Below are 56,863 nucleotides of genomic sequence, written 5' to 3' on the forward strand. Positions count from 1 at the left end.
CGCCGCGGCGCCCAAAACACGAAAGGAAAAACCCGCCACTTGACCGTCCCCGCAGCGCGGGAAACTATCGTCCAACCGGGTCAGTTCTCAATGACAATCCCGGGTCAGTTCCTGGCGACAATCAACATCATGTCCGTTTGCAGTCGATTGATCGCGCAATCATTGCTCTGCTGCGAACGGATGAGGTGGCACGACGACTATCGACCATTCCTGGCATCGGCCCAGTTGGCGCCACAGCACTGGCCGCATCGGTTGCCGACCCGAGACAGTTCCGGTCCGGTCGAGAGTTTGCCGCCTGGCTGGGACTGACACCCTCGCAGAACTCGAGTGGTGGCAAAGATCGCCTCGGTCGCATTACCAAGATGGGGGATCGTTATCTAAGGAAACTCCTGGTGATCGGCGCGACATCTCTGGTCCGCCGTGCCAAGCACAAGCCCGAAGCAGCCGATCCCTACCTTCTCGCGCTCCTTGCCAGAAAGCCCGCGCGTGTTGCGAGTGTGGCCATGGCCAATAAAATGGCCCGCGTGGTCTGGGCGGTCATGGCTCGCGGCGAGGTCTACCAAGCTCGCCATGCGCCCAGCCTTGCTGGGTGAAACCAGGACGAGGCTGGGCCTAGAAGCGAGATACAGTTCGAGCCGACCAATCGGCTCCGCACGTTGTGAGAGCGAAGCGATGTGATGGCGAAACCGGTCAGGCCGGAAACAGGGACAACCCGTCGAATGACCGAGGCATTATAGCCTGAATTTCAGATTGGGACCTTGTTCGCCGACCCCATCAGGGCCAGCAGCCTCTCATGGCTGCATCAACAGGCCGGACAGAAGACTGCACCCGACCAAAGCGCCAAAACCATCAAATTCTCTCTTGCAATGCGGGGGCCATCCACAGAGGTCGTTCACGCTACAAATTGGTGCACCCGAAAGCTGCCATTCGCTTCGCGACGAGAACGTCGTAAACGGAGCGGCTGGAGTCACATCAGCTGCGCTTCTTCTGACTTTCGCCGTGCCGACGCACGAAAAGTCGGCACGTGTCGAGTAAGTTTCAGACGCTACGAACATTCCGCAAGACCGCCCCTTGTGATGTCAGGGCAATTCTCGGTCCATTTGGAGGTGAACTGAGGCACCCATTCCCGAGCGTAAGCCACCATCGCCCCCGCCTAGCCGAAATCTCAGTGTCGCATGTATTTGTAGACCGTGTTTCGCGAGATGCCGAGCGCCTTGGCTGTCTCGCTGACATTGTTGCCGTTGGTCCGCAGCAACTCATTGATCTGCCGGATGATGAGGCCCTTAAGGCCGGCGGACTCGATAAGGGCCGACGCGTTTTGGCTGCCGAAAAGCTGATCCATATGAACGATGCCGATCGGTTCTTCCGTCACCAGCAGGCTCAGTTGAAACAGGGCAGACCGGAGCTCGCGCAGGTTGCCAGGCCATTCATGTTGCGCGAGGGACTCGACGGCGCCATCGGTGATTTCCAGTGCCGCGTCTAGCTCGCGAAGTATAAAGCGGGTGAGAGCCGCAAAGTCGCGCCTCTCCCGCAGTGGCGGCAGATTGAGCTGCACGACGCCGAGACGGTAGAAAAGGTCCGAGCGGAAGCGCTTCTCCGCGATGGCCGAGAGAAGATCGACATTCGTTGCGCCAACGACCTGAACGTCGACTTTGTGCGTCGTGGCGCTTCCGACTGCCCTGACTTCGAACTGATCAAGAAAGCGCAGTAGTGCAACCTGACTCGGAAGAGGCAGGTCGCCAATTTCGTCCAGGAAAAGAGTACCGCCATCTGCTGCTCTGGCCAGCCCCATGGATCCGTCCTTGCGGGCTCCGGTAAAAGCGCCGGCGGCATAGCCGAAGAGCTCTGCCTCGAATAGTTGTTCGGGCAATGCACCGCAGTTTACCGGCACGAAAGCGCCGCTCCGCCCGCTGGCGGCATGAATGTGACGCGCTATGATTTCCTTTCCCGTTCCACTTTCGCCTAGGATCAGGAAGGGCGGCTTGCGTCGCACGGCCCGCTGCACCTTCACCAACTCCGTCTGAAGGGCGGGGTCTTCGGCCACGAAGCCGGCAACTGACACGACCGGAGACGCGACTATTGTGCTGCTGGCTGCGCGTACGCGCCCCTCCGAGACCGGGCGGCCTGAAAACTGAACTACATATTGGCTGCCCAACAAATCCCGCAGCGTCGGCACGATACCATCGCCCAGATGCCCCAGCGCATTGGCGAAACTGGTGTCGAAAACCGCTTCGAACGCCGTTCCTGGCCGCACGGTCAGCCCCGACAACATGCTGCGTCCGCGTTGATTGATGGCCCGCAGTCGCCCTTCGGAGTCGAAGGAGATCAGGCCCCCGCTGACCGAATTGAGCAGCTCGAACCGGGAATGGAACAACAGGACAAGATGATCGGACTGCTGGCGCAAGAATAGACTGTTCTCGATATGGGTCGCGGCCATCTGCATGAGGACCAGCGTGTGCGTGTTGCGTGCGCGGCAATCGGACGAGGCGTCGAGCACGCCTGCCAGTTCACCGTCCGAATGGAATACCGGGGCAGCAAAGCAACTGACGTCAGAATGGGTATGGAAGAAATGCTCCTCGCCATGGACGATCAGCGGCTGCCTGATCATGGATGCGGTCCCCATGGCGTTGGTGCCGCGCAGTTCCTCAAGCCACACCGAACCGGGCAGGATCGCTTTGCCCGGCTTGCTGCTGCGGAATTCGCCATCGGAAACGGTCTCCAGCACCGTTCCGCGGGCATTGCCGAAGGCAATCATGAAATTGCTGCCCGCAATCTGCTGATAGAGCGCCTGCATCTGCGACGCGGCGAAACGGTGGACGAGTTCATCCTCATCCCGCTGCTGACGCAGTTCCCGAGCGCTCAGCTGGGCATTGTGGGCCGTGCCCATTGGGTCGAGCCCCCGCTCGAGGCAACGGTTCCAGCTATCCGAGATATGCGGCGGAATCAGGTGCGGATCGATTTCGCCTCCGTGCTGCAAAGTAATCCGCGCGCGTTTGAGGCGCTCAGTGCGTGAGAGCATGTGTTCCTCCGGCATGTGTCCGCCGGTCTTCGCCAGCGTGAACGGATGCAAGGCTACACCACGGGCAAGGCCGTGTAAAACATGGGAAAATGACCGTGTTCGAATGTTCATTTACTGAACAGTCGCCGCTTGCTCTCAACAATATTGAGCAATCTCACCATCGCCGCGGATGGCATCTGCAGATGGTTATGCCTTTGTAGCAAAAACCAAATCCTGCCGGGACAGCAACTTGGCACGGCTCTTGCGATGACTTGGGCAGTTACGCAGCTCGTGAACACCAGGGAGGTCCCCATGAAGGCAGCAGTGCTTCATGAATTTGATGAGAAGCTCGAGAAGAGCCAGTTCGTTGTCTATGAGGACGTGCCCGATCCGCGCATCGAAGGGCCAAACGACGTCATCGTTCGCATCGGTGGTGCCGGCGTGTGCCGCACCGATCTGCACATCATCGAAGGGCTCTGGCGGAACAATTCCGACGTTCAGTTGCCATATATCATGGGCCACGAAAATGCCGGCTGGATCGAGGAAATCGGGCCCGCCGTCACCGGCTTCAAGGTTGGCGATCCGGTTATCTGCCACCCACTGGTGACCAGCGGACATTGCCTAGCCTGCCGTCGTGGCAATGACATGCATGCCGAGGAAAGCGCCTTTCCGGGCGTCAACGTCAATGGCGGCTATGCCGAACTGCTCAAGACCGGCCAGCGCTCGCTGATCAAACTGCCTAAAACCCTGGCGCCCAAGGATGTCGCGCCATACACCGATGCTGGTCTGACCGCGTATCGCGCCTGCAAGAAGGCCGCCGCGCATCTGCTTCCGGGCCAATATGTCGTGGTGATCGGTGTCGGCGGTCTCGGTCATATCGGCGTTCAGGTGCTGCGGGCCATGTGTGCGGCCCGCATTATCGCGGTCGACCGCTCAGACGATGCGCTCGAGCTAGCGGGGAAATGCGGCGCTGACTTCACCGTGAGGGCCACCGGCGACCAGGTGGAGCAGGTGCTGGCCATAACCGGCGGCCATGGCGCGGAAGCCGTCATCGACTTTGTCGGCGAGGGCAGCGCCATCTCCGAGGGTCTTGCCATGACCCGCAATGACGGCGCCTACTACATCGTCGGCTATGGCGGAAAACTCGAAATTCCGACCATCGACATGATCACCTCGGAAAAGCGCATTATCGGCAATCTGGTCGGGACCTATCCAGAGCTTGTCGAGCTGATGGCCCTGGCCGACCAGGGCAAGGTTCACCTCTCGACCGCCGAATATCGGCTGCAGGATGCCAACCAGGCCCTGCTCGACCTCCATCACGGCAAAATTCACGGCCGCGGCGTGCTCATTCCGTAGCAGGCCCGGTCGATCCGAATGCAACGCAGCAAAGCTGCATCTAGGGAGAAGGAAGAATGAGACTCGCAAGAATGGCCAGCCTGGCCAGTGTCATTGCCATGGTGGCCTCGTCCGCCACACTGGCGCAGACTGACTATTCGGCCGCCTATGGCATTGACGAAGACGTGCCCGGCGCTTGCTCATATGAGAGCATCGACGCCAAGGATTATTCGGGCCGCCAGCTCAACATCATCAGCCATGCCGTACCGGTCATCGGCGAACCCACCGACATCCACGCCCGCCAGTTCGAGGAACTCACCGGGGCCAAGCTCAGCGTGGTGCATGTGCCCTTCGGCGACCTGTTCCAGCGCATCCTGATCCCGTTCCAGACCGGGCAGAATGCCTATGACGTGCTGTTCTATCCCTCGCTCTGGATCGGCGATCTCAACCAGTATCTGGCGCCGGTGCCTGAAGCCTATCGCGAGACCGCTGGTTTCAAGGACGTGACCCGAAACTATATCGACGTGGCCACCTGGGGCGACACCATCGTCCAGTATCCGATGGATGGTGACCGGCACTATCTGAAATACCGCGCCGACATCTTCTCCAATCCCGAGGCCATAGCCCGCTTCAAGCAGGAGACCGGCAAGGACCTCGCCGTTCCCACCACCTGGGAAGACTATAACGAGATCGCCCGCGTATTCTCGGGCTGGGACTGGGATGGCGACGGCAATCCGAACTACGGCTCGGCCGAAGTCACCAAGCGCGACGACCTGATGTTCTCGGCCTTCATCAGCCGCGCGGCGCCCTATGCCCGCAATCCGAACGTGAAGGGCGGTTTCTTCTTCGACCTCGAAACCATGGAACCGCAGATCAACAATCCAGGCTTTGTCAAAGGGCTGGAGCTGTTTGTCGAAGCCTCCAAGGACTGGGCGCCGGGCGGCGCGAATTGGGGCCTTGGCGATGAAATTTTCGCCTTTGGCGGTGGTCAGGCGCTGATGAGCTATTCCTGGGACGACGCCTTCGTGCAGGCGCAGCAGGAAGACAGCCCGATCCGCAACCAGGTGGCCGCCGCGCCACTGCCGGGCGCAAGCGAAGTCTGGAACCGCGATACCGGCAGCTGGGACAGCTTCGAGGAGCCCAATCGTGCTCCCTATGTCACCTGGGGCTGGACTTCGGCGGTTTCCAACCGCTCGCAGAACCAGGACATGGCGTTCGACTTCCTCTGCTTCTTCTCCAATGAAGCCAATACCCTGGCCGACCTGCAGGTCGGGCGCTTCGGCGTCAATCCATACCGCAATGCCCATTTCGACCCGTCTCTGTGGACGGATCGCCTGGGCTGGGACGCGGCACTGACCAAGAGCTATGTCGAAACACTGTCCGGCATGGATGACAGCATTAACCGCGTCTTCGACCTGCGCGTGCCCGGCGTCAGCCAGTTCATGACGTCTCTAGCAACCGGCGTTGCCGCCGCACTGGCCGGCCAGCAGACGCCGCAGGAAGCGCTCGACAGCGTAGCCGTGGAATGGACCGCGATCGTCGATCGGATCGGGGTGGACACGGTTCGCAATGCCTATGCCGGCGTCGTGGCGCTCGAAGACAACCTCTAGCAATCACAGTCCCGGTGGGTCTTACCCCCCGGGACTTCGCTCACTGGCGCTCGCGCCCCCCTGAGGACCAGGCCGATGTATGGGCTGACCCGCTACAAACTCTTCTTCCTTTTGCCCGGCCTTCTGGTGCTGCTGGCGATCATCCTGTTTCCCCTCATCTTCACCATCCGCGTGAGCTTCTCCGGCTGGGACGCTGTCCGCCCCGGTCTCGACTGGATCGGTGGCGTCAATTATGGCCGCCTGCTCGCCGATGGGCGGTTCTGGCAGTCGCTCTCCCGGCTGGGCCTGATGGCGGTATCGGCCGTGGCCATTGAATATGTGCTGGGCTTTGGACTGGCGCTGCTGGTCTGGCGTCAGATCAGGTTTCGTCGCCTGGTGCGGGTGCTGTTCCTCATTCCCATGATGACCACTCCCGTCGTCATGGCGGTCATCTGGCGTACCGTATTCCACGAAAGTCTGGGGCCGGCCAACGACCTCGTGACGCTGTTCGGCTTTGCCCCCATCCCCTGGCTCACCAATGCACAATGGGCGACATTCGTCGTCATATTGGTCGATGTCTGGCAGTGGACGCCCTTCATGTTCCTGCTGTTGCTGGCGGGCCTGCTCTCCTTGCCGCGCGAGCCGCTGCTGGCGGCGGCAATCGACGGCGCCGGACCCATCCGCGCCTTCTGGAACGTGACCTTCCCTGCCATGGCGCCGATATCGGTCGGCGCGATCATCATCCGTCTGATCGAGGCGTCCAAGATCATGGAGACGGTTTACGTCATCACCTCGGGCGGGCCGGGAACGTCCACGGAAACCTCCAGCTATTACATCTTCATCCGTGGCCTGCGCGACTTCCAGATCGGCTACGCGGCGGCTCTGTCGATTACCTACCTCGTCATCATGATCGTGCTGCTCACGATCATCGCCAAGCTGTTGACCAAAACGCTCATCAAGGCGGAGGCCTGAAATGGAACGCCTCTATCCACTTCTCAAGGCCGCTGCCATCCTGCTCTGGAGCGCCTTCGTCGTCGCCCCATTTCTGTGGGCGCTGACCACGTCGTTCAAGACCGCCAATGGCGTGACCGCCGGCCCGACCTATATTCCTTTCGTCGACTACGAGCCCTCGCTCGCTGCATGGCAGGGGTTGTTTGGCAGTGGCGGCGGCAGCATCGACATCGCCAGCCCCTTCGTCTCCTCCACGGTGGTAACGCTCTCCGCCAGCCTCGTTAGCCTCGTGCTTGGCACCTTGGCGGCTTACGGTTTGTCGCGCTTTTCATACAAGGCAGGCCCAGTCGGCAACAACGACCTGACCTTCTTCTTCGTCTCCCAGCGCATCATGCCGCCCGTTGTCCTAGCCATCCCCTTCTTCCTGATGCTGGGCTGGCTCGGGCTGCTCGATACCATTGCGGGCCTAGTCATCGTCTATGTGGCGCTGCTGCTGCCCATTTCCGTCTGGGTGATGGTCGATTTCTTCAATTCCATTCCGCGCGAACTGGATGAAACCGCGATGATCGACGGCTGCACGCCCTTCGAGACCTTCTGGCGCGTCATCCTGCCGAACTCCGTTCCGGGTCTCGTCGTCGCCGGCATCTTCTGCATCATCTTCGGCTGGAACGACTTCTTCTTCGCCTTCACGCTCACCTTCACACAAACGCAATTGCTGCCGGTGGCGATCGTCTCCCTCAACTCGTCCGTCACGCCCTGGTGGAGTCTCTCCGCTTCGGCGCTCATCTCAGTCGCCCCCCTTATCGTCATTGCTTTCCTCGTCGAGCGCTATCTCGACAAGGGCAGTATTGGCGGCCGCAAATAGAGTTCGCCATGACCTATCTTCTCGACAATCTCACGGTGAAGCAGGGCAGTGACATTCATCTCGATGGTGTCACCCTGAGCTTGCCCAACGCGGGCGTCGTCACGGTCATCGGACGCACGCTTGCGGGAAAGACGACCCTGCTCAAAGTTCTGGCCGGTCTGATAGCGCCACAATCGGGGTCGCTGACCAAGGACGGCGCGGATCTGCTGGCTATCCCAGCCTGGCGGCGGCGGGTCGGCATGGTCTACCAGCAGTTCGTCAACTACCCGCATCTCTCGGTTCGGGACAACATCGTCTTCCCGCTCAAGCGCAGCGGATTGAAGCCTGCGGCAGTCGCCGAAAAGCTCAGCTATGTCACCGAACTTCTAGGACTGGCCCCCTTGCTCGACCGCCGCCCTGAGGAACTGTCCGGGGGTCAACAGCAACGCGTGGCTCTGGCACGCTCCTTAGTGAAAGACACCGATTTCCTGCTGCTTGATGAGCCTCTGGTCAATCTCGACTACAAGCTGCGCGAGCAATTGCGCGACGAATTCCGGCGGATTTTCCACGCCAGCGAAAACCGTCTGGTGGTGTATTCAACCACCGAACCGCTCGAAGCGATGATCATGCAGGGTCTGGTCTTGGTCCTGCATGAGGGCGAGGTGGTGCAGGTCGGCGACTATCGCGACGTCTACCGGCGTCCGGCCAACACCACGGCCGCCACCATATTTAACGATCCGCCGATGAACCTATTCGGCGGGCGCATCGAAGCCGGACAGGTGAAGATCGGGGACGAGACGGTGCTCAGAATGCCCGGGCATTTCGCAAACCTGTCCGATGGCAAGTACATTTTCGGTATCCGCGCCAGCGAAGCGGTGATGGGCGGAATCATAACCGGCCGCGTGGCCCTGGCGGAGATAAACGGCTCTACCACCGTCCTGCATCTCGACATGCCATTCGGCAATCTGGTGCTGGAACGCGAGGGCGTCGCCCTGCATGCCATTGGCGACGGTGTGTCGGTAACGTTGCCGCCCGCGCGCCTCTTCGCCTTTGATGCCGATACCCGCAATCTTGTTGCTGCCCCAGTCAGCGACTGAAAGGACCTATCCTATGGCCCGTATTACCCTTGAGCGTCTGGGACACGCCTACAATCGTAGCGACGGCACGCCCAACTACGCCTTGTATCCGCTTGATCTGGTCTGGGAGGACGGAGGCACGTATGCGCTTCTGGGGCCGTCCGGCTGCGGCAAATCAACGATGCTCAACATCGTGTCGGGCCTGCTGACGCCCAGCGAAGGCCGGGTGCTCATAAACGGCCGCGACGTCACCGGCACCAGGGTGGCGCAACGCAATATTGCCCAGGTGTTCCAGTTCCCTGTCGTTTATGCCTCCAAAAGCGTCTACGAGAACCTCGCCTTCCCGCTGCGGTGCCGCAACATGGCTAACAGGGAGGTCGACCGACGGGTGAACGAGATTGCCGAATTGCTCAATCTCGATACGATCCTGCACCGTCCTGCCCGAAAACTCACGCCAGACGCCAAGCAACTGATTTCGCTGGGCCGAGGTCTGGTCCGCGATGACGTTGCCGTCATCCTGATGGACGAGCCGCTTACGGTAATCGATCCGCAGCTCAAGTTTCATCTGCGTCGCAAGCTCAAGGACATCAGCGCGCGGCACGGCCATACATTGGTCTATGTCACCCATGACCAGAACGAGGCCATGACGCTGGCTGAGAACGTGATCGTGATGGACAATGGCCGCGTTGCGCAGGTGGGCACACCGCAGGAGCTTTTCGAGAACCCGACCCATGCCCATGTGGGTTACTTCATCGGCTCGCCCTCCATGAATTTTCTGCCGGTCTCCCTCTACAACGGGAAGTTGAGCATTGCGGGGCAGGTCGTTGCCTTCGGCACGGTTGAAGTGCCCGAGGGCGGAAATCTGCTCCTCGGCATCAGGCCTGAATTTGTGGATATATTGCCGGACGCCCCCCCCAATGCGTTGAAGGCCAAGCTGAGCGAAGTTCAGGATCTCGGCACTTACCAGATCGTGACGGGACAGCTTGCGGATGGTCAATGTGTAAAGATCAAGACCAAATCGTTCAAGGGCATTCCCGGCGACGAGTTCGCATTTCGGCTTGTTCAGGACCGCATCCGGATGTTTTGCGATGGCAAGCAGGTAAAGGCGCTACTGACCTGAGAGCCCTCTCTGTCCGTTCCCCGCCATCGTCTCATCGGCGGGACAATGGCGCCGGGAGTCTGTTTTCTACAATCTTCGAATAATAGCGGACAGGGCAGATGACGGCCCCGCTGGAGGCGCTACCGAGGAGACTGTGTGGCAATTGGGTAGTCCTCCCGAGGCGGCACGGCGCCGGCCGACGAACTTTTCGCCTTAATCGTTCTCAGATCGGGCGACGTTGGCCATAGGAGAATGAAAATGGGTATTTCACAATACGACCCCGCCGCCAGAGGTCGGCCGGCGTGGAACGCCGGTCGGCAAGTTGGCGCCAAGCGCGCACTCAAGGTCCGCCAGATCTGGGCAATTAGGTTCTTTCTGGATCGGGAGGGTCGCATGCGCGACCGAGCGCTATTCGACCTGGCTATCGATAGCAAGCTGCGCGGCTGCGATCTGGTCAAACTCAAGATCGGTACGCTGGTCACTGGTCATGACATTCGCGCCCGGGCGATGGTTATCCAGCAGAAGACCGGTCGACCGGTGCAGTTCGAGATCACAACAGACGCCAGGACAAGTTTGCTGGCGTGGCTCGAAAGGCGAGGAGGCTCGGTGGAGGACTTCGCGTTTCCCAGCCGAGCGGATCCGAACGATCATCTGAGCACCAGGCAATATGCCCGGTTGGTAGACGAGTGGGTGACTGCCATCGGTCTGCGCAAGGAGGAGTATGGCACGCATTCGCTTCGACGTACCAAAGCTTCGCTCATCTACAAGGCGACCGGCAATCTCCGGGCCGTGCAGATCCTTCTTGGCCATACCAAGATCGAGAATACGGTCCGATATCTGGGCGTCGATGTTGAAGACGCACTGGAACTGGCAGAACACACCGAAGTCTGACGATCAGCGGCCCCACCTCAGGTGAGGCCGCGCAGGAGAACACCGCCGGTCCACGATCCTCAGTTCGAACTCGGCAACCGGACGGTCAGAAAGTCCATGATCGCGTTTCTTCCAATGAGCACATTCGGACCATCGCCGATGCGCCCCAACGCGGTCATTCGCGATGTCAATTTGACTTCCGGACAACGGTCGGACCGGTAGGGACGCGGGGACTTCCAAACAGAGGCATTCTGCCCGATCTGAACGAAGGCGTTTTCGTGGCGGCCTTGTAGTCAGATATCATATTAGTTCGGATTGCTGAGCGAGGTGCCCAATGCCAATGAGACCAGCATCGGCACCAAGGGCAGCGAAGACCACATGCGGGCGCAGCCCGGTGTCAAACAACTCTAGCGATCGGTTCAGGGCAGCCTGAAATGCGGGTGCCAGGCCAACGCCGCCGCCGACCACCACAACCTGGGGATCGACCAGCCTCTGCAGGTCGACCAGGCCAGTGGCTATCCGCGCCGCCGATCGGTCAAGAATTTTGCCCGCCATGGTATTGCCCGCCTTCGCGGCGTCGAAGAGTAGGCGCGTGTCCGCAGGCAGGCCCGCCTCGCCTGCTGTGGCTGCCATGGCAAAACCCGAGGCAAGATCTTCAAGTCGGAGATCGCCCTCGCTCCCCTGAACCTGGCCCAGGCTTCCGGCAAGGCCACGAGCGCCCTCGACCAGTCTGCCGCCCAATACAAGGCCTCCCCCGATCCCCGATGAGACGGTGACAAAGGCCATGTCCCTCTGTTGCCCTGCGCCGAACAGGTACTCGCCCCAGGCAGCCGCCTGGGCGTCATTGCGCGCCACGATCGGACAATTCAGTCTTCGAGCCAGTTCGCCAGCCAGTGGCGTGTCTGGTGGGATGGCCAGGGTGCCGGGGTTGAGGGCATTCCAGAGACCATCCCGAACAAGTCCGGTGGCGGCAACGCCAGCGACGTGGTACTGGCCGCGCCAGTCTCCGGCCATGTCTGCGATAGCGTCAAACCAGCTAGCACTTCCAACGCCATGCGGCGTAGGTACAAGACGGCGATCCAGGACGGTCGCGCCGCGAACAAGGGCTGCGAGCGTTTTGGTGCCGCCGATATCGAAGACGAGTACAGTCTCGCCACGACGACGGTTGGCATCAGCGACCGCTTGGACGAACCAGCCCGTAACGTGTTCGGTGCGGGTAATGGCCGAACCGGCGCAGACGGCGTCGGCACCGGCCGCGATGGCGTCGGCGGCCAAGGAGGGTGAGTTATATCGCCCCTCCGCGACAACAAATCCGCCCAGCGCTTTGCTGGCCGTGACGAATGCCAGATCGGGACCGTCTGGAGTGCTTCCACCCGTATAGCCGGACATGGTCGTGCCCAGGATATCGAAGCCCATGGCGAAGGCGGCGCGGGCTTCCTCGATGGTGGAGAGATCGGCCATGGCCAAGCGTCCATAGTCACGAATTGCGGCCTGCAATTCTGCAACGGCAACAGGGCGCTCCCGCAAGGTCGCATCGACTGCGATAACATGCGCGCCGGCTTCGGCCAGTGCGGCCACGTCCTCAATATAGGGCGTGATGCGCACCGGGCTGATGGACAGGTCGCGCTTGACGATGCCGATGATCGGCAGGTCGCAGGCTTTCGCCACTGCCGCGACATTGTCGGCCCCTTCAATGCGCAGGGCCCTGGCGCCTCCATCCCGGGCGGCCAGTGCGAAACCCACAATGGCCGGAATGGAGTCGAGCGGACCATTGTCCACCGGCTGGCAGGAGACGATGAGCCCGCCGCGCAGGGTATCGAGAAGTGAAATGGTCATTGGGATGCCGTCTCCACGAGAATTTCCTTGCGGTCGCGGCTCGATTGGCGCGCCGCTGCAATGATGGCAACCAGATGCCTGCCATAGCGGGCGTCGATCGGTGGTGGCCTGCCCTCGGTGATCGCACCAAGGAAGGCCTGCCATTGGCGGCGGACTGCCGCCACCATCGGGTCCTCATCAAGAGGGCAGGGCAGGTCCTGCCAGACCCCGTTCTGTCCAATCTGCAGGCGTCCGTTGAGGTCTAGTACCAGGGTGCCATGCTCGCCGACAATCTGCAGGGCGGCGGTCACGGCGCCATCGGCATAGCCAAGGCTGGTCACCTGACCCAGCCGTCCGTCGGCGAAGCGCAGATTGAGAAAGGCGATGTCGTCGGCGTCCTGGCTATGGAAGGCAGTGCCCATGAGCGCGCCGACACTTCCGACCGGGCCGCCCATCAGATGGAGCAGACGATCCAGCGCGTGGATGCCGGCGGTCATCAGCATGCCGCCCCCGGAACTCGAGGACAGGTGCCAGGGTTGACGATTGCCCTCCATCCAGAGCTTGATGAAGGCGCTGGTGCCGGCGATCGGGCGACCGATGCGCCCGGAGGCAATGACTTCGCCAGCGGACTGCATGGGGGCAAAATAGCGTGGCACATGCCCGATCATCAGCGCTCCTGGCGCGATGGCGGCCGCCTCGGCGATGGCGTCGCAATCCTCAATGGTGATCGCCATGGGTTTTTCAAGCAGCACATGCTTGCCGGCCGCGAGACAGGCAATGGCGATGTCCCGGTGCAGGTCGTGCGGCGTGGCGATGACCACGGCATCGACCGAAGGATCATCGAGCAGGGCGCGCCAGTCGGTATAGGCTCGGCCACCGTGCTCGGCGGTGAACCGCCCGATACCGACCGCGTCATTGCGGCATGCCGCCACGAGGCGCGCATTGTCCAGTCCTGCCATCGCACGTGCGTGAACAGCCCCGAAATGCCCCGCTCCGATAATGCCGACGCCGATCACGACGCGACCCTTTCATAGATGGCGTCGATCAGCCTCATGGCCGCGACATAGTCGTCGAGCGTGACCATGGGCGGCCTTCCGCTCTCGAGTCGCGCCAAAGTGTCAGCCAAGAAGGCCCGATAGCGGTGAGCCGGCAGAAGCGGCGGCAGCTGTCCCTCTCCGTCGGCTTGCAGGGTGGTCACCTGCGCGCCCTGGTCGATGCAGTAACGTCCCGACGTCGCCGTGCGCCACTCGAAGTCGCCACCGGCGCTCAGATTGGGGGCGGTATAGCCCGCCTCGATGGTGAAGAGCGCGTCCGCCGCGTCGGCAAGGACGACCAGGGCATGGTCCTCGACCAGTTCGCTCGCATGCATGCGGCGCGCGACACTGGCGGATATGATCCGGAGCGGCCCCTGCCCATGGCTCAGGGCGCAGTCGATCCCGTGAATGCCCAGATTGCGCAGGGCCCCCCCGCCACCAATGGCCGGATCGAGGACCCATCCGACGCCGTCATCGCGATAGCGCTGCGGCGGCCCGTTGACGATGCGGAAATGCGCATGCGCCACCGGTCCCGTCAGGTCGACCAGCGCCGGGCTCAGCCGGTTGGCGAGGGGCACGGCCACGAAGAGGTGGGCCTGCCTCGCCTGTTCGGCAATATGCTCGAGCGTGGCCGTATCGCTGGCGGCCGGCTTTTCCAGAAGCATCGGCAAACCCGCCGATATCACCGTTTCTGCAAGGCTCGGTACATGCGCGGGATGCCCCATGACGACGACCAGGTCCGGCCTCGGCACGAGGGCCGCCTCGAGAGAGCGTACAGCAATTGTGTCCTGCGCCGCCGCAAACCGCGCTGCGCAGTCGGGGTCCCAGTCCCACACCGCGCCGATCGTGGCGCCGGCATGCCGGACGGCGTCCGCATGCATGCCAGAGTGCCAGTGGCTAACGCCGAGGAGGGCGATATTCATGGTGCAACCTCGTCAAGTGCGGGGCGGCGGTTCTCGCCGCCCCCGGGTTTCAGTCAGCGAAGGACAGCGTCGCGCCGTCCCACTGCATCAGGCGAACATCGGGCCGGGCGGCACCGGTGCCATCCTCACCCCCGACGAGCAGGATGCCATCCTCCAGGGAGAAGCTCGCGCCGTAGCCCATGCCTTCGGGCAGGGTGCCGATTTCGGCCCATTGACCCGCCAACAGCGCATAGACTTCGCCACGCCAGGTCTTGGTCAGACCCTCGTGGGCAAACCAGGTTCCCGCTTCGCTCTTTTCACGAGCGCCGGGAAAGTTTGCGCCCCCGGCCAAGAGAACGGTGTCGCCGATCCGTCCGGCATAGGCGCCGGCAACGCCTTCCTGCATACCGGCATTGGCCGGCGCGGGAAGCCTGGGGCCTTCTGACCAGTGCGCGGTACCGCCGTCGAGCGAGATGGTCTTGACCACATCGGTGCGCAGGCCGGGCTTGATTTCGCCATTGAGCAGCAGGAAGCGGTCGTTGCCCAGATCGACATAGGCCGCGTCGCAATTGGGCAGGAACGGGTTCTCGCCAAGGTCCCCCCAGCTATTGTTGGCCGGATCATAGGAGAGCAGCCGGTCGTTCCATTGATAGAATTCGGGCGGCTGGTTCATGTAGCCCTGCACCAGGGCGGCATATTTGTCTGGCTCGGCCTTGGCGTCGGTGGTCGACACGTCGAGCAGGTATTGGTCGAAGAGGGGCTTGTTATAGCCGCCGGCAAACAGCAGCCGGCCATCAGAGCTGACCATGGCCCGGGCGCCGGAGAGACCTGCAGGCGTTGCCGTGTCGAGCTGGCTCCAGCTGTCGGCCGCCAGGTCATAGACATAGGCAGTGTCGTGAATGACAGGGGAGACCGCATCGGGCGTCGCCTTGCCATTGCCGCCAAAGACATAGAGCTTGCCGCCGCTGGCGACCGAAGCCGCGCCGTTGGTTGGGGCGCCGACGAAGTTCGCCCGCTCCCGCCAGCCGGCGGCAAGGTCATCGAGATCGAGTGCGTAGAGCGACTGTGCGGCCGTCCCGAGACCGACCAGGAGCGTGTTGCCGATGCGGGCTGAAATCCCGTTCTTGATGCCCGTGGGCAGGTCGGGCCAATCCTGGGCCATGGCGTGCGTGCCTCCTAGCAACAGGCTCAGCGCCAGAGCGCTGGCGAGCAAGCGTGTCGTTGTCATTTGCATTTCCTCCCTCCGTGACTCCCCGTCACGGGTGCCGCAGATAACGATGGGATATCCTACAAGTCAATATCACACATTTAAGCTTGCAGGATATCCTACAAGTGGGTTATAGGATGTGTCGCAAGGGAGGCCGATCGGTGCTAATGCTCCAGCATTCACCCGTCAGCCAGGAGATCCAGCAATGAACGCAACCCGATCGATAAAGCCGCTGAACAGGCCGCCTTTGCTACACGTCACGGTGCAGGAGAGCCTGCGCGACTATATCGAGAGCAATGGCCTCAAGGCCGGCGATCCGCTGCCCCCCGAGACTTTTCTGGCCCAGCAACTGGGCGTCGGCCGCAATTCGGTGCGCGAGGCCATCAAGGCGCTTGAGTCCCTGGGAATCCTCGAAACGCGCCGCGGCGTCGGAGTCTTCGTCAAGGAATTCTCGTTCCAGCCGCTGCTCGACAATCTCGCCTATGGTCTGGGAGACAGCCTGCGCGATATCGAGGAACTGCGCGAGATCAGGCGGGTGCTCGAAACCGGGCTTATCGGCAAGACCATCGCGCAGATTTCCGAGGCCGACATTGCCGAACTCCGCGCCGTCACCGAGCGCATGCGCCAACGTGCCGAGCGCAATGAGAGCTTTGTCGAAGAGGACCAGCAATTCCACGAACTGCTTTTCCGCTGCCAGAACAACCGCATGCTCAACGGGCTGATCGAGGTGTTCTGGCGCGCTTTCTACAAGGCGTCCGACTTCGCCAACCTGACCAATGCCGATCCGCTGTCCACCTGGCGCGATCACCACGAAATCGTCGAGGCGATTGTCGCCCGCGATGTCGAGAAGGCCCGCACGCGCCTCGATGAACATTACGAGGGCATCAAGCAGGTCATCGACAGGAACAAGCAGACATTCACGACCTAACGGGGAGGAACCCAATGACACTGAAGACCACCACACGCTCGCTCGCCTTGGCGGCCCTGCTCGGCGCTACCGCGCTGACCCTGCCGGCCCTGGCCCAGGATCCCAGCACGATCACCGGCGGCTTCGACGTCGGCCCGGGCGGCTTCCAGGGCAATTTCAACCCGCTGGCGGCCACCAGTGGCCTCACCTGGCTCAGTGTCTATTACGAACCCCTGGTCATCTATAATGCCGAGCTGACCCAGCTCGAGGGTGCCCTCGCCAGCGAATGGTCGATGAGTGAAGACCAGCGCGAAATCACCTTCACCCTCGTCGAGGAGACCTGGCATGACGGAGAGGCCTTCACCTCCGCCGACGTCAAGTTTACGCTCGAACTGGCCAAGAATGCCGCCGCCGGCAGTGTGTTTGCGGCCCGGCTTGGTGCAATCACCTCGGTGGACACTCCCGATGACCGCACCGTCGTGGTCAAACTGAGCAACCCCGATACTGGTCTGCTCTCCACTCTGGCGCAGGTGATGATCCTGCCCCAGCACGCGCTCAAGGACATCGCGCCCGAAGAATTGGCCACCAGCACCTGGTGGGCGACCACGCCAATCGGCACCGGCCCCTACAAGTTCACCCAGTACGTCACGGACCAGTATGTCGAATTGGCCGCCGACGAGGATTATCGCAATGGCCGGCCGCTGACCGACCGCCTCATCAACCGCTATTTCGACAACTCGGCCGCCGCCGTTGCAGCCCTGCGCGCCGGCGAGATCGACTTCACCTATGTGGAGCCCGATGATGCCGCGACGTTGGCCGACAATGCGGATTACCGGGTCATTGAAGGCGCCTCGTTTGTTGTCAACTATGTCGGCTTCAACCACATGGTTGGTCTCTGGGATGATGTGAGGGTGCGCAAGGCCTTCATGCACGCCATCGACCGCCAGGCAATCATCGAGAGCCTTTATGGTGGGGCCGCCGAGGCTGCCAATTGCGGCTATGTCGCCGACCAGCTCGTGCCCGCCGACATCGATCAGTACGAATACGACCCCGACAAGGCGCGTGCCTTGCTGGCCGAGGCTGGTTGGTCCGAGATCAATGGCGACAAGCCGATCACCTGGCTGACCTATTACAACACGCCTCTGGCCGCTAACGTCATGGCCGCCGTCCAGGCCATGTTGTCACAGGTGGGCATCAATGTCGTTCCGCGCGTGGTGGATACGCCGACGTACAATGGCATCGTCTACAAGGAAGGCACGCCGGACTGGAATGAGTTCCCACTGGTCTATGCGGGCCTTCAGAACGGCCCGAACCCTGCCGGCATCAATGTGGGTCTCAACGAGTCCCAGTTGCCGCCCAATGGCGCCAACATCATGCGGGTGCAGAACCGCATGCTGAGCGCTGCCTTCGACGCAGCTCTGGGCGAGACCGATCCGGTCGCGGCCGAAGCCCGCTGGCAGGATGTGTGTCGCGTGATGAATGCCGAGTTGCCTTGGGCAACCATGTGGGTCGCCAACCGCTACGGCGTCGCCTCCAATGACCTGGTGGATTTCGTCTGGACCCCGGCCCCGGCCGGTGGCCCCTTCGCTTCCCACCCGGAAAAGTGGTCCAAGTCCGAATAGAGCAGGGCAATCTCCCAACCTGCTTTCCCGATGGCGCGGTTCGCCGCGCCATCGGTTCCGACGACAATGCGGTGCCCCCATGATCTCTTTCATAGCCAGACGGCTTGCTATTGGTGCTCTGATGGTGCTGGCGCTCAGTGTGCTGGTCTTCATCCTCCTGCGCCTGGCGCCCGGTGATCCCATCGACGCCTATGTCAATCCGGCTTCGCCCCTGTCGCCCGATGCGATGCAGGCCCTGCGCGATCGGCTCGGCCTCGATGCACCCCTGCCGGTCCAGTATTTCGGCTGGCTGCGCGCGGCCGTGACAGGCGACCTCGGTTTTTCCATCCAGCGGGTGGGCGTGCCTGTTCTTCCCCTCGTCTTGGAGCGCATCGGGCCCACCCTGCTGCTGATGGCTGCGGGCCTCGCCATTGCCATTGTCGTGGGCATCACTGCCGGCATCATCAGTGCCGTGCGCCGCAATTCACCCACCGATATCGGTTTTTCGGTCCTAGCCTTTGTCGGCATTTCGAGCCCGGCTTTCCTCACCGCACTGCTCGGTCTCTATTTCTTCTCCGTGCAGCTGCGCTGGGCGCCCTCGGGCGGCATGCTGACCCCCGGCGCCGGCTTTTCGCTCGGCGATCTGCTGGCGCATCTGGTGCTGCCGGCCTGCCTGCTCTCCATCGGCCATGCCGCCCTGATCATGCGCTATATGCGCGCCTCGCTGCTCGAAGTGCTCAACCAGGACTATGTCCGCACCGCTCGCGCCAAGGGCGTCCGAGAGTTCTTCGTCATTGTCAAACATGCGGTGCGCAATGCGCTGCTGCCTGTCATCACGCTGATCGGCTCGACCATCGGCATTGCCGTGGGTGGCGCCATCTTCATTGAGAGCGTCTTCAACTGGCCAGGCATGGGCCTGCTGCTGGTCAATGCCGTGGAGACCCGCGATTACCCCGTGATCATGGGCGCGACGCTGGTCATCGGTGCCACGGTGATCGTGGTCAATCTCCTCACCGACATCACTTACGCTGCGGTCGACCCGCGCATTCAGGTGGCCTGAAATGACTGCCGAAACACCCGCAACCGTCCGTTCCGCCAGCAAGGGCCCCTGGGTCCGCGCCTGGGGCCGCTTCAGCAGCAATGGCGCCGCCCTGGCCGGGCTTGCCATTCTGGTGCCGATCCTGGTCCTGGTGATCAGCTATCCCTTGTGGTGGCCCTATTCGCCCAATGACATCGATCTGCGGGCACTCAACCAGGCACCCGGGCCGGTTCATTGGCTGGGCACCGACGGGGTGGGCCGCGATATCCTGGCTCGCCTCATGCAGGGTGGACGCATTTCGCTCACCGTCGCCGTGGTGTCAGTGGCCATATCGATAGTCATCGGGTTCCTCGTGGGTGCTATTGCGAGCTTCGGTGGCAAGGTAGTCGACAATGGCGTGATGCGCCTCGTCGACCTCGCCATGACACTGCCGCCGGTGATTTTTCTGCTCGTGCTGGCCTCGATAGCGGGCACCGGCGTCGCTCCCACCATCGTGGTCATCTCGCTCCTCTCCTGGCCGGTGCTGTCCCGCATGGTTCGGGCGCGGCTCCTTGAATTGCGCGAGCGTGATTTCGTGGTGGCGGCCCGCGGCATGGGCGCATCCCTGCCACACCTGCTGTTCCGGCACGGCCTGCCCAACAGCATCGATATTCTCGTCGTCTACGCGACGCTGCAGATCGCCAACGCCATCCTGCTCGAAGCAGGTCTGTCCTTCCTCGGGCTTGGCATAGCCCCGCCCGAAGCGAGCTGGGGCAACATGCTCAATGCCGCCCGTTCGACCGTCGTGCTCGAGCAATATGTCTGGCAGTGGATGTTCCCCGGTGGGGCGCTGGTGCTGACCGTATTGGCCATCAATTTCCTGGGTGACGGGCTGCGCGATGCCTTTGACCCAAGATCCGACCTCAACTGATCAAACCTCCAAGGTATGAAATGACCGTCCTATCCGGTGTCGTTCCCCCCGTAGTTACCCCGCTGACCGAGAGCTTCGAGGTCGATTATCCCTCGCTGACCCGTGTGATCGAGAACCTTCTTGATGGCGGGGTGCATGGCCTGTTCGTCCTCGGCTCAAGTGGCGAAGTGGTCTTCCATGACGACGCCACCCGTGCCCGCATCATCGAGCACACAATGAAAGTCGCTGGCGGGCGGGTTCCGGTCCTTGCTGGCACCATCGACCCGGCCACCGAGCGGACGATTGACAATGCCCGTGCGGCCCAGTCGGCCGGCGTCGATGCCGTGGTCGTCACCGCGCCGTTCTACGCCCGCACCAGCCAGCCCGAGGTGGGTGACCATTTCCGTTACGTACGTGACGCGCTCGATATTCCAGTCATTGCCTATGACATCCCGGTCTGCGTCAACATCAAGCTTGAGCGCAAGACCACGGTCACCCTGGCCCGCGAGGGCGTCATCGCCGGTCTCAAGGATTCGAGCGGCGATGATGGCAATTTCCGCTTCTGCCTGCTCGATCTTGCCGACAAGCCCGATTTCTTCCTGATGACCGGCTCCGAGATCGTCGTCGACAACGCCCTGCAGATGGGGGCGCATGGCGTGGTGCCGGGTCTCGCCAATGTCGATCCACATGGTTATGTGCGCCTCTGGAACCATGCCAAGGCCGGCAATTGGGAGGCCGCCCGCAAGGAGCAGGAGCGCCTCTGTCGCCTGTTCGAGATGGTCTGGGTGTCGCTGCCGCGCACCAGCCCTGGCGCTGCGGGTGTAGGGTCCTTCAAGACGGCTATGCAGCAGCTGGGGATCATCGAAACCAACCTCATGGCCCGGCCGCAGCGTCGCATCGAGGGCGCGGAAGTTGCGCGCATCGGCGAAATGGTCCGCGCCGCCGGCCTCGGGGCCTGATCGCGATGACAGTCGCGCCCGTCCTTGATATCCGCAACATGCAGACGGTGTTCCGCATTGGCGGGCGCGACATCGCGGCCGTCACGGACCTGACGCTGACCGTCGAGCCCGGCGAAACCGTGGCACTGGTCGGTGAATCGGGTTCGGGCAAGTCGGTCACCAGCCTCTCCATCTTGGGCTTGCTGCCAAAGAAGGTGGGGCGCCTGGCCCAGGGCAGTGTCGCCTTCCGTGGTAAGTCGGGCGAAACGCGCGACCTCGCCAAACTCGATGCCGAAGCGTTGCGCCGGGTCCGGGGCAATGACATTGCCATGGTGTTCCAGGAGCCCATGACCAGCCTCAACCCGGTCTATACCGTGGGCGAACAGATCGCCGAGCCGATCCGGATCCATCTGGGTCGCTCCCACCGGGAGGCCGCGGCCGATGCCGTGCGACTGCTGGCCGATGTCGGCATCCCTGATCCCGAGCGCCGGGCACGCCAATATCCACATGAACTTTCAGGCGGCATGCGCCAGCGCGCCACTATCGCCATGGCCCTGGCCTGTAATCCGTCGCTGCTGATTGCTGACGAGCCGACCACTGCGCTCGACGTTACCATCCAGGCGCAGATTCTGGATCTCCTGGCCCGCCTGCAGCGCGAGCGTGGAATGGCGATGCTGTTTGTGACGCACAATCTTGGCGTGGTCGCCGAGATCGCCGATAGGGTCGCAGTGATGTATGCGGGCCGTATCGTCGAGACGGGCAGAGTGGCTGAAGTCTTCGCCCATCCCCGCCATCTATATACCAAGGGTCTGCTGCGCTCGGTCCCAAGGCTTGGCGAAGCCAGTGCCCTAAAGGCCGCCGGAACGCCTCTGCCCACCATCGCCGGTGCGGTGCCGAGCCTTTCCAACCTGCCGGCGGGCTGTTCCTTCGCACCCCGCTGCCCCTATGCCATTTCCGCGTGCAGTGCCGCCGTGCCGCCGCTGACCGATACCGGCGACGGACAGCTTAGCCGTTGCATCCGCTGGCAGGAGATCTGATCATGTCTGAACAGCCACTGCTCGCAGTTTCCGGACTCACCAAGCATTTCAAGCCGTCGACGTTTTCGCGAGGACCGGTGGTCCGCGCCATCGAAGATGTGTCCTTCGAGGTACCGCGCGGCACGGTCGTCGGTCTCGTCGGAGAGTCGGGCAGCGGCAAGACCACGATCGGACGGTCCGTTCTGCGCCTCGTGGAGCCGACATCAGGCGCGGTGCGCTTCGACGGCGTCGACATGACGGCCCTTCCGCCAAGCGAGCTGCGCCGCCAGCGCGCCCGCATGCAGTATATTTTCCAGGATCCCTTCGCCAGCCTCTCACCCCGCATGACCATCGGGCAGATACTGATGGAAGGTCTCGAAATCCAAGGTATGCGTCCGCGGGAAGCTCGCGTCGCGCGTGCCAAGGCGGCTCTGGCTGCGGTTGAACTGCCCGCCGACGCCTTCGATCGCTATGCGCACGAATTTTCTGGTGGCCAGCGTCAGCGCATCGGCATCGCCCGGGCCCTGGCGCTCGAACCCGAGCTGATCGTCGCTGACGAGCCGGTATCGGCGCTCGACGTCTCTATCCAGGCCCAGATCATCAACCTGCTGCGCGACCTGCAGCAGCGGCTGGGTTTGACGATGCTGTTCATCTCGCATGACCTGGCCGTTGTGGAATACATCTGTGACACGGTCATCGTGCTCTATCTGGGGCGAGTTATGGAGATGGCGCCGGCGGCGGAGCTCTACGCTAACCCGCGCCACCCCTACACCCGCGCGTTACTATCGGCGATTCCCGAACCGGTGCCTGGCCGGGCCAAACAGCGCCAGGTGCTCGTTGGCGATATTCCCAGCCCCGCCAATCCGCCTTCCGGCTGCGTTTTTCGCACCCGCTGCCCTCATGCGGCGGCCGCCTGCGCCAACACGGTGCCACCGCTTGACAACGTGGCGCAGGCCCATCGGGTCGCCTGCATCCGTAGGGAGGAACTCGCGGGGTTGGCCTGATCTGGGCGATCTTGAGCGGTAGCAATGCGCCCCATCTCAGCCGTTTAGCCCGGCATTTCGATTTCCTGAGACCGGTCGGTCCGGTTAGGGTCTCGCCAACGTCGAAAAGGGGGTGGCGAGGGGACTGTCAGGTTCTGGCAACTAAGCTTTCAGATCAGACATTACGAGAGATAGCTGAGCAGCATGACATTGTCATCGATCTGTTCACTGCTGGCCAGCCTCAATGGCGGGCGGGCGCCACCAAAGAATGGAGTGCCGTGCCCTAAGACTTCCGGATGCAGGTAAATCCGGTACTCGTCGATCAGCCCCAACTCGGTGAGACGCTGCGCAAGCTTGGGTCCGCCAACTTCAATCTCTCCCTGCACCTCGTCCTTCAGCCGACGCACTTCCGTCTCGAGGTCGGGGCCGAGGACCTTGGCATTGGGACCGACACCTTGCAGCGTGCTCGACACAACCCACTTGGGCGCTTTGCGCCATGCCATTGCGAAGGCCTGATGATCGGCGTCCCAGTCTGGTTGGTCCTGGTCCCAATAGCTCATGAGCCCATAAAGGCCGCGGCCATAGAGGCTGCCGGCAAGGTGATCCGTTTGATCGACGAAATGACGAAACAGCTTGGGGCTGGGCGGCGTCATCCGATCATGGTCGACGTACCCATCTAGGGATTGGTTCATTCCAAAGAAGAGCTTGGCCATCTGTGCCTCCAATGCGGGCAGACACCGCGTCACGCCACGTTTCGTTTCTTCAAAACTGTGGTAACAGGCTGACGGGTGAGAAAACCACCTCGAATTTGCAACCGGTTGGAGGTCGGATGAATGAGAACCAGGCGCTCGGGGTGTCCGATCAATCTCACCTTGGAGACCTTTGGCGATCGCTGGAGTCTTATCATCCTGCGCGACGCGATGTTCGGCGGTCGCCGCCGTAGCTTCCGATCATTTCTGAACGAGAGCACGGAAGGCATAGCGTCCAACATCCTGTCGGATCGCCTGCAGCGCCTCACTGCCAGCGGACTGCTCACACGCGCTGCTGATCCAGGTCACAAACAGAGAATTGTTTACAGCCTCACGGAAAGCGCCATCGAACTGGTGCCTTTGATGGCCTTCATGGGAAGTTGGGGGATTAGGCACGCACTGCCTTCATTTGAGCTCTCACAGCGGGCTCAGGTTTTGGAAGATGGTGGTCCGCAGCTTTGGGACGAGTTTATGGACGAGTTGCGGCACATTCATCTGGGTTTGCCTGCACCGGGTGTTTCCGCACTAGCTAAGATGCAGGCGGCCTATGAGGCCTCCCTTTCCGAGTAAAGCAGCGGCGGCTTTCAGGCGACCCGATTTCATCGTCGAATGACCGAGAAGGGGTCGGCACCGGCCGGGCAGAGAGGCGCCCCATTTCGGTCATTCAACGGATTATTGCATCAACGAGAAAACGGACATGACCTGGATTGTCACCTGATGTGAGAATGCAAAATCAAAAAATCGCAATGGACCAAACTTCAGCATCAGTCACTCCGCAGAAGAGACAAGGCTTCAGGAAAAGAGTGTTGGCGTTCCTCGCCGTGCTATTGGCCCAAGGCGTGCGTACTCGTCATCGGTGAACAAGCGGGAGCGCGTGAGGAACCGCCGCTCGGTGCCATTATCGAGACTGAACATGCCGCCACGACCTGGAATCGCATCGATGATCAACTGGGTATGCTGCCAATATTCGAACTGGCTGGGTGACATGTAGAAGGGAGCGCTGCCGATATCACCCATCTTGACGTCATGGTCGCCGACGATGAATTCGCCTTCAGGATAGCACATCGGCGACGAGCCATCACAACACCCGCCGGACTGATGAAACATAACCGGCCCATGGCGGGCCGTGATGGTGGCGATGAGACTTAAGGCGGCGTCGGTGGCGACGACGCGCGGAACGAGATCAGTCATGGCGGGTTCCTTGCTCGACGATCATTCCAGCGGGAGGTGGCCAGGGAGAGAGTGGGGTTAGGGCTCTTCCCGCCGGAATGATTTCTGGCGCCCGGAGCTCTCCCCGGGCGCCCGCTCAGGGAGGAGCGGCTTAGAAGAAGCCCAGCTTCTTGGGCGAGTAGCTCACCAGCATGTTCTTGGTCTGCTGGTAGTGGTCAAGCATCATGCGGTGGTTTTCGCGTCCGATGCCGCTCTGCTTGTAACCACCAAAGGCGGCATGGGCAGGATAGGCGTGATAGCAATTGGTCCATACGCGCCCCGCCTGGATGCCTCGGCCGAAGCGATAGGCCCGGTTGGCATCACGCGTCCACACGCCGGCGCCCAGGCCATAAAGCGTGTCATTGGCGATCTCGAGGGCTTCGGCATCGGTCTTGAAGGTCGTCACCGAGACCACCGGGCCAAAGATTTCCTCCTGGAAAATGCGCATCTTGTTGTTGCCAGCAAACACCGTCGGCTTGACGTAGTAACCACCCGCCAACTCGCCACCCAGATTGTTGCGCTCGCCGCCAGTCAGCACCGTGGCGCCTTCCTGCCGGCCGATATCGAGATAGGAGAGAATTTTCTCGAGTTGCTCGGACGAGGCCTGGGCCCCGATCATCGTGCTCATCTCGAAGGGAGAACCCTGCTTGATGGCTTCCACCCGCTTGATCGCCCGTTCCATGAAGCGGTCATAGACGCTTTCCTGGATCAGGGCGCGGCTCGGGCAGGTACACACCTCGCCCTGATTGAGCGCGAACATGGCAAAGCCCTCGAGCGCCTTGTCGAAGAAATCATCGTCTTCGGCCAATACGTCGGCAAAGAAGATGTTCGGCGATTTGCCACCAAGTTCCAGCGTCACCGGGATCAGGTTCTGGCTGGCATATTGCATGATCAGCCGGCCCGTCGTGGTCTCGCCGGTAAAGGCGATCTTGGCGATGCGGTTCGAGCTGGCCAGCGGCTTGCCGGCTTCAAGGCCAAAGCCGTTGACGATATTGACCACGCCGGGCGGCAGGATGTCTTCGATCAATTCCATGAGAAAGAGGATTGATGCCGGCGTCTGCTCGGCAGGCTTGAGCACCACGGCATTGCCTGCCGCTAGCGCGGGCGCCAGTTTCCAGACCGCCATCAGGATAGGGAAGTTCCACGGAATGATCTGCCCCACGACGCCGAGGGGCTCGTGGAAATGATAAGCCACCGTGTCATGGTCAAGTTCGGAAATGCCGCCCTCCTGGGCGCGGATGGCACCGGCGAAATAGCGGAAGTGGTCGATCGCCAGCGGAATATCGGCAGCAGTCGTCTCACGAATTGGCTTGCCATTGTCCCAGGTCTCGGCCAGCGCGATCTCGTCGAGATGTTCTTCCATGCGATCGGCAATCTTGTTGAGCATCACCGCGCGCTGCGCCACCGAGGTTTGGCCCCAGCCCGGCGCGGCCTTATGGGCCGCATCCAGCGCCCGCTCGACATCCGCCGCCTTGGAGCGCGCGACTTCGCAAATCACCTGCCCAGTGACTGGCGAGGTGTTCTCGAAGGTCTCGCCGTCGAGCGCGTCCACCCACTGCCCGCCGATATAATTGCCGTATTTCGCCTTGTACGGAGACTTGGTCCGCTGGCCGACGAATTCAGGTTTATTCATGGCATCCTCCCTTGTTCTTGGATGCCACCGTCATTGCAACCGGCGTGCCAGATGATATCAACCTGTTGAATCTGTTAGGGAATTCTTGTGGCACCAAGCAGGGGTGGACGCGGTGCGAATTCGGATGCAACACTTTGCAACAACCAGACGCGATGGCCGATGCAACACCTGTTGCAAACTGCCACAACTGGTAGGGAGAGAGCCATGCAACAGGCGTCCGATGCTGCCTTGGTAGCCGCGCGCGAGCGTTTCTTTTCTGGGCACGATCTACCTGAGGGCCTGGTGCCTGCGCCCATATTGCGGTCCTGGCAGCGCTGCGCACAACAGGGCCTCGATGCCTCGGCGGTCATTCATGCCGAACCGGTCACCGCACCCGAGCTTCGCGCCTTGCATGAGCAGAACGAGACCTTACGCCTCCTCTCGCGCTCTGAACTGGTGTCGCTGCGCACCGAAGCGCGGCTTACCGACAGTGTCGTCATCCTCACCGATGCCAAGGGCCTCGTGCTCGATACCACGGGAAGCCCCGAATTCGCCGGCCGCGCCGCCGAAGTGGCGCTCCGCCCCGGCGTCACCTGGTCCGAAACTGCCACTGGCACCAATGCCATCGGCACGGCTCTCGCCGAACGTCGCGCCATCGAGGTGCATGGGGGAGAACACTTCTTCGAACCACATGGTATCCTGCATTGCGCCGCATCGCCCATTTTCGACCCTTTCGGGAAGCTCGCTGGCGTGCTCGATCTCTCCGGCCATGCCTCGGCTGAGCACACCCATGCCATGGGCCTGGTGCGCCTCGCCGTCGAGCAGATCGAACATCGCTTCTTCGCCCGCGGCTTCGATGACATGACCGTGGTGCGCTTCCACCGTGCCGCTGATCTCCTGGGCACCGCCCGCGAAGGCATTCTGGTCTTTGATGGCGGGCGTTTGATCGCCGGCAATCGTCGCGCGCTCCATCTCGTCGGGCTCGACCGCAAGGCGCTGCGCCAGTCCACCGCCGAGGAAATCTTTGAAACCGCGGCGCTCGCCACACAGCGCGGCGAACTGCGCGCCCGCAATGGCGAGCGCTTCTTTGCCGCCGTGTCCGAGCCGCGCAAGTCGCCGCTGCGCGTCACCGGCACCCTGCCGCGCGTCGCCAAGTCGGGCGAGCCAGCGCCTTTTCTCACTCCCGAAACCCGCGCCGATCTCGCCAAGGCCATCCGCCTGGTCAATGCCGAAATCCCCCTGCTCATCGCTGGGGAAACCGGTGCCGGCAAGGAAGTCTTCGCCCGCTACCTGCATGGCCTCACCCAGCGCGCCGGCAAGCCCTTTGTCGCCATCAACTGTGCTGCACTGCCCGAGAGCCTGATCGAATCCGAACTCTTCGGCTACCAGCCCGGCGCCTTCACCGGCGCCCGCAAGCAGGGCGCCATTGGCCTGGTGCAACAAGCCGAGGGCGGCATTCTCTTCCTCGATGAAATCGGCGACATGCCGCTCTTGCTGCAGTCGCGCCTCCTGCGCGTCTTGCAGGACAAGGAAGTCGTGCCACTGGGCGGCGGCACCGCGCAGAAGGCTGATTTCGTGCCCGTTTGCGCCACCAATCGCGATCTCAAGGCCATGGTCGAGGCAGGCACCTTCCGCGCCGATCTCTACTACCGCATCGCCCAGTTCACCATCCGCCTGCCGGCCCTGTGTGATTTCCCCGATCGCGCCACTGTCGTCTCGAGCCTCTGGTCCCAGCTCGCGACGGGCCATCCGCCGCTGCCCGCCCCGGTGCTTGCCCGCCTCGCCGCCCAGCCATGGCCAGGCAATTTCCGCGAACTGACCGGGACGCTGCGCGCCCTATCAGCGCTGTGTGAACCAGAACAGCCCATCACTTTGGCCGATCTACCCCAGTTCACCGAACAGGTCACCGCGGCACCTCTGCTGTTCCAGAACGATTTGGGCAGTCTCACCGAAGCCGCAATGCGTCGCGCGGTGGACCAGAATAACGGCAATCTTTCCGCCGCTGCGCGCGCTCTCGGCATCGACCGCTCGACCCTCTACCGACGGCTGGTCTGGAAATAGTTGGAAGAGGCTGATTGAACAGCTGCGTTGGCTCGTGGCTTTGCCAGTATGGGCGCCGCAGTAGACCCGTATTGGCTTTCATTTGACACTCATGAGTGACAACGCGAGGGCCAGCGAATGGCAGTTAATCCACTAGGTCTGCCCGAAAGCCGACAGGCTACAAACGGCCCCATTTTGGTCATTGGCCAAGCTTGACCGAAGGGCAGGGCAGGGCCGTAGAACTAACCCGCTGCGCGGTAGGGTGCGCGCGGTGAGATTCTGGTAAGGTATTGGTCGTCATGGCTTGGTTGAGGATCGCCTGGTTCAGGCGTCGGGCCCATCTGCTCTGACGCCGATTGCGCAGTTCAGGCTAAGACGAAGGAGCGGCCTATGCTCCCGCCCAACGCTGGGGTGAAGTTTATGATCAGTGAAGCTGCGAACGGATCGGTTGGCGCCGCAACATCAGGGTAAAACTGGTCGGGGCGCCGCACACTAAATTCAAGAGTTGGTTTTACGGCTGTGGCGGTGTCCAGACGTTCCCTACGAGAATGACAACAACGTGCCCTACAAATAGCCCTACAAATTGCCCTACAAAATGTCCGAATTGCACCTGAATGTCTGAGTAAAGGATTGATGTATATAGACATTGCTTGCGGGATGGATTCCCGCTACCCGCTCCATTCTCCTCCACATCGATGTTAGCTATGCCGCTGGTCTTGCGGGTGTGTTGACGGTGCGGCTCGGCATTGCCTTTGCTCTCCAGCGGAACGCGTCGGCAAAATTGCCCATAAGGAGCTGAGGGACCGCGACGCCACCTGGGCGAAGCAAACTTTACCAATCACTTCCAGGTCTTGGGGCATGGTATCCGCGGGTTCGGTAGTCTGGCGTCCGTCCTGCATTTGGCAGCGTTGCGCACCAGCAAAGCGCAGCTCAAGCGCCGCAATCGAGCAGCCGGTCAAATCAGCGGTGAGAAAATCTCAGGTCGAGCCGATGGATTTGTCGGTTGGCAAAGCCGCGCTTCCGTTCAACCATCCTGTCATATTCCCGCGGCCATCCGAGGCCGGTCATGTCAGGAGATCATCGCGTGACCCAGATTGGCGTCTTCCTTCCGATTGGCAGCCGTGGCTGGCTTATCTCGACCACCTCGCCGAAGACCTATCCCACATTCGACCTCAACAAGACCGTCGTCCAGCGCGCGGAGCACTACGGGCTGGATTTCGCCCTCGCGATGATCAAGCTGCGCGGCTACAACGGGCCGAGCGAATACTGGGTGCACAACCTGGAGAGCTTTACGCTCATGGCCGGCCTGGCCGCGGTGACCAAGAAGATCAAGCTCTTTGCCTCGGTTGCCATGTTGACCATGCCGCCGGCTCTTGTCGCCCGCATGGTGTCCACCATCGACTCGATCGCGCCCGGGCGCATCGGGGTCAACATGGTCACCGGCTGGCAGCCCAAGGAATACCAGCAAATGGGCCTTGAGCTGACGCCAGAGCATTTTGCCCGGCGCTATGACTATGCGTCTGAATATGTGCAGATCATGAAAGAGCTCTGGGAGACCGGCACCTCCGACTTCAAGGGTGACTTCTTTCAGTATGATGACTGCAAGCTATCCCCCCGTCCAAGCGCGCCGATCCAGATTGTCGGAGCAGGCCAGTCGCCAGCCGGCATGGACTTTGTCGCCAGATATGGTGACTACAATTTCGTGGTTGCCGGCGGATTGAACCAGACGGATGGCTGCCGCGATGTCGCCGGGCGCGTTGCCGAGGCAGCGTCGCGCCATGGGCGCGGCACCGGCGCATTCCAGTTGGTCATGGTCATTGCCGACCGCACCGACGAAATGGCCTTCGCCAAGTGGGAACACTACAAGCAGGGCACCGATGTCGAGGCTCTGGAATGGCAGGCAGGCCAAGCAGGAGCTGACACCAAGGCCAATGCCAATTCGACCGCTGCGCTCCTCAAGAAAGGCGTCGAGAACCCCGAGCCGACCGGGATGACCAAGATCATCGGCTCCTACGAAAACGTGGCCCGAATGCTTGACGAGATCGGCACCACGCCGGGCATCAAGGGCATCATGCTCACATTCGATGACTTCGTTACCGGCATCGAGCAGTTCGGCGAGCACATCCAGCCGCTGATGAAGACGCGCAATGCCGCTCTCAAGGCCGACCAGGCCGCCGCCTGAGCAATTCGGGGCGTGCGCCGCACGTCCCGTCCCCCTGGTTTCGTCGGAGAATGGCAATGGTCCAGATCGGTGTCTTCATTCCCATCGGCAGTCGCGGCTGGCTGCGCTCCACCACATCGCCGCGCCTCGATCCCACCTTCGATCTCAACCGGGCTATCGTGCAGCGCGCCGAACATTATGGGCTCGATTTTGTGCTGGCCATGGTCAAGCTGCGCGGCTTTGACGGTCCGTCTGAATTCTGGCAGCACAATCTCGAGCCCTTCACGCTGATGGCCGGGCTCGCAGCCGTCACCCAGCGCATCAAGCTTTATGCCTCGATTGCGCTTCTGACCCTGCCGCCGCCGCTGGCGGCCCGCATGACAGCGACCATCGATTCCATCGCGCCGGGGCGTTTCGGGGTCAATATCGTCACCGGCTGGCAGCCCAAGGAATACCAGCAGATGGGTCTCTGGCCCGGCGACGAGCATTTCGGGAACCGCTACGACTACGCCACCGAATATGTGCGGGTGATGAAGGAGCTGTGGGAGACCGGGACCTCGGATTTCAAGGGCCGCTACTTCCAGATGGATGACTGCAAGCTCTCTCCCCGGCCTTCCGCCCATATCGACATCGTTGCGGCCGGCACGTCCGATCGCGGCATGGAGTTCGTCGCCGAGCATTGCGACTATAATTTCGTGTCATCGGGTGGCGGCATCAACGAGGCGGACAAGGCCGGGGAGAATGTCGCCCGCCTCGCCGGCTTTGCCGAAAAGACCGGCCGCAAGGTATCCGCCTATACCGGCTGCATGGTCATTGCCGACCGCACCGATGAACTGGCCTGGGCCAAATGGGAGCATTACCGCTCGGGTACGGACCTTGAGGCCATTGAATGGGCCCACGGCCAGTCCAGCGCCGACAAGAGTGCCTCCAGCGACTCCACGGCGGGCCGCATGGCGGCCAACACGCTGGCCATGCTCAAAAATCCGCAGCTCGCCGAGCCTCACGGCGGCTTGCGGCTGATCGGGTCCTACGAAAACGTTGCGCGCATGCTGGACATCATCGCGTCCACCCCCGGCCTGGGCGGCATCATGCTTACCTTCGACGATTTCATCACCGGTATCGAGCAGTTCGGCCAGTACATCCAGCCTCGGATGAAGAGCCGATCCAAACTCACCGCCGCCAACCAGAACGCCGCCTAACCCGCGCCACCGACTAGGAGAATTAGAATGGTCAAACTGGGTGTCTTTATTCCAATTGGCAGCCGCGGCTGGCTGATTTCCACCACTGCGCCGGAAACCTACCCGACCTTCGATCTCAACAAGACTGTGGTGCAGCGCGCCGAACATTATGGCATCGACTTCGCGCTCGCCATGATCAAGCTGCGCGGCTTCAACGGCCCGTCCGAATACTGGCAGCATAATCTCGAGGCCTTCACCTTGATGGCGGGCATTGCTGCGGTCACCAGCAAGATCAAGCTTTACGCCTCGATCGCGCTTCTGACCCTGCCGCCGCCACTGGCCGCCCGCATGGCCTCGACCATCGACTCCATTGCCCCTGGGCGCTTCGGCGTCAACATCGTCACCGGCTGGCAACCCAAGGAATACCAGCAGATGGGTCTCTGGCCCGGCGACGAGCATTTCCGCCGCCGCTACGAATATGCGGGTGAATATGTGCAGGTGATGAAGGAGCTCTGGGAGACCGGTACGTCCAACTTCAAGGGCGAGTATTTCCAGATGGACGATTGCAAGCTCTCGCCCCGCCCATCTGCCCATATCGATATTGTTGCGGCCGGCGCGTCCGATCGCGGCATGCAATTTGTCGGCGAGCATTGCGACTATAATTTTATCGGCGCCGGAGCGGGGATCAACAACACCGCCAATGCCGGTGACAATGCCAAGCGCCTGCTTGCCGTGACCGAGCCCTATGGCCGCAAGGTGGGTGCCTATACCCTCCTGATGATCATTGCCGACCGCACCGACGAAATGGCCTTTGCCAAGTGGGAACACTACAAGCAAGGCACCGATCTGGAAGCCATTGCCTGGTCGCGCGATCAATCGAGCGCCGACAAGAATGCCGCTGCCAATTCGACGGCCGGTGGCATGGCCCGCCGCGCCCAGGAGATGCTTAGCGATCCGTCCAAGGCCGAGCCGACCGGCATGCTCAAGCTCATCGGCTCCTATCAGAACGTCGCCCGCATGCTCGACGAAATCGCCGTCCAGCCGGGCATTGAGGGCATCATGATGACATTTGATGACTTCGTCATCGGGATCGAGCAGTTCGGCCAATATATCCAGCCGCTGATGAAGACCCGCAATATCGAGCTGGCGCGTTCCGGTTCGTCCAGCCAGGCCGCATAAGGATAACTCGATGACCAAGATTGGTGTCTTCATCCCCATCGGCAGCCGTGGCTGGTTCATGTCCACCACCTCGCCAGAGACCTATCCCACATTCGACCTCAACAAGACGGTGGTGCAGCGGGCCGAGCATTACGGGCTCGATTTCGCCCTCGCGATGATCAAGCTGCGCGGCTACAACGGTCCCTCGGAGTTCTGGCAGCACAATCTGGAAGCCTTCACGCTGATGGCTGGCATTGCCGCCGTGACGCAGAAGATCAAGCTCTATGCCTCGATTGCCCTTCTCACGCTGCCCCCGGCTCTCGCGGCCCGCATGGCCTCGACCATCGACTCCATCGCGCCCGGTCGGTTCGGCGTCAACATCGTCACCGGCTGGCAGCCCAAGGAATACCAGCAGATGGGCCTCTGGCCCGGCGATGCGCATTTCAGGAACCGCTACGGCTATGCCACCGAATATGTGAAGGTGATGAAGGAGCTCTGGGAGAGCGGCACGTCCAATTTCCAGGGCGAGTATTTCCAGATGGACGACTGCAAGCTTTCGCCGCGCCCCTCATCGCATATCGACATCGTCGCCGCCGGCAGCTCGGATCGCGGCATGCAATTTGTGGCGGAAGAGTGCGACTACAATTTTGTCGGCGCCGGCGGCAAGATCAACGAACCGCATCTGGGCGGCGAAAACGCGCAGCGTCTGATCAGTGCCGCAGAAAAGACCGGCCGCAAGGTGGGGGCCTACACGCTCATCACCATCATTGCCGATCGCACCGACGAGATGGCCTTTGCCAAGTGGGAACACTACAACAATGGCGTTGACCTGGAAGCCATCGAATGGATGGGGCAGCAATCGGGCGCCGACAAGTTCTCGGCCTCAACCTCCACGGCCGCCCGCATGGCTGCCGGAGCCGCCCAGATCGTCAAGGATCCCAGCCAGGCCAAGTCCAATGGCGGGCCCAAGCTGATCGGGTCGTATGAGAACGTCGCCCGCATGCTCGATGTTCTCGCCGAACAGCCGGGTATCGATGGCATCATGCTGATCTTTGATGACTTCATCACCGGCATCGAGCAATTCGGCCAATACATCCAGCCGCTGATGAAATCGCGCAATGGCGCCCTGGCAAGAAGCGCTGCGGCCTGAACGCTCGGGCGCCTGCAACTGAGGCGCCCGCATCACCTGCCGCCAAGGAGTTACAAGATTATGTCCGACACGCTCACCGCCGAACGATTGATCGACGTCCGCACCTTCTGGCAGGCCGTAGGGTTACGCGCCGTAGGTACCGCCATCGTGACCGCACAGGCCGGTGATGGCCCGCGCGGCTTTCTCGCCCTTTCGGCAACGCATCTCTGCGCCGATCCGCCGATGATGATGGTTTCGGTCGACAAGAAGACCTCGGCGTTCCAGACGATGGTGGATGGCGGGCACTTCGCGATCAACTATCTCTCCACTGCCCAGGCCGACCTTGCTGGCCCATTTGGCGGCAAGGGGGATCTCAAGGGGGCTGATCGCTTTCAGCTTGGCTCCTGGACGACGCTGGCAACCGGCGCTCCGGTGCTTGAGGGCGCGGCCGGTGTGATCGATTGCCAGATCGAGGAGGTCATCGAGCGTTTCGGCACGGCCATCGTCATCGGCCGGGTGATGGATTTCGACGCCACGCCGGACGCCGCGCCGCTGGTCTCCTACAAGGGCAAGACCCTGTGACCCAACGCCGTTCCGCACTCCTGGTGATGGATTTCCAGCACGACATCGTCGCCAGTTTCCCCGCCGCCGAAGCCATTGCCAATACCCGGAAGGTGCTCGACGCCGCCCGCGGCGCCGGCATTCCGGTCGCCTATGTCGTGGTTGGCTTCCGGCCAGGTCATCCTGAAGTCTCGGCCAACAACAAGGGTTTTGCTGCCGCTAAGGCCGCCGGGCGGCTGGTCGAGCCGAGCGTTATCGAAGAACTGGCCCCCATTCCGGGCGAACCCGTCGTCGTCAAGCGCAGGGTTGGCCCGCTTTATGGCACGGACCTGCCGGTGATCCTCAGCGCCTTCGGGGCCAACCACCTGATCCTGACCGGCGTTTCAACCAGCGGCGTCATCCTGTCGACGACGCGACTGGCCGCCGATATGGATTTTGCCATCACGATCCTGGCTGATTGTATCGCCGACAATGATGCGCAAGTGCACGAATTCCTGCTCAACAAGATCCTTTCCCGGCAGGCTGAGATCACCGATTCCGTCGGTTTCATTGCAAGTCTGTGATCCTGCGCTCACTCGGCCGCCATGGCGCCGCGAACGGCAAACAGGCTGCTGACCAGACCCGCCGCAGCGATGGCCCTGCGGTCCTCATAGCGCCGCGTCGTCACCGATATGCCTACCGGCAGTCCGGTCGGTCCTGTGAGCCCTGGCACATTGACCACCGGCACATGCAGCAGCGTCCAGATCGAATTGAACGAGGCGTCGCCCGTTGAATCAAGCCCAAACGGCGCCTCACCGGCTGCGCTCGGGGTGATGACGAAATCATAGGCGGCAGCAATATCTTCCCAGAGCGCGCGGCACAGGTCAGCATGACGATAGGCCTGGCGCACCTGCCCGGGCGATGTGCCGGCCCGGTTCTCCACGGTGGCCTTGAAGTCATCGTGAAGAGATGGCGTGGTCCGGTATTCATTGAGGAAGGAAGCGCGCCCCTCGCGCCGCGCAATGAACCGATGGGACTGATGCAAGGTGTCGAACTCTGCGGGCATGACAATATCGCAGACCGTCACGCCGGCATTCCGCAGAAGTGAAGCAGTTTCTTGCATGGCTGTCTGCGTCGCCTCGCCAGCTTTGTCCCAAAGCGGCGTTCGGCAAATGCCCACTTTCAGTCCGGCGAGCGACTGGGGCAGGGTGCCTGTCGCTGCATCGATGTCGTAGACATCGGCCAACAGGGCGAGATCGGCGGCGCTCCGGGCATAGATCCCGAGCGTATCAAGTGTTGTCGAGCTCATCTTGAGGCCCTCCCGGCTGATCGCGCCCCAGGTCGGTTTCCACCCGAAGACGCCGCAGAAGCTGGCCGGGCGGATCGTTGAACCGCCCGTTTGGGTGCCCAGGGCCAGGGTCATCTGGTTGTCGGCTACTCCGGCGGCAGAGCCGCTCGATGAGCCTCCCGGCGTGTGCTGCGGCCGGCGCGGATTGCGCGTGGCGCCGCCGCGCAGCGTGGCGGCAAACTCTGTGGTCACGGTTTTCCCAACTATCAGCGCCCCTGCGGCGCGCAGCGTATCCACACAGGCTGCATCGATACGCGTGTGGCTATTGGCGTAACGTGGGGAGTTGTGGGTCGTTGGCATGTCGAATGTATGGATCACATCCTTGATGCCAATCGGCACACCATGCAGCGGCCCCTTTCTCGGAACGGCATCGAGAAGCTTGGCCCGATCCCGAACCAGATCGGCGTCGAAATAGGCAAAGGCCTGTATTTCGGGCTGTCGTTGCTCGATACGGCGGATGACGGCTTCGGCGATATCCACCACCCTGATCGTGCCGGTTCTGACACCGGCCGCCAGGGTGGAAGCGTCAAGATCGTTCAGCTCTGACATGGCGATTGCCCTTAGTAGGTCTTGAAAATGCGTATGATCTCGCTGCGTTTGCGGCTGCGGGTCAGTGCCAGCGCCAGCAGGATGCGGGCCTTTTGCGGATTGAGATTGTCAGCCGGGACGAATCCCAGCCCGGCCAGCCGGTCGCTGTCATGCACCATGCCGGAGCCGGCCCGGGTGCATTGCACCACGGCAACACCCGACTTGGCGGCGCGCTCCAGGGCCGCCATCTGGCCAGGAGGCGCCATGCCGGGCGCAAATCCGGCGGAGACTATTCCCTGCGCACCAGCGGCCACGAAAGCGTCGACGTCGGCCCCATCGGCTCCGGCATAGGCGTAGCAGATGTCCACGCGGGGCAGGGCTTCGATCCGGTTGGGGTCGAACTCGGTTTCTGGCGCGGTGACGCGTTCTGTCCGGCGGTAGTAGCTGACGATGGGACCATCGACATATCCGAGCATGCCGAAGTCATGTGCCTTGAACGTCTGCAACCGGTAAGTGGCGGTCTTGGTCACATCGCGGGCAGGGTGGATCTCGTCATTGAGCAGCACCAGCACGCCCCGGCCCCGCGATCTTTCGTCCGCAGCAACCCGTACAGCGCCGACCAGATTCGAGGCGGCATCAGAGGCAAGGCCGCTTAGTGGCCGCTGCGAGCCAACCATAACCACCGGAATGTTGACCTTAACCAGCATGTCGAGGGCGAATGCCGTCTCCTCAAGGGTTGCCGTACCATGGCCAATGACGATACCCGCCAGATCCGGGTGGTCTCCGACCAGAGTGGCGCACTGCAGGGCCAGTGCCTTCCATTCAGCAAATCCAATGCTGGGACTGGGCACATTGGCGAAAGCCACAGGGAAGACTTCGGCTACATCCATCACCTGCGGTACGGCTGCCAGGATGTCTCCGGCGGGAAGCATCGTCTTATGGGCGCCGTAGTGAATGATATCGAGCGGACCCACTCCCAGGGAGGATATGGTTCCACCGGTTCCGATGAAGGCGATCTTGCGCATGGTCACCACACTTGTTTTGCGATGACATGAGGCTAGTGCCTGGCCCGGTGTGGCGGCATCCCAATTATTCTCACCGCGGCCGATGAGAAATGGTCAATTGGATCACAAGGGAGTCGTGCCGATAGTCAGTACATGATTGTCACCCCGGTTTTGGGTGGCAGGAAAGGAAGCTGAGGCAATGACTCCCGACGACTTCAAACTTGGCATGCGCCGTCTGGCGGCCGGCGTTTCCCTGATCACCACCACCAATCGGGGCGTTCGGCATGGCCTGGTGGCCACCGCCGTCAACTCTGTCACCGCTGATCCACCAACGCTTCTGGTCTGCATCAACAAGAATGCATCCGCGCATGACCATGTTGCCGAGGCAGGGCTGCTCTGCGTCAATGTCTTGTCAGACGAGCATGAAGCGGTTGCCGGACGTTTTTCCAGCGCGCTGAACCGCGAGCAACGCTTTGACCATGACGAATGGCGAGCCATTGCAACAGGGGCTCCAGCCCTGGTCAACTGCCTTGTCAGTTTCGACTGCGAAGTGCGTCAGCAGGTGCATTACGGATCGCACTCTATCTTCCTGGCAGAAATCGTAGGGTTGGAAGTGTGGTGCGAAGCCATAAGCCCGCTTCTCTATCTTGACGGCAAGTATCGCTACCTTGGTGAGCCTCAGAGCTCGCTCTTATACGCAACGGCATAACTATCTCTGCTAATCAATATTGCACGCGTGGCCGGGGCCCGAGGGGTCCCGGCCATGCTTGTTTGACCGAGTGCACTGCACCAATTTGCAGGGCTCCATTGCGCCGAGCGCACATCAAATCAAACTCTTGGGTCCCTATGAGTTAATCTCATTTGTCCCTGCTTTGGCTTCAATCAATCCTGCTGACAGAACACGAGCCGGGCCCCGGCCAGCGTCACAGGAGAAGGCAAATGAGCGAGAACAAATCCAAGGGACTTTCCCGCCGCAGTTTTATCAAGGGTGCAGCCGCCACCGCCGGCGCCGCCATGGGCTCGGGGGCCATTACCGGCTTCCCCACGATCTGGGCCCAGGCAAGCAAGGATATCACCATCACCCATGTTGGCTCGATCTACACGACCAACCCGACGGTTGCCGAGCAGGCGAACAAGGATCTGGGTTTCACCATCCAGATGCAGACCCTGGACAATACCACGCTCATCAACCGCCTGCTGACCCAGCCGGAAACAGTGGACGTGGCCGACTTCGGCAACACCTCCATGGGCTACTTCAAGAACAAGGGGATCCTGATGCCGATCCCGGTCAGCGAGTACAAGTACTGGGACCAGACGGTGCCGCTCTTCACCCAGGGTACCTACCCGGATGGCAATCCCTATTCCATGCAGGGTTATGCGCCGATCAAGTCGCAGTTCTGGGTCGATCAGTCTGCCCAGGAATATTCGCTCACCCCCACCGATTGGCTGGTTGGTATCCCGGTGATGTACAATGCGGACACTCTGGGCGTGCGGCCCGACCTCGTACCGCGTCCGGTAACCAGCTGGAAGGAGCTGTTCAGCTCGGATTTCGCCGGCAAGGTCGCGTTGCAGGACGGTGTGGGCGTGGGCGTGCCCGATGCAGCGGTCGCTCTGGAAGCCGCCGGTCTGATGACCTATGGCGACAAGGGCAATATGACCCGCGAGGAAATCGACAAGACCATCGAAATCCTCATCGTCATGAAGCGCGACGGTCATTTCCGTTCCTTCTGGACGAATTTCGACCAGTCGGTGCAGTTGATGGCATCTGGCGAAGTGGTGCTGCAATCCATGTTCGCCCCGGCCGTGACCGAAGTGCGCACCCGCGGCATCAACTGCCAGTACCTGCCACTCGAGGAAGGCTCGCGCGGCTGGTACATTTTCCAGTCCGCAATGGCGCATCTGGATGGCGGCGACAAGCTGCGCCGTGACTGCGTCATGGAATATATGAACTGGTGCAACTCGGGCTTTAACGGTGTCTATTTCTCGCGCCAGGGCTTCTATTCGTCCGTCCCGGACGTGATCAAGCCGCTGATGACCGAGAACGACTTCGGTTACTGGTACGAAGGCAAGCCCGCCACCGCCGAGATCATCGACCCCTTCGGCAAGGTCATGGAGCAGGCCGGCGCTGTGCGCGATGGCGGTTCGCTCTGGGATCGCATGGGCAATGTGGGCATCTGGAACACTCTGATGGACGAGGATCGCTACCTCGTGCGCCGCTGGCAGGACTTCATGGCCGCCTGATCCCCGTTATCGGTCCCGGGGATGCCCGGGACCACGCTATGTGGAGCCCCTTTGATGATGTCCCCCCGCGCCGCCTCCTGGCTTCAGGCCACCCCCTTCGCCATCATAATGACCGGTCTGGTGATTGTGCCTTTGGCGATGATCTTTGCCGTCAGCTTCATGGATTACGGTTTTGCCGAGATCATTCCAGAGTTTTATCTGGGGAATTGGACGGATATTTTCAGGTCGGATCTGGCCGTCGCCACCTACGCCACGGTGCTCAGGCAGGCCTTTATTGTCTGGGGTGTTACGCTGCTGCTCGGCTTCACCATCGCCTACTACCTCATCTACCACGTGCGTTCGAATTTCTGGCGGGCGATCTTCCTGGCAGCCTGCGCTATCCCGTTCTGGACTTCCGGGCCCATTCGGATGATTTCGTGGGTGCCGTTGCTCGGGCGCGAGGGGCTGGTCAACCAGGCGCTGACGGGTCTGAACCTGATCGATGAACCTATCTCCTGGCTGCTTTATTCCGAGTTCTCGGTCATTGTCGTCTACATAAACATGCTGACCATGGCCATGGTCGGACCGATCGCCAATTCCATGGCCAAGATCAGTCCGGCTGTGGTGCAAGCGGCCCGGGACCAGGGTGCCACAGAATGGCAGGTGATCACCGAGGTGATCATTCCCCTCATCAAGCCGGGCATCGCTGTCGGTACCATTTTCATCGTCACTGCAGTGATGGGCGACGGATTCCTGGTGCGTGCCATGAGCGGCAACCAGGTCAATACTCCCGCCGTGGCGATCATGAACGAGATCAATGCCTTCCAGTTTCCGCCTGCCGCCGCCAAATCGGTGGTGCTTCTGGTGGTGGTGATGGCCTTCGTGGGCGTTCTGCTGCGCCTTGTTGATATCCGCAAAGAACTGGCTCGATAGGAGGTCCTCATGCTCAACCGGCGCCCGCTTTCCTACTACCTGCTCTCGACATTCTTCACGGCTTTCCTGCTGTTCCTCTATGGGCCGATGATCTGTGTCTATCTGCTGTCCTTCCAGGGGCCGGAGGGGGGCATGAGTTTCCCCATGCGCGGCTTCTCGCTGGTATGGTTCGAAACCCTGTTCAGCGCCCAGGGCCGCGGCGTGGGGGATCTCCACAATTCCTTCTTCCGCTCCATTCGGCTGGGGCTGATTGTGGCGCTGCTGACCATGTTGATCGGCGTTGCTGCCGGCATGAGTTTCCGGCGCAAATATCCCGGATCCAACTTCGTCTTCTATTCGGCCATCGCCAGCATGGTGGTGCCAGGCATTTTCGTCGGCTTCGGAATTTCGCTCACCCTGCGCCTGCTCGGGCTGCGGCCGGACTGGTGGTATTCGGGCATCGGGGCCCAACTCACCTGGTCGCTGCCCTTTGCCATGCTGATCATGTTCATCATCCTGGGCCGGCTCGACAAATCCTACGAGGAGGCAGCGACCGATCTCGGCGCCAGCTCGGCCCAACGGTTCCAGTATGTCATCCTGCCGCTGATCCTGCCTGGGGTCATCGGCATCATCATGGCCGGCTTTACCTCGTCCTACGAGGAATCGGCGCGCGCCGGGCTCAATATTGGCACTGGCAACACCATGCCCATGGAACTGACGGGCCTTCTGGGGGCCGCCACCACCCCGGTCATGTTCGCCGTGGGCACACTGACCACCCTGTTCATGTTCAGCATCGTCATCGCCACCCTGCTGGTGAGCGGCAGCATTGCCAAGAGACGACAGCTTCGCCTTACCGCCCATTGAGCCTGATTGGCCATTCCGAGGACATCGTCATGAAGATCGACACCGAATTCAATGCCAAGAACCTGGTTCCCGACACCGAGGCGGGCGAGCCCGCCGAGGGCACTGTCAACCGCTTTGACGTCGAGATGGTTGCTGTCTCGAAATCCTATGACGGCGGCGCCCGCGCCGTGGACGAGATATCCCTGCGCATTCCCAAGGCCAGCTATTGCTGCCTGCTGGGGCCTTCCGGATGCGGCAAGACCACCACCCTGCGCATGCTGGCCGGACATGAAGACGTCACCGACGGGGACGTGTTGATCCATGACCGGAATGTCACCGACGCGCTGCCCGCGGGCAGGGGCACTTCGATGATGTTCCAGAGCTATGCGCTGTTTCCGCATCTGAGCGCGCTCGACAATGTCGCCTTTTCGCTCAAGCTCAAGAAGGTGCCCAAGGCCGAGCGTCAGGCGCGGGCCATGGAATTCCTCAAGCTGGTGCAGATGGAAGAACTGGCACATCGCATGCCGGCCCAGCTCTCCGGTGGCCAGCAGCAGCGCGTGGCGCTGGCGCGCTCGCTCATCACCCGTCCAAAGGTTCTGCTGCTGGACGAGCCACTGTCCGCGCTGGATCCCTTCTTGCGGGTGCTGATGCGGTCTGAACTCAAGCGCATCCAGACCGAGCTGGGCATTACCTTCGTGCACGTCACGCACAGCCAGGAGGAAGCCCTGGCCCTGAGCGACATGGTCGTGGTCATGAACAATGGCAAAATCATGCAGGCTGGAACGGCGCGCGAGGTCTTCGAAAAGCCATCCAACACTTTCGTCGCCCGCTTCATCGGGGGACACAATGTCATCGAGTTCGAGGGGCGGACGGTATCGGTGCGGGCCGACAAGTGCCGCATTGTCGAAGCCGTGGGGGGGCGCAACCTGCCCGCGACGATCACCAGCATCGAGTATCAGGGGCCCCTGGTCCGCATCAACCTTGTGACCGATGACCGCAAGGACCTGTGCGCGGTCATTTCGGATACACGCTTCTTCGCCGATCCGCCCGAAGTGGGCGAGGCCGTCACCTTCTCCTGGATGCCGGATGACGAATGGGCCTTTGGCGCCTGACCGGGCGCATTGGGGATCGTTTCAGCACGAGTATGACGTGCTCAAAAACCGAAAGGCGCCCAATTGCTGGGCGCCTCTTCAGTTTGGGGCTGGGTGTCTTGTTTTTGTTTCAGATCAGGCCGGCACAACCGAGCGGGCTGCGATCGGACCACGCACCTGGTCGAACAGCCAGTCTTTGAAGCTGTTCACCGTCTTGGGGGAGGCCGGCGACCACGGAGATACCAGGAAATAGGGACTGCGGATCGGATAGGCTTCACCGATCTGTACAAGGGAGCCGTTGCGCAGGCTGTCCTCGATCAGGATCGAACGCCCGAGAATGGCGCCAAGGCCGATGCGGGCTGCTTCGATGCTCGGGCTCGATTGGTTGAACCGCGGGCCCTTGGTGATGTCGCTGCGATTGACTCCATACTCACGCAGATAGCGATCCCAGTCCGGATAGGGGCCATTCTGTTCGGTCCGGACCCTGTCCTGGTGGATCAAGGGAACCTCACGCAATATGGCGCCCCAATCTGAACCGTAGCGGGCGGCCAGCGCAGGCGAACAAACCGGGATGATTTCTTCTTCCATCAGCGGCTCGATGCGGCGGTCCAATGCCGTCTGCCAGTTGCAGATCCACAAATCGGTTTCTTCGTTCTCGATGTCCTGCCGCTTTACAAACGTGGTGATGGTCACGTCGATCTCGGGTGCGCCTTCGACATATTTGCTCATGCGCGGCAAGAGCCAGAGCGACGCGACGGAGGCGGAGGCGCCCACCATGAGGCGCTGGCGTTCATCGGCTGGAGCCATCAGCGAAATCAAGGATTCGTCGATAAGGTCGAGCGCATTGGTCAGCTTGCCCAGGCAGGCCCGGGATTCGGTTGTGAGCTCCAGCCTGCTGTTCTTGCGCAGGAAGAGCTTGGTTTGCAGGAAATCCTCAAGCAGTCGGATCTGATGACTGACTGCTGTTGGGGTAACACATAACTCGTCCGCTGCACGGACCAGACTCTTGCAACGGGCCGCTGCCTCAAAGGCACGAACCGCATTGAGAGGGACGCGACGTCTCATGGAAACCTCACTTGCCTCTCCTCCCCAAAACACAGCAAATCACGCTCTTGACCCGTCGACAAGCTTAATTTGTGAACATAACAGCTATGTGCATATTTCTTGGGCATTGGCTGTCATTTTCCTGTCATTTGCCGTTCATGGCGCGCTGCGGGCGGGGATGATGTCGTCAACGGGCACGGGATGTTCGAAGTCTGTGCCGCGCCGGCGGTGGTGCAAAAGGTAGAGATAGGCAACGCCTACGCCCAGGCAGCACAGCAGCCCGTTGAGCATGACCGCCGCCGCAACGCCAAGGGTCGAGGCGGCGGCCCCGGTCAGGATCGGGCCAATGGGGGAGGGAATGAGCAGGTTGATCATGCTGACCAGGCGCCCCCGCATTTCCGGCGGCGCCCAGAGTTGCAGGGAGGTGTTCATGGAGGCCGAGAATGTCACGGCCGCGGCCCCGACCATGAAGAACAGCAAGCCCGAGAGCACCAGGCTCGAGGAAAAGCTGATGGAAAAGAGCACCAGCCCGAAACTGACCCCGGCAAGCAGGATGCGCCGCGACGAGGGGGCACCGCGCGTCGTCATGATCGCCGCCGCCATGAAGGAGCCAGTTCCGAGACAGGAGTTGAGAATGCCGAATTCCGCTGCGCTGGCGTGAACCAGGTAGGTCGAGATCAACGGTACCATGGTGGTGAAGTTCTGCCCGAACAGGCCGATAAAGGCCGTGGCGATGAGCAGGAACAAGACTGGTGGCGTCCGCCGGGCAAAGGACAGTCCTTCGCGCACCTGTCCGAGCAGGCGCTGCTTATTGGCAAGGCGGCGGGGCTGCAACTCGCTGGTGCGCAGCAGGGCCAGGGCCGCCAGCATGGCACAAAAGGTCAGCGCGTTGAGGAAATAGGCCGTGGCGACACCAAAGGCGGCGATGACCACGCCGCCGATGGCGGGTCCGATGATCCGCCCCAGGTTCTGTGCCAGTGAACCCATGGCGATGGCATTTGGCAAGTGCGTGGTTGGCACCAGTTCGCTGACAAATGCCTGGCGTAGCGGAGCATCGAGGGCATTGATGATGCCCAGCGTCATCGCCAGCACGTAAATGTGCCAGATATTGACGGTTCCCGTGGCGCAGAGCAGCCCGAGTATTATGGCCTGGGTCGCACCCAGAGCCTGGGTGATCACCATCAGCCGCCGCCTTGGAAATCGGTCCGCCAGCGCTCCGCCAATCAGCGAAAGCAGCATGACCGGGAGGAACTGGAGTGAGGTGACGATGGCAAGCGATAGCGGCGAGCCGGTGAGGTCCAGGACGAGCCAGGCCTGTGCCGTCATCTGCATCCAGGTTCCAGGTACTGAAATGACCGAGCCGGCAAAAAATATGCGGAAATTGCGGACCGTGATGGCCTTGGATACCCGCGGCCGTTTGCGGGCCGTGCGCGGGCCTGGAGGTGGAGCCATCTGGTTCATGGCGGCCGACTTCAGGCAGGCTCGCGCATGACGTATTCGTCGGGCCGCCGATTGGTAGCAAAGGCCCAGCGTTCGCGGATCTTGACCTGGCGGTCGAGATTAAGCTCGGCCAGGATCATCTCGTCGTGGTTGGTTTTTGCACGGGCGAGAATGGAACCGTCCGAGCCGACGACGAAGGAACGGCCGATATAGCGCACGCCATTCTCCTTGCCCGCCTTGCCTGCCGCGATCACGGCGGTGCCGGTGAAATAGGCCCCGGCCGAGATTGCCAGTTCGGAGGCCTTGCGGGCCTGCCCGAGCGTCCCACCAGGCATGACCGGCGTGTTGTACGCCACGGCAATGACCTCGGCCCCGTTGATGGACAGGGAGCGGTAGGATTCGGGGAACCGCCGGTCATAGCAGATCAGCCCGCCGACCTTGACTGCTCCCAGGTCATGCACGGCAAAGCCGAGATCGCCGGGAAGAAAATAGCGTTTCTCCAGAATAGTGATCGGCGCATCGGCCTTGGGATCGACCTGGCCGGGAATATGCATCTTGCGGAAGGTGCCGACCCGGCTGCCCTTGTTGTCGATGAAGCTCATCGAATTGTAGAGCCCGGCATTGTTCTGCTCGGCAAACGGCAGGACCAGGGCCATGCCAAATTGTGCTGCCCTGGCTGCGATGGCGTCAATGGCAGTCTGGTTCTCCTCGGGGTTCACGAAGGGCGTAAGGTCCTCGTGCACCTCGGCGGCAAAATAGGGCGTCAGGGCCAGTTCAGGCAGCACGGCCAGCGTGACGCCTGCAGCGCCTGCCTTTTCGACCAGCGCCAGGATGCGGTCTGCGGTTTCGGTGATTGTGGGGGCGGCAGGCCCCAGCTGCAGTGCGGCAACAAGCATGACGGTTTCTCGCGGTATGAGGGATGGGTCCGCACGACATGCGGACCGCGGTGGCCAACCCTGGGAGGCGGCCGTCAGGCGGCCTTGGCGGCCTGTGAGTTCTGGCCAATAATGTCCAGTGCCTGATCGGTGCTGATCACGTCACAGATCTTGAAGGCCATGTCGAACAGCGCTGCGGCGTGAGAGAGTTCGATACGATCGAAACAGCCTTCTTCGACCACGCTCATCTTGTAGCCATGGGCGCGGCCATCGACGCAGGTGGCCCGCACGCAACCAGACGTGCTGTTTCCCACCACCAGCAAACCATCAAGCCCCAGAGAGCTCAGGATCAGCGGCAGATTGGTAAAGGCAAAGCAGCTCGGTGTCTGTTTTTCGACCAGGATGTCGCCATCCATCATCGCGACTTCGATCGGCACTTCGGATTTGGCGTTTTCCGAGCTGAAATTGTTGCCCGGCTCGGACATGGCCAGGCCGGTATAGGGGTGAAAAATATGCTTGGAATAGATGACCGGCATGCCGGCGGCGCGGGCGGCCTTGAGCAACTGCTGCTGGAATGGCACGGCTTTCCAGGCATGTGGCCCGCAGGCGCCGGAAAACTCGTCGAGCTGCTCCCAGATGGGCTTGTCATGACCCATTGCAGTATTCTGCATATCGATGACCAGCAGCCCCACCTTGCTGCCGGGGCCGGTGGGCTTGCGCGGTTTGCGCGCGGCCATCACCTTCTTGTCGTCTTCGGTCAGAAACGCGTCCCAAACAGCCATGGCGGTCAACCTCATCCTTGGAGCTTCGATACCGAAACGCTAAGGGATTGCGGCTGTGTGCCGCCAATGGGGAATTCTCCCGGAGCCGATGAGAAATGCTCACGCGGCGGTCCTGCCGGGTTCCACAAAAGGGCATGAGGATTTCTTGGCGGCGACCGAGGGAAACTAATTTGACCCTCCCGGGGTACGCGTGGATGTTGGGTGCAACACCACGGCAAATGCGTGCCCTTTTGCGGCGCACCGCCCAAACGGAATACTATCAATGTCTCAATCAGCCGCCGCGCCTCTGGGCGAACGGCGACGCATTGTCGTCGCCTTCATCGTTGCCTTTGCTTTTCTGATGCAGGGCATGGACACCACGCTGCTCACCATTGCCATACCCACCATCGCCGAGGCACTGGCTGTCGATCCGCTGCTCCTGCATCTGGCCATCACCGGTTATCTGGTCAGCCTGGCCGTGTTCATGCCGGTGAGCGGTTGGTTTGCAGACAAATTCGGCGCTCGCCGGGTTTTCTGTGCGGCGCTGGTCGTTTTTACCCTTGGCTCCCTGCTGGCGGCCATGGCCCCTAACTTGAGCCTTTTGGTTGCCGCACGCGTCGTGCAGGGCTTCGGCGGGGCATTGATGACCCCCGTGGGGCGGCTTCTGGTGCTCAAGGCGTTCGGGCCCGGACGCACGCTGGACGCCATGACCTACCTGACACTGCCTGTTCTGATCGGCCCTTTGCTAGGGCCCCTCCTGGGCGCCACCATCATTTCCTTTGCCTCCTGGCGGATGCTGTTCCTGGTCAGCATGCCGCTCTGCCTGCTCACCATCGTCCTGACCCTTCGTTTCATACCGGCCCTGCCGGTGGCCGGAGCCAAGCGCTTCGACTTGCCCGGTTTCCTGATGGTGGCAGCCTCGCTTGTGCTGTTCCAGCTCGGGGTGGAACATCTGGCCCATCCGGTTACTGGCCTGGTCGGCACGCTTGGCATATTTACCGGCGCAGTGCTGATTTTTGTGGCCTATATGGCACTTGCACGAGGCCGTGCGCATGCTGCGCTCGATCTTTCGCTGTTTGCCAATCAGCGCTTTTCGGTTGGGGTCATTGCCGGTGGCATCGGTCGCGTGGGGCTCAATTCCTCGGCCTTCCTGCTGCCCCTGACACTGCAGATCGGCTATGGAATGACCCCGATCATGGCGGCCCTCATCACCTCGATTTCCGCTGTCGGCGCGTTTCTGGCCAAGCCGCTCCTCAGGCGAGCTATTGCCATGATCGGATATGGCGGCCTGTTGATGACCGTGACCGTTCTTGGCTCGGGACTCATGGTCAGTTTCTTTGCCATGGATGCACAATCGGGCCTGGTTCTGACAGTGGCAGCCGTCCTCGCGCTGGGCGCCATTCGCACCATGCACTTCAACGCGGTCAACTCCCTGACCTATTCGGATGTGCCCGACGACAAGCTCAGCAGTAGCGTGGCATCTGCCGGGGTTTTCCAGCAACTGGCCATGGGGCTTGGCATTTCCTTTGGCGCCACTGTGCTGTCGTTCCTGGTCGCCGATGGTCACCTGCCGCAGATTGCCGACTTCCAGCATGCTTTTCTTTTCATGGGTTTGATCCCACTGCTGTCCTTGCCGATCCTGTTGACACTGGTCACTGCCAACCGCAAGCCGAAGGAGGCGGGTCAGACTGTCTGACTGCTGCGGGTGTCGGGCCGCACGAAGCGCTTTATTAGTCTGCCATCAATTACCAGCAGTCCTGCCATGACCACGACGATACCAACCAGATGCAGCGGATGCACCACCTCGCCCAGCAGCGTGGTGCCCAGCAGCGTAGCGACGATGGGCCCGATATAGGCATTGACCGAAAAGTTGGTCACCCCGACCCGGGGAATCATCCAGTACATGACCTGAAAGGTGAAGGCGGTGGGAAAGAGGCCCAACGCCAGCCAGGCCCACCAGGTCTGCGAGAGCTCGATTTGCGGCATTCCTTCGATGAGCACCGCCGGCGGCAGCGTTGCGAGCAGCGCGCCGGTCATCGCATAGGCAGCGACCACCTGTGGCGCTATGCGGGCGAAGCCCCGTGTGATGTTGAATGCAACTGCAAAGACGAAGGTGCTGAGCAGACACAGCACCACGCCCAGTGCCTGTCCGCCCATGCCACCGGCAAAGCTGGGCAGGGCGAGGATTGAGGCACCGGAGAAGCCGATTACGGCTCCGATCGCCTTGGTGCGATTGGCGCGTTCACCACCCGGCCAGAAATGGGAAACGGCTAGGGTCATGATCGGCAGCAGGAGGTTGATCATTGCGACCAGACCTGTGGAGATGTGGTCCTGGATGATGGGCATCATCACGAATGAAAAGGCATAGCTCATCACACCCAACCCGAGCAGCTGAGCGACCAGCAGCGGTTCGGTCGGGACCCTGATCCGGCTTACCAGCACGATAAACCAGCTTACGGCCGCCGCGATGAAGGCGCGGCCTGCGGCCATGGTTAACGGCTCCAGTTCGCGCCCTGCGATTTCGATCAGCAGGAACGAGCTGCCAAAGATGACGCCGACAAGAACGATGATTGCCCAGTATCTTATCGGCACGTCCCGTACTCCGCTCACGACTGCGGAAAAACGGTACAGGGCCTCAAGGCTCGCGCCTAACCAAGACATCTGCGCCCGGCCGTGAGCAAATCTCAGCCGGGCTGTGGTGGGGTGCGATGGGCTAGTTCTGGGCGCGCCAGGCGTCGATGATCTCGGATGCGGTGGCGAACCAGACCTGGCCGCTGGCCCGTGCCGTCTCGAGGAATTGCCGGATGTATTTTGCGCGCAGTGGCTGGCCGGAGACATGCGCCTGCAGCCCAAGGGTCATGACCATGCCGGAGCGTTGGCCGTCCTGGATCAACGTTTCCAGGTGATCGGTAAGGGCCGTCTCATATTCCCAGGGCGTATGGCTCTGGGCCTGAATGACCGCGGCGTCGGCGGTGTCGGGGCTGTAGGGCAGGGCGCTGAGCTGACCCTGCGGCACGTGAAAGGCATAGGGCTGATCGTCATTGCCCCAGTCGAGCGTGTAGTCGTAGCCCAGCTCTGCCAGGAGGGTTGTGGTATGGCTGGACTGGCTGCCGCCGGGGCCAAGCCAGCCGCGAGGTGACTGTCCAGTCGCCTGCTTGATCGCCGCTGCCGAGGCAGCGAGATAGGCCCGTTCATCCGCGACCTCCAGGGCCGAATTGACGACCTGGTTGACCCTTGCGCCATGGCCGACAAATTCCCAGTTTCTGGCCAAGGCGTCCTCGACCAGGGCCGGGGCGCGCTCGAGCAACACGTCGCTGATTGGCAAGGTCGCCTTGATTCCGAACGCGTCCAGAATGCGCATAAGCCTGAAGACGCCGACCCTTGCGCCATAGTCCCTATAGGTGAACCCGACCAGATTGAGCGGGCTGGTGACCAGATCGCCATAGTCGGCCGTGATGACCACAGCGATGGCCACGGCCGCCCCATTCGGCCAGACCAGGCGCGGTCGGTCAGGCAGGGGCGAAAAGCTGTAAAGGCCGTGGTCCATGCGCGTCACTGGATCGACGGCGACGCTGTTGTAGGTTGGAGCGAGCTCGGTCATGGCGGCCTCACGCGGCGTCGGTGGCGGCCCCGGCAAGCCGGCGGCCGAAATGATTGGCATAGTACCAGTCGGCAATCTCACCGGCCGTGGCCTGCCAGACGCCGCTGTGACCCAGGATATATTCGAGCGCCTGCCGCAGATATTTGATGCGGGAGGGTGCCGTCACGGCAAAAGGATGGAGGCAGATGGCCATGACCTTGGGCGCCGTGGCGCCTTCCTCATAGAGCATATCGAACTGGTCCATGATCAACCGGCCGAAGGCCTGGGCGGTCTGCGCCTGCCCGCCCAGCGCTACGCCAGAATTGACCTCGAAGCTATAGGGCAGGGAGATCAGTCTGCCCCTGGCAACCCTGACCTCGGTGGGCTCGTCGTCATGGAACAGGTCGGCCCAGTATTTTACGCCTGCTTCGGCCAAAAGGTCCGGGGTGCGCAGGGTCGTGGTCAGGGCAGGCCCGAGCCAGCCACTGATCGTCTTGCCGGTGGCGCGCCGAACGATGTCGATCACGGTTTCGATCAGTTCGCGCTCCATCGGCTCATCCATCCCAAAGGCGAAGCGGGTATTGTAGAGGCCGTGTGACTGATAGTCCCAATCCCGTCGGACCATTTCCTCGGCAATGCGCGGAAAATGCTCGAACACCGCTGCATTCATCGAGGCTGTGGCGCGAATGCCCAGATCGTCGAAAAGCTCGAACAGCCGCCACAATGCAACTCGATTGCCATAGTCGCGCGGCTGGAAGCCCGCCACATTGGGGAGCGGTCCTGGATAGGGCGCGCGCTGCGGGTTCGGGGGCGGCAGCCATTCAAGATATTCAACATTGGGCACCACGAAGACCGCGATGCGCGCATTCCCCGGAAGCGACAGCGGCGGGCGCCTGGTGATTGGCGAATAGGCGTATCTGTCGAGATCGGTCACGAATTGTCCTCTCAGGCAGGCAGTTCGAGGCGGCCAAGCACGCGCTCTGCGGCGATGGCGGCCTGAATGACAGTGCGGTCAGTGCCAGGTGCGCCGACAAGTTGCAGGCCAAGCGGAAGTCCATTCTCGGCAAGCCCGCAGGGAATGGTTGCTGCCGGAAAGCCGAGCAGGCTCCAGGGGGATAGCAGAGAAGCGTTGCCGGTCGATTCCAACCCCTCCGGCGCTGGCGCCGGGGTCGTCGGCATGGCCAGCACGGGGTGTGCGTCGAAGAGCGGCAGCATGGCATCACGCAGCATGCGCCGCGCCCGCAAGGCCTGCAGATAATATCCAGCCGGAACCAAAGCGAAGGCTTGCACCAGCAGTTTATGCCGCCCCGACATCCGTTCGCCGGCGCTGGCCAGGCGGGGAGCGTGGTAGGCAGCCATCTCCGTGCTCATGATGAGGTGATGGATCGCATGATGCGCGCTGAACAATTCGGGCAGAGCCACGGTGTCGACCTGCATACCTGCCGCGCAGAGGCGTGCCAAAGCGGCGTCGACGACGGCCACGGTGTCCGTTTCGGATGTTTCAAAGAAGAAATCCCGCAACACACCAATGCGCCACGCGTCTTGTTGCTTGGCTTCCAGGCCAGGGTTTTGTGCAATGGCGCCGAAGATCAGGTCGAGGTCCTCGGCCGAGCGGGCTATCAGTCCGGGATGGTCCAGGCTCCAGGAAACCGGCAGCAGCCCGTCGCGGGAGAGGGCGCCGTAGCTGGGCTTGAAGCCGGCAACGCCATTGTAGGAGGCGGGACGAAGGTTGGAGCCCCCGGTCTGGGTGCCGATGGTCGCCGGCACCATACGCGCCCCAACGGCGACACCTGACCCCGAGCTTGACCCGCCCCCGGTATGGGCGGGGTTCCAGGGGTTGCGGGATCCGGGTGGAACGCCCATACCGGCAAATTCCACGGTTTCGCACTTGCCCAGGATAATGGCGCCGGCCGAGCGCAGCGCCGCGACCACACCCGAATCTGCATAGGTGGCGTTCGGATCCATGGTCTTAGAATTGGCCAGCGTCGGCATGCCCTGGGCGTGAAACACGTCCTTGATACCCACGGGCACGCCATGCAGTGGACCCCTCAGAGCGCCGGATCGTGCTTCCTCGGTCATGACCCTGGCCTCCGCCAAGGCGCCGTCCCGGTCAATATGTGCCCAGGCCCGCCATAGCGGTTCACGCGCCTCTATGCGCTCAAGGTAGCTTGACACGGCCTCAACCGGATCAACCAGACCAGACGCGATGTTGCCAGCCAGCTCGGTTGCCGTCATGTCCAGTATGCCAGTCATCTCGGTTCTTGCCCGGCGGTGGCAATATCCTCGCCAAACAGCGGTTCGATATCGTCGGGGATGTCCAAGGCGCTGACGATGGCCATGGCGTTGGCAATGCCATCCAGAATGGGACCAAGTTCAAGCGCTTGCGGGCCGTCCCAGGCCAGCTCTGCACAGGACATTAGGTAATTCCTGGCGTGATCCACACTGACAGGCGGCTTGAGGCGCACGATGGTCTCCCGAGGCAAATCAGAGAATGGCTGCAGGATTTCAGCGTGGGACCTTCAGCGCCAATGACCATTTCTCAGGGCGCGCCTGAATGGACCTTCGGCAACATCAGCGATGACAACGAACAAGGGATTTGAACGCTCCCGATACGCCGAATGCTACAGCGTCGCACAGGCGCTGCACTGTTGTCAGACTATCGAAACGCCGGATTGGCGGTGGCATGGGTATTGTGATGTGCGTGGCACGCGGGCCAATTGAACATGGCTGTGAACGGGCAGGCAGAGGTTCAAACTGCCCCTTGCATCTGCCGCGCTTTGCCATTAGACACACCCTCGCCTGAAGGGGTTTAGCTCAGTTGGTAGAGCATCGGTCTCCAAAACCGAGGGTCGTGGGTTCGAGTCCCCCAGCCCCTGCCAGGCAATTTACAGACATCTTTGAACAGATCAGCGCGACACGATCGTGGTCTTAACCATGCTCGTCGTCTTTTGCTGGCAATGTGTCGTGGCTAACAAATCGTTATTGACAGTTTCCATAGCTATGTGGACAGCATTGCTGGCAAATTCGCCATCGGTCGGTTTTTCCGTTTGCTGTATGGGTAACGGTGGGTTTTGGGATCTTGGCCGATTTTTTTAGGTGCCGGATATTTCAATTTGTGCAAATCTGACCTCCGGCTGCAACAACGTGGTGTCATGTTGTTGTGTTTCTGGATGGTTATTTCAGAGTAATTGGCGAATGAATTTTGAGTTTTGGAGGGGTTGAATGGACTATCTGTATTTTAACCAGCAGATCGGTGGCTCCACCAATGCCATCCTTAACGATGCGCTGACCGGCATTGCCTTCGACCGGGTCGAGACACCGGTTTTCGGGGTCAGCCACATCTACCTGACCGGCTCCAATGGTCTGGTCACGCGGGTGAGCGTTTCCGGTCTGACCTGGGACGGCGATGTTCCCACTGGTGGGGTGGTGAACGATGCCAATATCAGCTGGGACGGCCAGCATATTCTCGGGATCAGTTTCAGCCGCACGGTGCTGATCACCGAACTCTATCCATTGCTCGTGGCTGCCGGCGAGGGCGACTACGCTCCCATCGATGCCTTCATGGACAGCTTCGGGCTGAGCCTGAATGCGCAATATGCACCTGCGGGTGTGCAGTTCGTCGCGGGTGACAATCCCGACGCCCTGTTCGGTTCGAATTTCGATGACCAGCTCATCGGTGGCAATGGCAATGACGTGTTCTCGGGATATGCCGGCAACGACGTTATTGACGGTGGCGAAGGATACGACTTTATCGACTACGGGCCCCTGATCGGCGGACCGATCCATGTCGATCTGACTGCCGGAACAGTCAGCAAGCCCTATGGCGATGTGGATCAGATCACCAGCGTTGAGCGCATTCGGGGAACGGTCCACGACGATAGCTTTATCGGTGACGATGGGACCAATATCTTCAGCGCCAATATCGGAGATGATACCGCCGATTTCGGCAAAGGGATCGATATCCTGCAGATCGAGTGGAACCGGAGTGGCTTCATCCTCGACTTGGTCGCCGGGACGGCGATGCACGACACCTTTGGCTATGGCACCAAGAGCTTTAGCGGTGTCGAATACATCGCTTTCTCGGACGTTCTCATCGAGCTGGAAGAGCACACCAATATCGGCGGCAACTTGGGAGCGGATCTGCTGGTGCAGGCTTCTTCCGGTGCCATTCGCTACATCGAGGGTCTGACGGGTAGCCTGCACTATGTCGCGCACGCTTCCGGACGTGAAGTTGTCGGCATCGGGGATTTCAATGCCGACGGCACCGATGACATGCTCTACCGCAATGGCAATGACTGGTACGGCCATCTCGATGGAGCCGGAGCCAATACCAATATCGGCTTCCGCAGCGGCCTGTCGCTGATGGCTGTGGGCGATTATACCGGTGACGGGCGCGACGACCTGCTGTTCCGCAGCGACAGCTCGGGATGGTACTCCATGGTCGAGGGCGACGGCACCTTCTCCAATGTCGGCTTCCGGCATGGCGAGAGCCTGAAGGGCCTCGGGGACTTTAACGGCGATGGCGCGACCGACATCCTGTTCCAGCGCGACTCAAGCGGATGGTACGCCTATGTGGACGGCGCGACGCGCGCGACTGTCAATGTCGGTTTCCGCCCCGGGCAAACGCTGCTCGCGACCGGGGATTTTGATGGGGATGGCCGGGACGACCTGCTGTTCCAGAGCGATAGCAGTGGCTGGGTGTCCTATGTGAAAGGCGCCCAGGACGGTGCACCTTACACCGTCGGGCTCGGTGTCCGGACAGTCGAATTCATCGGTGTGGGTGACTTCAACGATGACGGTAAGGACGACATCCTGTTTCAGAGCGCGACCAGCGGCTGGATGTCCTTCATTGAGGGCGGCAGCGGCGCCAATGTGAATATTGGCTTTGCGCCCCAAGGGCATCACGTTGTGAGCATTGCCGATTTTGATGGCGATGGCAGCTCAGACCTGCTCATGCAGCACGAAACGAGCGGCGAGGCCACGATCTTGCGCGGTGCTGATCGCGCGGATCAGATCGCGGTCAGATCCTTGGCCGACTACGAATTGCTGTCGGCCGACCTGGGCACGAATGTTGGCGACGACGTGTTTATTGCCTGATCATAGCCAGACTGCCCGGTCGGTCGGGTATGCGACCGGCCGGGCAAACGAAAAGAGCCAGTCCCCGGCAGGGGTAGGGAGTGCATGGGATCCGGGGACTGACGTTGGAGGTCGCAGGAGGCAAATCCTGCATTTCCAAGAACGTACGATTGCCGAAATGGTTTCCGGCGCTATCCGGGTTTTCGATGGGCATCCAGGACGGCTTGGACTGCCGCAAAGCCGCAACGAGGTTGTTACCGCTTATTCTGCTGCTGCGGGCAGGGGATCGCTGTGCCTGGCCTTGAGCTTGTTGAGCTGATGGGCTGCATGGGTGAGCAAAGCGGTGCGCACCTGCTCATGCGGCACCTTGCCACAATTGGCCCTCACAGGCAGGTCAAGGCCGTATTCGGTAACGTTGCCCTGGAATTGCTCGCGAATCCGCACGCGCACCACCCCGGTGATACGACCTGAAATGGTCGGATGGGGACCAAAATGCATCAATTGGCAGGCAAGGACCTCGAACGACATTGCTCCCTCCACGAGCTTTGCCACATTCCGGGCACAATCTATCCAACGACATGCAATGCGGGGGCGCAAGGGGGATTCGTGCGCCTTTTGCACTTATGCTTTACATGTGATCGGAAACAGACTGTGTCCGGAGCGGCGATTCGATTGCCAAGCCTGTTGCATTCCTCTGGCAAAGCCTCTAGATAGCCCGCTCTAGCCGTGCGGGATTCCTGCGCGGCCTTTGGTTTTGCACCAAGATACGAAGTAGATTTGCCCATGGCCCGCACGAACCCAGTCCAGTTTTTCCAGCAGGTTCGCTCGGAAGTCAGCAAGGTCACCTGGCCGGGCCGGAGCGAGATTGTGATTTCCACGATCATGGTTCTGGTGCTGGTCATTCTGGCCAGCCTGTTCTTCCTCGCGGCGGACCAGGTCATTTCCTGGTTCGTATCCTTGATGCTGTCGATCCGCTAAGTCGGTTCATACAAGAAAAGTTATTGGGAGCGGCGACCCTTTATGGCCAAGCGCTGGTACATCGTTCAGGCGTATTCGAACTTCGAGCGCAAGGTGGCGGAAGATATCCGTCTCAAGGTTGCGCAAAAGAAGCTTGAGCACCTGTTTGAAGACGTGATCGTGCCGACCGAAAAGGTCGTCGAGATCCGTCGAGGCCGCAAGGTCGATACGGAGCGCAAGTTCTTCCCGGGCTATGTGCTGGTGAAGATGGATATGACCGATGAGGCGTTCCACCTGATCAAGAACACGCCCAAG

Annotated in this window: 52 protein-coding genes and 1 tRNA gene (1 of these 53 cut by a window edge); 33 read left to right on the forward strand and 20 right to left on the reverse strand. The window is 61.4% G+C overall.

Annotation, left to right across the window (positions count from 1 at the left end; all coding sequences use genetic code 11):
• The coding region (locus DDE76_RS04855) for an IS110 family RNA-guided transposase (protein ID WP_198650843.1) at positions 1-593 on the forward strand (593 nt) is incomplete at its 5' end.
• 572 nt (positions 594-1,165) lie between these two features.
• Here the strand turns inward: DDE76_RS04855 and DDE76_RS04860 are convergent.
• The gene (locus DDE76_RS04860; RefSeq protein ID WP_104894122.1) at positions 1,166-3,130 is read right to left on the reverse strand and encodes a sigma-54-dependent Fis family transcriptional regulator; all 1,965 of its coding nucleotides are present in this window, start codon (positions 3,128-3,130) and stop codon (positions 1,166-1,168) included.
• 180 nt (positions 3,131-3,310) lie between these two features.
• On the opposite strand from DDE76_RS04860, the gene DDE76_RS04865 reads away from it, so the two are divergent.
• The 7 genes from DDE76_RS04865 to DDE76_RS04895 all read left to right on the forward strand — a co-directional run bounded on the left by DDE76_RS04865 (position 3,311) and on the right by DDE76_RS04895 (position 10,783).
• The gene (locus DDE76_RS04865; RefSeq protein WP_104895010.1) at positions 3,311-4,354 is read left to right on the forward strand and encodes an NAD(P)-dependent alcohol dehydrogenase; all 1,044 of its coding nucleotides are present in this window, start codon (positions 3,311-3,313) and stop codon (positions 4,352-4,354) included.
• Between the two features lie 56 nt (positions 4,355-4,410).
• The gene (locus tag DDE76_RS04870) at positions 4,411-5,943 is read left to right on the forward strand and encodes an extracellular solute-binding protein (RefSeq protein WP_104894123.1); all 1,533 of its coding nucleotides are present in this window, start codon (positions 4,411-4,413) and stop codon (positions 5,941-5,943) included.
• A 75-nt stretch (positions 5,944-6,018) separates the two neighbouring features.
• A complete protein-coding gene (locus tag DDE76_RS04875) occupies positions 6,019-6,894 on the forward strand; it encodes a carbohydrate ABC transporter permease (protein WP_104894124.1) in 876 nt (291 codons plus the stop codon).
• Between the two features lies 1 nt (position 6,895).
• Entirely contained in the window at positions 6,896-7,738 is an 843-nt protein-coding gene (locus DDE76_RS04880) for a carbohydrate ABC transporter permease (RefSeq protein ID WP_104894125.1), read from the forward strand.
• Between the two features lie 8 nt (positions 7,739-7,746).
• Positions 7,747-8,814, forward strand: a complete 1,068-nt coding sequence (locus DDE76_RS04885) for an ABC transporter ATP-binding protein (RefSeq protein WP_104894126.1) — start codon at positions 7,747-7,749, stop codon at positions 8,812-8,814.
• Positions 8,815-8,827: 13 nt separating this feature from the next.
• Entirely contained in the window at positions 8,828-9,913 is a 1,086-nt protein-coding gene (locus DDE76_RS04890; protein ID WP_104894127.1) for an ABC transporter ATP-binding protein, read from the forward strand.
• A 237-nt stretch (positions 9,914-10,150) separates the two neighbouring features.
• Positions 10,151-10,783: a tyrosine-type recombinase/integrase gene (locus DDE76_RS04895; RefSeq protein WP_104895011.1), complete on the forward strand. Its 633-nt coding sequence runs from the start codon at positions 10,151-10,153 to the stop codon at positions 10,781-10,783.
• 279 nt (positions 10,784-11,062) lie between these two features.
• Here the strand turns inward: DDE76_RS04895 and DDE76_RS04900 are convergent, their stop codons facing one another.
• From DDE76_RS04900 to DDE76_RS04915, 4 genes are read right to left on the reverse strand one after another with little or no spacing between them, the layout of a single operon-like run.
• Entirely contained in the window at positions 11,063-12,598 is a 1,536-nt protein-coding gene (locus DDE76_RS04900) for a putative N-acetylmannosamine-6-phosphate 2-epimerase (protein WP_104894128.1), read from the reverse strand.
• Positions 12,595-13,536: a Gfo/Idh/MocA family protein gene (locus tag DDE76_RS04905; RefSeq protein WP_245891804.1), complete on the reverse strand. Its 942-nt coding sequence runs from the start codon at positions 13,534-13,536 to the stop codon at positions 12,595-12,597. Before DDE76_RS04905 ends, DDE76_RS04900 begins: the two co-directional genes overlap by 4 nt.
• A gap of 53 nt (positions 13,537-13,589) precedes the next feature.
• Complete coding sequence (locus tag DDE76_RS04910) at positions 13,590-14,534, reverse strand: Gfo/Idh/MocA family protein (RefSeq protein ID WP_104894130.1); 945 nt, start codon at positions 14,532-14,534, stop codon at positions 13,590-13,592.
• 49 nt (positions 14,535-14,583) lie between these two features.
• Positions 14,584-15,741 (reverse strand): N-acetylneuraminate epimerase, encoded by a 1,158-nt coding sequence (locus DDE76_RS04915; RefSeq protein ID WP_104894131.1) that lies wholly within the window; start codon positions 15,739-15,741, stop codon positions 14,584-14,586.
• A 184-nt stretch (positions 15,742-15,925) separates the two neighbouring features.
• Between DDE76_RS04915 and DDE76_RS04920 the strand changes: the two genes are divergently transcribed.
• From DDE76_RS04920 to DDE76_RS04950, 7 genes are all read left to right on the forward strand, one after another.
• A complete protein-coding gene (locus DDE76_RS04920; RefSeq protein ID WP_104894132.1) occupies positions 15,926-16,648 on the forward strand; it encodes a FadR/GntR family transcriptional regulator in 723 nt (240 codons plus the stop codon).
• Between the two features lie 14 nt (positions 16,649-16,662).
• Positions 16,663-18,249, forward strand: a complete 1,587-nt coding sequence (locus DDE76_RS04925; protein ID WP_104894133.1) for an ABC transporter substrate-binding protein — start codon at positions 16,663-16,665, stop codon at positions 18,247-18,249.
• A 79-nt stretch (positions 18,250-18,328) separates the two neighbouring features.
• Positions 18,329-19,288 carry an ABC transporter permease gene (locus tag DDE76_RS04930; protein ID WP_104894134.1) on the forward strand — a complete coding sequence of 320 codons (960 nt, stop codon included), beginning with the start codon at positions 18,329-18,331 and terminating at the stop codon, positions 19,286-19,288.
• Position 19,289: 1 nt separating this feature from the next.
• On the forward strand, positions 19,290-20,177 hold the full coding sequence (locus tag DDE76_RS04935) for an ABC transporter permease (RefSeq protein ID WP_104894135.1): 888 nt from the start codon (positions 19,290-19,292) through the stop codon (positions 20,175-20,177).
• A gap of 20 nt (positions 20,178-20,197) precedes the next feature.
• The gene (locus tag DDE76_RS04940) at positions 20,198-21,115 is read left to right on the forward strand and encodes a dihydrodipicolinate synthase family protein (protein ID WP_104894136.1); all 918 of its coding nucleotides are present in this window, start codon (positions 20,198-20,200) and stop codon (positions 21,113-21,115) included.
• 5 nt (positions 21,116-21,120) lie between these two features.
• Positions 21,121-22,131 (forward strand): ABC transporter ATP-binding protein, encoded by a 1,011-nt coding sequence (locus DDE76_RS04945; RefSeq protein ID WP_104894137.1) that lies wholly within the window; start codon positions 21,121-21,123, stop codon positions 22,129-22,131.
• 2 nt (positions 22,132-22,133) lie between these two features.
• Positions 22,134-23,114 carry an ABC transporter ATP-binding protein gene (locus tag DDE76_RS04950; protein ID WP_104894138.1) on the forward strand — a complete coding sequence of 327 codons (981 nt, stop codon included), beginning with the start codon at positions 22,134-22,136 and terminating at the stop codon, positions 23,112-23,114.
• Positions 23,115-23,275: 161 nt separating this feature from the next.
• Here DDE76_RS04950 and DDE76_RS04955 read toward each other — a convergent pair whose 3' ends face one another.
• Complete coding sequence (locus DDE76_RS04955; RefSeq protein WP_104894139.1) at positions 23,276-23,806, reverse strand: dihydrofolate reductase family protein; 531 nt, start codon at positions 23,804-23,806, stop codon at positions 23,276-23,278.
• Between the two features lie 120 nt (positions 23,807-23,926).
• Between DDE76_RS04955 and DDE76_RS04960 the strand changes: the two genes are divergently transcribed.
• Complete coding sequence (locus DDE76_RS04960) at positions 23,927-24,412, forward strand: winged helix-turn-helix transcriptional regulator (protein ID WP_104894140.1); 486 nt, start codon at positions 23,927-23,929, stop codon at positions 24,410-24,412.
• A gap of 222 nt (positions 24,413-24,634) precedes the next feature.
• Here the strand turns inward: DDE76_RS04960 and DDE76_RS04965 are convergent, their stop codons facing one another.
• Both DDE76_RS04965 and adh read right to left on the reverse strand, forming a co-directional pair.
• The gene (locus DDE76_RS04965) at positions 24,635-25,033 is read right to left on the reverse strand and encodes a DUF779 domain-containing protein (protein ID WP_090597856.1); all 399 of its coding nucleotides are present in this window, start codon (positions 25,031-25,033) and stop codon (positions 24,635-24,637) included.
• 130 nt (positions 25,034-25,163) lie between these two features.
• Entirely contained in the window at positions 25,164-26,684 is a 1,521-nt protein-coding gene (adh, locus tag DDE76_RS04970) for an aldehyde dehydrogenase (RefSeq protein WP_090597854.1), read from the reverse strand.
• Positions 26,685-26,888: 204 nt separating this feature from the next.
• Here adh and DDE76_RS04975 point away from each other — a divergent pair, with 204 nt between their 5' ends.
• From DDE76_RS04975 to DDE76_RS05005, 7 genes are all read left to right on the forward strand, one after another.
• On the forward strand, positions 26,889-28,724 hold the full coding sequence (locus DDE76_RS04975) for a sigma-54-dependent Fis family transcriptional regulator (protein ID WP_104894141.1): 1,836 nt from the start codon (positions 26,889-26,891) through the stop codon (positions 28,722-28,724).
• A gap of 1,045 nt (positions 28,725-29,769) precedes the next feature.
• The gene (gene rutA / locus DDE76_RS04980) at positions 29,770-30,885 is read left to right on the forward strand and encodes a pyrimidine utilization protein A (protein WP_198650844.1); all 1,116 of its coding nucleotides are present in this window, start codon (positions 29,770-29,772) and stop codon (positions 30,883-30,885) included.
• 56 nt (positions 30,886-30,941) lie between these two features.
• Entirely contained in the window at positions 30,942-32,063 is a 1,122-nt protein-coding gene (gene rutA / locus DDE76_RS04985) for a pyrimidine utilization protein A (RefSeq protein ID WP_104894142.1), read from the forward strand.
• Positions 32,064-32,090: 27 nt separating this feature from the next.
• The gene (rutA, locus tag DDE76_RS04990; protein WP_104894143.1) at positions 32,091-33,221 is read left to right on the forward strand and encodes a pyrimidine utilization protein A; all 1,131 of its coding nucleotides are present in this window, start codon (positions 32,091-32,093) and stop codon (positions 33,219-33,221) included.
• 10 nt (positions 33,222-33,231) lie between these two features.
• On the forward strand, positions 33,232-34,350 hold the full coding sequence (gene rutA, locus DDE76_RS04995; RefSeq protein ID WP_104894144.1) for a pyrimidine utilization protein A: 1,119 nt from the start codon (positions 33,232-33,234) through the stop codon (positions 34,348-34,350).
• 60 nt (positions 34,351-34,410) lie between these two features.
• Complete coding sequence (locus DDE76_RS05000; protein WP_104894145.1) at positions 34,411-34,911, forward strand: flavin reductase family protein; 501 nt, start codon at positions 34,411-34,413, stop codon at positions 34,909-34,911.
• Positions 34,908-35,453, forward strand: coding sequence for a cysteine hydrolase family protein (locus DDE76_RS05005; protein ID WP_198650845.1), 546 nt, complete (start codon positions 34,908-34,910; stop codon positions 35,451-35,453). The genes DDE76_RS05000 and DDE76_RS05005 overlap by 4 nt, the downstream gene beginning before the upstream one ends.
• An 8-nt stretch (positions 35,454-35,461) precedes the next feature.
• Here DDE76_RS05005 and DDE76_RS05010 read toward each other — a convergent pair whose 3' ends face one another.
• Together DDE76_RS05010 and DDE76_RS05015 are read right to left on the reverse strand one after the other, a co-directional pair.
• Positions 35,462-36,766, reverse strand: coding sequence for an amidase (locus tag DDE76_RS05010; RefSeq protein WP_104894147.1), 1,305 nt, complete (start codon positions 36,764-36,766; stop codon positions 35,462-35,464).
• Between the two features lie 11 nt (positions 36,767-36,777).
• A complete protein-coding gene (locus tag DDE76_RS05015) occupies positions 36,778-37,770 on the reverse strand; it encodes an asparaginase (protein ID WP_104895013.1) in 993 nt (330 codons plus the stop codon).
• 178 nt (positions 37,771-37,948) lie between these two features.
• On the opposite strand from DDE76_RS05015, the gene DDE76_RS05020 reads away from it, so the two are divergent.
• From DDE76_RS05020 to DDE76_RS05040, 5 genes are all read left to right on the forward strand, one after another.
• The gene (locus tag DDE76_RS05020) at positions 37,949-38,458 is read left to right on the forward strand and encodes a flavin reductase family protein (protein ID WP_104894148.1); all 510 of its coding nucleotides are present in this window, start codon (positions 37,949-37,951) and stop codon (positions 38,456-38,458) included.
• Between the two features lie 230 nt (positions 38,459-38,688).
• Positions 38,689-39,990: an ABC transporter substrate-binding protein gene (locus tag DDE76_RS05025; protein ID WP_104894149.1), complete on the forward strand. Its 1,302-nt coding sequence runs from the start codon at positions 38,689-38,691 to the stop codon at positions 39,988-39,990.
• 54 nt (positions 39,991-40,044) lie between these two features.
• A complete protein-coding gene (locus tag DDE76_RS05030) occupies positions 40,045-40,902 on the forward strand; it encodes an ABC transporter permease (protein WP_104894150.1) in 858 nt (285 codons plus the stop codon).
• Between the two features lie 9 nt (positions 40,903-40,911).
• Positions 40,912-41,745, forward strand: a complete 834-nt coding sequence (locus tag DDE76_RS05035; RefSeq protein ID WP_104894151.1) for an ABC transporter permease — start codon at positions 40,912-40,914, stop codon at positions 41,743-41,745.
• 125 nt (positions 41,746-41,870) lie between these two features.
• The gene (locus DDE76_RS05040) at positions 41,871-42,836 is read left to right on the forward strand and encodes an ABC transporter ATP-binding protein (RefSeq protein WP_245891817.1); all 966 of its coding nucleotides are present in this window, start codon (positions 41,871-41,873) and stop codon (positions 42,834-42,836) included.
• Positions 42,837-42,950: 114 nt separating this feature from the next.
• Here DDE76_RS05040 and DDE76_RS05045 read toward each other — a convergent pair whose 3' ends face one another.
• The 4 genes from DDE76_RS05045 to DDE76_RS05060 form a co-directional block, all read right to left on the reverse strand.
• Positions 42,951-43,880, reverse strand: a complete 930-nt coding sequence (locus tag DDE76_RS05045) for a LysR substrate-binding domain-containing protein (protein WP_104894152.1) — start codon at positions 43,878-43,880, stop codon at positions 42,951-42,953.
• 135 nt (positions 43,881-44,015) lie between these two features.
• On the reverse strand, positions 44,016-45,320 hold the full coding sequence (locus DDE76_RS05050) for an MFS transporter (protein ID WP_245891805.1): 1,305 nt from the start codon (positions 45,318-45,320) through the stop codon (positions 44,016-44,018).
• Positions 45,321-45,331: 11 nt separating this feature from the next.
• Positions 45,332-46,195, reverse strand: a complete 864-nt coding sequence (locus DDE76_RS05055; RefSeq protein ID WP_104894153.1) for a nitrilase-related carbon-nitrogen hydrolase — start codon at positions 46,193-46,195, stop codon at positions 45,332-45,334.
• Positions 46,196-46,269: 74 nt separating this feature from the next.
• Entirely contained in the window at positions 46,270-46,956 is a 687-nt protein-coding gene (locus DDE76_RS05060) for an isochorismatase family protein (protein WP_104895016.1), read from the reverse strand.
• A 262-nt stretch (positions 46,957-47,218) separates the two neighbouring features.
• On the opposite strand from DDE76_RS05060, the gene DDE76_RS05065 reads away from it, so the two are divergent.
• A complete protein-coding gene (locus tag DDE76_RS05065; RefSeq protein WP_104894154.1) occupies positions 47,219-48,631 on the forward strand; it encodes an MFS transporter in 1,413 nt (470 codons plus the stop codon).
• Here DDE76_RS05065 and DDE76_RS05070 read toward each other — a convergent pair.
• The 5 genes from DDE76_RS05070 to DDE76_RS19490 all read right to left on the reverse strand — a co-directional run bounded on the left by DDE76_RS05070 (position 48,619) and on the right by DDE76_RS19490 (position 52,932).
• Positions 48,619-49,527, reverse strand: a complete 909-nt coding sequence (locus DDE76_RS05070) for a DMT family transporter (protein ID WP_158672420.1) — start codon at positions 49,525-49,527, stop codon at positions 48,619-48,621. The genes DDE76_RS05065 and DDE76_RS05070 overlap by 13 nt on opposite strands.
• 121 nt (positions 49,528-49,648) lie before the next feature.
• Positions 49,649-50,536: a polysaccharide deacetylase family protein gene (locus DDE76_RS05075; RefSeq protein ID WP_157955666.1), complete on the reverse strand. Its 888-nt coding sequence runs from the start codon at positions 50,534-50,536 to the stop codon at positions 49,649-49,651.
• 7 nt (positions 50,537-50,543) lie between these two features.
• Positions 50,544-51,449, reverse strand: a complete 906-nt coding sequence (locus DDE76_RS05080) for a polysaccharide deacetylase family protein (RefSeq protein WP_157955667.1) — start codon at positions 51,447-51,449, stop codon at positions 50,544-50,546.
• Between the two features lie 11 nt (positions 51,450-51,460).
• On the reverse strand, positions 51,461-52,768 hold the full coding sequence (locus DDE76_RS05085; RefSeq protein WP_104894158.1) for an amidase: 1,308 nt from the start codon (positions 52,766-52,768) through the stop codon (positions 51,461-51,463).
• Positions 52,765-52,932, reverse strand: a complete 168-nt coding sequence (locus DDE76_RS19490; RefSeq protein WP_157955668.1) for a hypothetical protein — start codon at positions 52,930-52,932, stop codon at positions 52,765-52,767. The genes DDE76_RS05085 and DDE76_RS19490 overlap by 4 nt, the downstream gene beginning before the upstream one ends.
• Positions 52,933-53,318: 386 nt before the next feature.
• On the opposite strand from DDE76_RS19490, the gene DDE76_RS05090 reads away from it, so the two are divergent.
• Together DDE76_RS05090 and DDE76_RS05095 are read left to right on the forward strand one after the other, a co-directional pair.
• Positions 53,319-53,394: transfer RNA gene (locus DDE76_RS05090), tRNA-Trp, on the forward strand.
• 343 nt (positions 53,395-53,737) lie between these two features.
• Entirely contained in the window at positions 53,738-55,612 is a 1,875-nt protein-coding gene (locus DDE76_RS05095) for an FG-GAP-like repeat-containing protein (protein ID WP_104894159.1), read from the forward strand.
• Between the two features lie 240 nt (positions 55,613-55,852).
• Here the strand turns inward: DDE76_RS05095 and DDE76_RS05100 are convergent, their stop codons facing one another.
• Complete coding sequence (locus DDE76_RS05100) at positions 55,853-56,119, reverse strand: hypothetical protein (protein ID WP_104894160.1); 267 nt, start codon at positions 56,117-56,119, stop codon at positions 55,853-55,855.
• A 255-nt stretch (positions 56,120-56,374) separates the two neighbouring features.
• On the opposite strand from DDE76_RS05100, the gene secE reads away from it, so the two are divergent.
• Both secE and nusG read left to right on the forward strand, forming a co-directional pair.
• Positions 56,375-56,569, forward strand: coding sequence for a preprotein translocase subunit SecE (secE, locus tag DDE76_RS05105; RefSeq protein ID WP_104894161.1), 195 nt, complete (start codon positions 56,375-56,377; stop codon positions 56,567-56,569).
• Positions 56,570-56,611: 42 nt separating this feature from the next.
• Positions 56,612-56,863 carry the 5' portion of a transcription termination/antitermination protein NusG gene (nusG, locus tag DDE76_RS05110; protein ID WP_104894162.1) on the forward strand. Its footprint extends 279 nt past the window's final position, so 252 of the gene's 531 nt are visible here — the first part of the coding sequence; the start codon lies at positions 56,612-56,614; its stop codon lies off the right edge, out of view.

Origin of the sequence: Devosia indica, assembly GCF_003056405.1 — a bacterium.
In the GTDB taxonomy this organism is placed as follows: domain Bacteria; phylum Pseudomonadota; class Alphaproteobacteria; order Rhizobiales; family Devosiaceae; genus Devosia; species Devosia indica.

Excerpts from the sequence above, each read along its gene's own strand:
- DDE76_RS04945 (WP_104894137.1), top strand. The coding sequence starts at position 21,121 with ATGACAGTCGCGCCCGTCCTTGATATCCGCAACATGCAGACGGTGTTC.
- DDE76_RS04955 (WP_104894139.1), bottom strand. The coding sequence starts at position 23,806 with ATGGCCAAGCTCTTCTTTGGAATGAACCAATCCCTAGATGGGTACGTC.
- DDE76_RS05095 (WP_104894159.1), top strand. The coding sequence starts at position 53,738 with ATGGACTATCTGTATTTTAACCAGCAGATCGGTGGCTCCACCAATGCC.
- DDE76_RS04875 (WP_104894124.1), top strand. The coding sequence starts at position 6,019 with ATGTATGGGCTGACCCGCTACAAACTCTTCTTCCTTTTGCCCGGCCTT.
- DDE76_RS04895 (WP_104895011.1), top strand. The coding sequence starts at position 10,151 with ATGGGTATTTCACAATACGACCCCGCCGCCAGAGGTCGGCCGGCGTGG.
- rutA (WP_104894142.1), top strand. The coding sequence starts at position 30,942 with ATGGTCCAGATCGGTGTCTTCATTCCCATCGGCAGTCGCGGCTGGCTG.
- DDE76_RS05065 (WP_104894154.1), top strand. The coding sequence starts at position 47,219 with ATGTCTCAATCAGCCGCCGCGCCTCTGGGCGAACGGCGACGCATTGTC.
- DDE76_RS04910 (WP_104894130.1), bottom strand. The coding sequence starts at position 14,534 with ATGAATATCGCCCTCCTCGGCGTTAGCCACTGGCACTCTGGCATGCAT.
- DDE76_RS04890 (WP_104894127.1), top strand. The coding sequence starts at position 8,828 with ATGGCCCGTATTACCCTTGAGCGTCTGGGACACGCCTACAATCGTAGC.
- DDE76_RS04905 (WP_245891804.1), bottom strand. The coding sequence starts at position 13,536 with ATGGCAGGACTGGACAATGCGCGCCTCGTGGCGGCATGCCGCAATGAC.
- DDE76_RS05040 (WP_245891817.1), top strand. The coding sequence starts at position 41,871 with ATGGTTGCTGTCTCGAAATCCTATGACGGCGGCGCCCGCGCCGTGGAC.
- DDE76_RS04885 (WP_104894126.1), top strand. The coding sequence starts at position 7,747 with ATGACCTATCTTCTCGACAATCTCACGGTGAAGCAGGGCAGTGACATT.
- DDE76_RS04920 (WP_104894132.1), top strand. The coding sequence starts at position 15,926 with ATGAACGCAACCCGATCGATAAAGCCGCTGAACAGGCCGCCTTTGCTA.
- DDE76_RS05000 (WP_104894145.1), top strand. The coding sequence starts at position 34,411 with ATGTCCGACACGCTCACCGCCGAACGATTGATCGACGTCCGCACCTTC.
- DDE76_RS19490 (WP_157955668.1), bottom strand. The coding sequence starts at position 52,932 with ATGTCCTGTGCAGAGCTGGCCTGGGACGGCCCGCAAGCGCTTGAACTT.
- rutA (WP_104894144.1), top strand. The coding sequence starts at position 33,232 with ATGACCAAGATTGGTGTCTTCATCCCCATCGGCAGCCGTGGCTGGTTC.
- DDE76_RS05060 (WP_104895016.1), bottom strand. The coding sequence starts at position 46,956 with ATGGCTGTTTGGGACGCGTTTCTGACCGAAGACGACAAGAAGGTGATG.
- DDE76_RS04860 (WP_104894122.1), bottom strand. The coding sequence starts at position 3,130 with ATGAACATTCGAACACGGTCATTTTCCCATGTTTTACACGGCCTTGCC.
- DDE76_RS05030 (WP_104894150.1), top strand. The coding sequence starts at position 40,045 with ATGATGTCCCCCCGCGCCGCCTCCTGGCTTCAGGCCACCCCCTTCGCC.
- rutA (WP_198650844.1), top strand. The coding sequence starts at position 29,770 with ATGTCAGGAGATCATCGCGTGACCCAGATTGGCGTCTTCCTTCCGATT.
- DDE76_RS04870 (WP_104894123.1), top strand. The coding sequence starts at position 4,411 with ATGAGACTCGCAAGAATGGCCAGCCTGGCCAGTGTCATTGCCATGGTG.
- DDE76_RS04975 (WP_104894141.1), top strand. The coding sequence starts at position 26,889 with ATGCAACAGGCGTCCGATGCTGCCTTGGTAGCCGCGCGCGAGCGTTTC.
- DDE76_RS05025 (WP_104894149.1), top strand. The coding sequence starts at position 38,689 with ATGAGCGAGAACAAATCCAAGGGACTTTCCCGCCGCAGTTTTATCAAG.
- DDE76_RS04925 (WP_104894133.1), top strand. The coding sequence starts at position 16,663 with ATGACACTGAAGACCACCACACGCTCGCTCGCCTTGGCGGCCCTGCTC.
- DDE76_RS04965 (WP_090597856.1), bottom strand. The coding sequence starts at position 25,033 with ATGACTGATCTCGTTCCGCGCGTCGTCGCCACCGACGCCGCCTTAAGT.
- DDE76_RS04940 (WP_104894136.1), top strand. The coding sequence starts at position 20,198 with ATGACCGTCCTATCCGGTGTCGTTCCCCCCGTAGTTACCCCGCTGACC.
- DDE76_RS05035 (WP_104894151.1), top strand. The coding sequence starts at position 40,912 with ATGCTCAACCGGCGCCCGCTTTCCTACTACCTGCTCTCGACATTCTTC.
- DDE76_RS04960 (WP_104894140.1), top strand. The coding sequence starts at position 23,927 with ATGAGAACCAGGCGCTCGGGGTGTCCGATCAATCTCACCTTGGAGACC.
- DDE76_RS04935 (WP_104894135.1), top strand. The coding sequence starts at position 19,290 with ATGACTGCCGAAACACCCGCAACCGTCCGTTCCGCCAGCAAGGGCCCC.
- DDE76_RS04915 (WP_104894131.1), bottom strand. The coding sequence starts at position 15,741 with ATGACAACGACACGCTTGCTCGCCAGCGCTCTGGCGCTGAGCCTGTTG.
- DDE76_RS04930 (WP_104894134.1), top strand. The coding sequence starts at position 18,329 with ATGATCTCTTTCATAGCCAGACGGCTTGCTATTGGTGCTCTGATGGTG.
- DDE76_RS05085 (WP_104894158.1), bottom strand. The coding sequence starts at position 52,768 with ATGACTGGCATACTGGACATGACGGCAACCGAGCTGGCTGGCAACATC.
- secE (WP_104894161.1), top strand. The coding sequence starts at position 56,375 with ATGGCCCGCACGAACCCAGTCCAGTTTTTCCAGCAGGTTCGCTCGGAA.
- DDE76_RS05100 (WP_104894160.1), bottom strand. The coding sequence starts at position 56,119 with ATGTCGTTCGAGGTCCTTGCCTGCCAATTGATGCATTTTGGTCCCCAT.
- DDE76_RS05045 (WP_104894152.1), bottom strand. The coding sequence starts at position 43,880 with ATGAGACGTCGCGTCCCTCTCAATGCGGTTCGTGCCTTTGAGGCAGCG.
- DDE76_RS04880 (WP_104894125.1), top strand. The coding sequence starts at position 6,896 with ATGGAACGCCTCTATCCACTTCTCAAGGCCGCTGCCATCCTGCTCTGG.
- adh (WP_090597854.1), bottom strand. The coding sequence starts at position 26,684 with ATGAATAAACCTGAATTCGTCGGCCAGCGGACCAAGTCTCCGTACAAG.
- DDE76_RS04865 (WP_104895010.1), top strand. The coding sequence starts at position 3,311 with ATGAAGGCAGCAGTGCTTCATGAATTTGATGAGAAGCTCGAGAAGAGC.
- DDE76_RS05010 (WP_104894147.1), bottom strand. The coding sequence starts at position 36,766 with ATGTCAGAGCTGAACGATCTTGACGCTTCCACCCTGGCGGCCGGTGTC.
- DDE76_RS05015 (WP_104895013.1), bottom strand. The coding sequence starts at position 37,770 with ATGCGCAAGATCGCCTTCATCGGAACCGGTGGAACCATATCCTCCCTG.
- DDE76_RS05020 (WP_104894148.1), top strand. The coding sequence starts at position 37,949 with ATGACTCCCGACGACTTCAAACTTGGCATGCGCCGTCTGGCGGCCGGC.
- DDE76_RS05055 (WP_104894153.1), bottom strand. The coding sequence starts at position 46,195 with ATGCTTGTTGCCGCACTGCAGCTGGGGCCTGCCGCCCCCACAATCACC.
- DDE76_RS05050 (WP_245891805.1), bottom strand. The coding sequence starts at position 45,320 with ATGAACCAGATGGCTCCACCTCCAGGCCCGCGCACGGCCCGCAAACGG.
- DDE76_RS04900 (WP_104894128.1), bottom strand. The coding sequence starts at position 12,598 with ATGACCATTTCACTTCTCGATACCCTGCGCGGCGGGCTCATCGTCTCC.
- DDE76_RS04950 (WP_104894138.1), top strand. The coding sequence starts at position 22,134 with ATGTCTGAACAGCCACTGCTCGCAGTTTCCGGACTCACCAAGCATTTC.
- DDE76_RS05075 (WP_157955666.1), bottom strand. The coding sequence starts at position 50,536 with ATGACCGAGCTCGCTCCAACCTACAACAGCGTCGCCGTCGATCCAGTG.
- rutA (WP_104894143.1), top strand. The coding sequence starts at position 32,091 with ATGGTCAAACTGGGTGTCTTTATTCCAATTGGCAGCCGCGGCTGGCTG.